The sequence below is a fragment of the Cohnella sp. LGH genome, from assembly GCF_017671885.1.
In the GTDB taxonomy this organism is placed as follows: domain Bacteria; phylum Bacillota; class Bacilli; order Paenibacillales; family Paenibacillaceae; genus Cohnella; species Cohnella phaseoli.
On record NZ_CP072117.1, the window covers coordinates 1,038,089 to 1,095,759 of the forward strand.

At 54.7% G+C, this 57,671-nt stretch carries 50 protein-coding genes, 5 tRNA genes and 1 riboswitch (2 of these 56 running past the window's edge); of the genes, 17 read left to right on the top strand and 38 right to left on the bottom strand.

Features of this window, described 5'->3' with window-relative positions:
- From J4772_RS04065 to J4772_RS04085, 5 genes are all read right to left on the bottom strand, one after another.
- A protein-coding gene (locus tag J4772_RS04065) for a zinc-dependent alcohol dehydrogenase (RefSeq protein WP_209074238.1) crosses the window boundary here: on the bottom strand, nt 1-859 show its 5' portion. Its footprint begins 131 nt before the window's first position; the window shows 859 of its 990 coding nt (coding positions 1-859); the start codon lies at nt 857-859; the stop codon falls past the left edge of the window.
- A 27-nt stretch (nt 860-886) separates the two neighbouring features.
- Nucleotides 887-3,139, bottom strand: a complete 2,253-nt coding sequence (locus J4772_RS04070; protein WP_209074239.1) for a helix-turn-helix domain-containing protein — start codon at nt 3,137-3,139, stop codon at nt 887-889.
- A 56-nt stretch (nt 3,140-3,195) separates the two neighbouring features.
- Nucleotides 3,196-4,059: a carbohydrate ABC transporter permease gene (locus J4772_RS04075; protein WP_209074240.1), complete on the bottom strand. Its 864-nt coding sequence runs from the start codon at nt 4,057-4,059 to the stop codon at nt 3,196-3,198.
- A complete protein-coding gene (locus J4772_RS04080; protein WP_116060295.1) occupies nt 4,053-4,958 on the bottom strand; it encodes an ABC transporter permease in 906 nt (301 codons plus the stop codon). The genes J4772_RS04075 and J4772_RS04080 overlap by 7 nt, the downstream gene beginning before the upstream one ends.
- A gap of 162 nt (nt 4,959-5,120) precedes the next feature.
- Nucleotides 5,121-6,755 (bottom strand): extracellular solute-binding protein, encoded by a 1,635-nt coding sequence (locus J4772_RS04085; RefSeq protein WP_209074241.1) that lies wholly within the window; start codon nt 6,753-6,755, stop codon nt 5,121-5,123.
- Nucleotides 6,756-7,153: 398 nt separating this feature from the next.
- Here J4772_RS04085 and J4772_RS04090 point away from each other — a divergent pair, with 398 nt between their 5' ends.
- The 3 genes from J4772_RS04090 to J4772_RS04100 are packed head-to-tail and all read left to right on the top strand — an operon-like array spanning nt 7,154 to nt 10,003.
- Nucleotides 7,154-8,239, top strand: coding sequence for a Gfo/Idh/MocA family protein (locus J4772_RS04090; RefSeq protein WP_209074242.1), 1,086 nt, complete (start codon nt 7,154-7,156; stop codon nt 8,237-8,239).
- A complete protein-coding gene (locus tag J4772_RS04095) occupies nt 8,236-9,072 on the top strand; it encodes a Gfo/Idh/MocA family oxidoreductase (protein WP_209074243.1) in 837 nt (278 codons plus the stop codon). The genes J4772_RS04090 and J4772_RS04095 overlap by 4 nt, the downstream gene beginning before the upstream one ends.
- Before the next feature lie 25 nt (nt 9,073-9,097).
- Nucleotides 9,098-10,003: a helix-turn-helix domain-containing protein gene (locus J4772_RS04100; protein WP_116060212.1), complete on the top strand. Its 906-nt coding sequence runs from the start codon at nt 9,098-9,100 to the stop codon at nt 10,001-10,003.
- A 69-nt stretch (nt 10,004-10,072) separates the two neighbouring features.
- Here the strand turns inward: J4772_RS04100 and J4772_RS04105 are convergent, their stop codons facing one another.
- The 6 genes from J4772_RS04105 to J4772_RS04130 all read right to left on the bottom strand — a co-directional run bounded on the left by J4772_RS04105 (nt 10,073) and on the right by J4772_RS04130 (nt 14,952).
- Nucleotides 10,073-10,876 carry an ABC transporter permease gene (locus J4772_RS04105; protein WP_247741010.1) on the bottom strand — a complete coding sequence of 268 codons (804 nt, stop codon included), beginning with the start codon at nt 10,874-10,876 and terminating at the stop codon, nt 10,073-10,075.
- Complete coding sequence (locus J4772_RS04110) at nt 10,860-11,681, bottom strand: ABC transporter permease (protein ID WP_209074244.1); 822 nt, start codon at nt 11,679-11,681, stop codon at nt 10,860-10,862. Before J4772_RS04110 ends, J4772_RS04105 begins: the two co-directional genes overlap by 17 nt.
- Nucleotides 11,678-12,676, bottom strand: coding sequence for an ABC transporter ATP-binding protein (locus J4772_RS04115; protein ID WP_209074245.1), 999 nt, complete (start codon nt 12,674-12,676; stop codon nt 11,678-11,680). Before J4772_RS04115 ends, J4772_RS04110 begins: the two co-directional genes overlap by 4 nt.
- 307 nt (nt 12,677-12,983) lie before the next feature.
- A complete protein-coding gene (locus J4772_RS04120; RefSeq protein ID WP_209074246.1) occupies nt 12,984-13,994 on the bottom strand; it encodes an aldo/keto reductase in 1,011 nt (336 codons plus the stop codon).
- A gap of 298 nt (nt 13,995-14,292) precedes the next feature.
- The gene (locus J4772_RS04125) at nt 14,293-14,457 is read right to left on the bottom strand and encodes a hypothetical protein (RefSeq protein ID WP_209074247.1); all 165 of its coding nucleotides are present in this window, start codon (nt 14,455-14,457) and stop codon (nt 14,293-14,295) included.
- 33 nt (nt 14,458-14,490) lie between these two features.
- Nucleotides 14,491-14,952, bottom strand: a complete 462-nt coding sequence (locus tag J4772_RS04130; RefSeq protein ID WP_209074248.1) for a flavodoxin — start codon at nt 14,950-14,952, stop codon at nt 14,491-14,493.
- A gap of 651 nt (nt 14,953-15,603) precedes the next feature.
- Between J4772_RS04130 and J4772_RS04135 the strand changes: the two genes are divergently transcribed.
- The 3 genes from J4772_RS04135 to J4772_RS04145 are packed head-to-tail and all read left to right on the top strand — an operon-like array spanning nt 15,604 to nt 18,711.
- Nucleotides 15,604-16,809 (top strand): helix-turn-helix domain-containing protein, encoded by a 1,206-nt coding sequence (locus J4772_RS04135; protein WP_209074249.1) that lies wholly within the window; start codon nt 15,604-15,606, stop codon nt 16,807-16,809.
- Nucleotides 16,810-16,849: 40 nt separating this feature from the next.
- A complete protein-coding gene (locus J4772_RS04140) occupies nt 16,850-17,902 on the top strand; it encodes an ABC transporter substrate-binding protein (protein ID WP_209074250.1) in 1,053 nt (350 codons plus the stop codon).
- Nucleotides 17,899-18,711, top strand: a complete 813-nt coding sequence (locus J4772_RS04145; RefSeq protein ID WP_209074251.1) for an alpha/beta hydrolase — start codon at nt 17,899-17,901, stop codon at nt 18,709-18,711. Before J4772_RS04140 ends, J4772_RS04145 begins: the two co-directional genes overlap by 4 nt.
- A gap of 571 nt (nt 18,712-19,282) precedes the next feature.
- Here the strand turns inward: J4772_RS04145 and J4772_RS04150 are convergent.
- From J4772_RS04150 to J4772_RS04175, 6 genes are all read right to left on the bottom strand, one after another.
- Nucleotides 19,283-19,534 (bottom strand): hypothetical protein, encoded by a 252-nt coding sequence (locus J4772_RS04150; RefSeq protein WP_209074252.1) that lies wholly within the window; start codon nt 19,532-19,534, stop codon nt 19,283-19,285.
- Between the two features lie 188 nt (nt 19,535-19,722).
- On the bottom strand, nt 19,723-21,108 hold the full coding sequence (locus J4772_RS04155; RefSeq protein WP_209074253.1) for an alpha-L-fucosidase: 1,386 nt from the start codon (nt 21,106-21,108) through the stop codon (nt 19,723-19,725).
- A 9-nt stretch (nt 21,109-21,117) separates the two neighbouring features.
- Complete coding sequence (locus J4772_RS04160; protein WP_209074254.1) at nt 21,118-22,836, bottom strand: ABC transporter substrate-binding protein; 1,719 nt, start codon at nt 22,834-22,836, stop codon at nt 21,118-21,120.
- A 129-nt stretch (nt 22,837-22,965) separates the two neighbouring features.
- Nucleotides 22,966-23,865: a carbohydrate ABC transporter permease gene (locus tag J4772_RS04165; protein WP_209074255.1), complete on the bottom strand. Its 900-nt coding sequence runs from the start codon at nt 23,863-23,865 to the stop codon at nt 22,966-22,968.
- Between the two features lie 15 nt (nt 23,866-23,880).
- A complete protein-coding gene (locus J4772_RS04170) occupies nt 23,881-24,849 on the bottom strand; it encodes an ABC transporter permease (protein ID WP_209074256.1) in 969 nt (322 codons plus the stop codon).
- A gap of 215 nt (nt 24,850-25,064) precedes the next feature.
- On the bottom strand, nt 25,065-27,305 hold the full coding sequence (locus tag J4772_RS04175; RefSeq protein WP_247741011.1) for a helix-turn-helix domain-containing protein: 2,241 nt from the start codon (nt 27,303-27,305) through the stop codon (nt 25,065-25,067).
- 136 nt (nt 27,306-27,441) lie between these two features.
- Here J4772_RS04175 and J4772_RS04180 point away from each other — a divergent pair, with 136 nt between their 5' ends.
- Nucleotides 27,442-28,242 (top strand): S1 family peptidase, encoded by an 801-nt coding sequence (locus J4772_RS04180; protein WP_247741012.1) that lies wholly within the window; start codon nt 27,442-27,444, stop codon nt 28,240-28,242.
- 381 nt (nt 28,243-28,623) lie between these two features.
- On the opposite strand, the gene J4772_RS04185 is transcribed toward J4772_RS04180, so the two are convergent.
- Nucleotides 28,624-28,995, bottom strand: a complete 372-nt coding sequence (locus J4772_RS04185; protein WP_209074258.1) for an iron chaperone — start codon at nt 28,993-28,995, stop codon at nt 28,624-28,626.
- 117 nt (nt 28,996-29,112) lie between these two features.
- Between J4772_RS04185 and J4772_RS04190 the strand changes: the two genes are divergently transcribed.
- Nucleotides 29,113-30,744: an alpha-glucosidase gene (locus J4772_RS04190; RefSeq protein ID WP_209074259.1), complete on the top strand. Its 1,632-nt coding sequence runs from the start codon at nt 29,113-29,115 to the stop codon at nt 30,742-30,744.
- Between the two features lie 357 nt (nt 30,745-31,101).
- On the opposite strand, the gene J4772_RS04195 is transcribed toward J4772_RS04190, so the two are convergent.
- Nucleotides 31,102-32,379, bottom strand: a complete 1,278-nt coding sequence (locus J4772_RS04195) for a hypothetical protein (RefSeq protein WP_209074260.1) — start codon at nt 32,377-32,379, stop codon at nt 31,102-31,104.
- A gap of 31 nt (nt 32,380-32,410) precedes the next feature.
- Nucleotides 32,411-32,839: a choice-of-anchor R domain-containing protein gene (locus J4772_RS04200; protein ID WP_305827875.1), complete on the bottom strand. Its 429-nt coding sequence runs from the start codon at nt 32,837-32,839 to the stop codon at nt 32,411-32,413.
- Between the two features lie 7 nt (nt 32,840-32,846).
- Here J4772_RS04200 and J4772_RS37475 point away from each other — a divergent pair, with 7 nt between their 5' ends.
- A complete protein-coding gene (locus J4772_RS37475; protein ID WP_209074262.1) occupies nt 32,847-33,197 on the top strand; it encodes a helix-turn-helix domain-containing protein in 351 nt (116 codons plus the stop codon).
- Nucleotides 33,198-33,374: 177 nt separating this feature from the next.
- Here the strand turns inward: J4772_RS37475 and J4772_RS04210 are convergent, their stop codons facing one another.
- The gene (locus tag J4772_RS04210) at nt 33,375-34,583 is read right to left on the bottom strand and encodes a CynX/NimT family MFS transporter (RefSeq protein WP_209074263.1); all 1,209 of its coding nucleotides are present in this window, start codon (nt 34,581-34,583) and stop codon (nt 33,375-33,377) included.
- Nucleotides 34,580-35,272 carry a FadR/GntR family transcriptional regulator gene (locus J4772_RS04215; protein ID WP_209074264.1) on the bottom strand — a complete coding sequence of 231 codons (693 nt, stop codon included), beginning with the start codon at nt 35,270-35,272 and terminating at the stop codon, nt 34,580-34,582. The genes J4772_RS04210 and J4772_RS04215 overlap by 4 nt, the downstream gene beginning before the upstream one ends.
- 195 nt (nt 35,273-35,467) lie before the next feature.
- On the opposite strand from J4772_RS04215, the gene J4772_RS37480 reads away from it, so the two are divergent.
- Entirely contained in the window at nt 35,468-35,548 is an 81-nt protein-coding gene (locus tag J4772_RS37480; RefSeq protein ID WP_371822883.1) for a putative holin-like toxin, read from the top strand.
- Between the two features lie 398 nt (nt 35,549-35,946).
- Here J4772_RS37480 and J4772_RS04220 read toward each other — a convergent pair whose 3' ends face one another.
- Both J4772_RS04220 and J4772_RS04225 read right to left on the bottom strand, forming a co-directional pair.
- Nucleotides 35,947-36,270, bottom strand: a complete 324-nt coding sequence (locus J4772_RS04220) for a hypothetical protein (protein WP_209074265.1) — start codon at nt 36,268-36,270, stop codon at nt 35,947-35,949.
- 239 nt (nt 36,271-36,509) lie between these two features.
- Complete coding sequence (locus J4772_RS04225) at nt 36,510-37,463, bottom strand: tyrosine-type recombinase/integrase (RefSeq protein ID WP_209074266.1); 954 nt, start codon at nt 37,461-37,463, stop codon at nt 36,510-36,512.
- A gap of 104 nt (nt 37,464-37,567) precedes the next feature.
- On the opposite strand from J4772_RS04225, the gene J4772_RS04230 reads away from it, so the two are divergent.
- Entirely contained in the window at nt 37,568-38,149 is a 582-nt protein-coding gene (locus J4772_RS04230; RefSeq protein ID WP_209074267.1) for an HD-GYP domain-containing protein, read from the top strand.
- A gap of 30 nt (nt 38,150-38,179) precedes the next feature.
- Nucleotides 38,180-39,304 (top strand): HD-GYP domain-containing protein, encoded by a 1,125-nt coding sequence (locus tag J4772_RS04235; RefSeq protein WP_209074268.1) that lies wholly within the window; start codon nt 38,180-38,182, stop codon nt 39,302-39,304.
- A 79-nt stretch (nt 39,305-39,383) separates the two neighbouring features.
- Nucleotides 39,384-39,474: riboswitch (cyclic di-GMP riboswitch) on the bottom strand.
- A gap of 165 nt (nt 39,475-39,639) precedes the next feature.
- Here J4772_RS04235 and J4772_RS04240 read toward each other — a convergent pair.
- The 6 genes from J4772_RS04240 to J4772_RS04265 all read right to left on the bottom strand — a co-directional run bounded on the left by J4772_RS04240 (nt 39,640) and on the right by J4772_RS04265 (nt 41,625).
- A complete protein-coding gene (locus tag J4772_RS04240; protein ID WP_116060177.1) occupies nt 39,640-40,362 on the bottom strand; it encodes a VWA domain-containing protein in 723 nt (240 codons plus the stop codon).
- Nucleotides 40,363-40,520: 158 nt separating this feature from the next.
- A tRNA-Leu gene (locus J4772_RS04245) sits at nt 40,521-40,606 on the bottom strand.
- Between the two features lie 49 nt (nt 40,607-40,655).
- Nucleotides 40,656-40,731, bottom strand: a tRNA-Lys gene (locus J4772_RS04250).
- A 3-nt stretch (nt 40,732-40,734) separates the two neighbouring features.
- Nucleotides 40,735-40,809: transfer RNA gene (locus J4772_RS04255), tRNA-Glu, on the bottom strand.
- A 648-nt stretch (nt 40,810-41,457) separates the two neighbouring features.
- A tRNA-Ser gene (locus tag J4772_RS04260) sits at nt 41,458-41,548 on the bottom strand.
- Between the two features lies 1 nt (nt 41,549).
- Nucleotides 41,550-41,625, bottom strand: a tRNA-Asn gene (locus J4772_RS04265).
- Nucleotides 41,626-41,871: 246 nt separating this feature from the next.
- Here J4772_RS04265 and J4772_RS04270 point away from each other — a divergent pair.
- Together J4772_RS04270 and J4772_RS04275 are read left to right on the top strand one after the other, a co-directional pair.
- Nucleotides 41,872-42,357 carry a TetR/AcrR family transcriptional regulator gene (locus tag J4772_RS04270; RefSeq protein ID WP_116060176.1) on the top strand — a complete coding sequence of 162 codons (486 nt, stop codon included), beginning with the start codon at nt 41,872-41,874 and terminating at the stop codon, nt 42,355-42,357.
- A gap of 143 nt (nt 42,358-42,500) precedes the next feature.
- Nucleotides 42,501-43,925, top strand: a complete 1,425-nt coding sequence (locus J4772_RS04275) for an MFS transporter (RefSeq protein WP_209074269.1) — start codon at nt 42,501-42,503, stop codon at nt 43,923-43,925.
- A gap of 5 nt (nt 43,926-43,930) precedes the next feature.
- Here J4772_RS04275 and J4772_RS04280 read toward each other — a convergent pair whose 3' ends face one another.
- On the bottom strand, nt 43,931-44,425 hold the full coding sequence (locus J4772_RS04280; RefSeq protein ID WP_209074270.1) for a SprT family protein: 495 nt from the start codon (nt 44,423-44,425) through the stop codon (nt 43,931-43,933).
- Nucleotides 44,426-44,554: 129 nt separating this feature from the next.
- Here J4772_RS04280 and J4772_RS04285 point away from each other — a divergent pair, with 129 nt between their 5' ends.
- Both J4772_RS04285 and cmpA read left to right on the top strand, forming a co-directional pair.
- The gene (locus J4772_RS04285) at nt 44,555-44,911 is read left to right on the top strand and encodes a hydrolase/acyltransferase (RefSeq protein WP_116060173.1); all 357 of its coding nucleotides are present in this window, start codon (nt 44,555-44,557) and stop codon (nt 44,909-44,911) included.
- An 87-nt stretch (nt 44,912-44,998) separates the two neighbouring features.
- Nucleotides 44,999-45,148 carry a cortex morphogenetic protein CmpA gene (gene cmpA / locus J4772_RS04290; protein WP_116060172.1) on the top strand — a complete coding sequence of 50 codons (150 nt, stop codon included), beginning with the start codon at nt 44,999-45,001 and terminating at the stop codon, nt 45,146-45,148.
- 103 nt (nt 45,149-45,251) lie between these two features.
- On the opposite strand, the gene J4772_RS04295 is transcribed toward cmpA, so the two are convergent.
- From J4772_RS04295 to J4772_RS04320, 6 genes are all read right to left on the bottom strand, one after another.
- Complete coding sequence (locus J4772_RS04295) at nt 45,252-45,908, bottom strand: nitroreductase family protein (RefSeq protein WP_209074271.1); 657 nt, start codon at nt 45,906-45,908, stop codon at nt 45,252-45,254.
- A 215-nt stretch (nt 45,909-46,123) separates the two neighbouring features.
- Nucleotides 46,124-47,863, bottom strand: coding sequence for an ABC transporter substrate-binding protein (locus tag J4772_RS04300; protein ID WP_209074272.1), 1,740 nt, complete (start codon nt 47,861-47,863; stop codon nt 46,124-46,126).
- A gap of 73 nt (nt 47,864-47,936) precedes the next feature.
- Nucleotides 47,937-48,761, bottom strand: coding sequence for a carbohydrate ABC transporter permease (locus J4772_RS04305; protein WP_371822884.1), 825 nt, complete (start codon nt 48,759-48,761; stop codon nt 47,937-47,939).
- Nucleotides 48,762-48,854: 93 nt separating this feature from the next.
- Nucleotides 48,855-49,817: an ABC transporter permease gene (locus tag J4772_RS04310; protein ID WP_371822819.1), complete on the bottom strand. Its 963-nt coding sequence runs from the start codon at nt 49,815-49,817 to the stop codon at nt 48,855-48,857.
- Between the two features lie 181 nt (nt 49,818-49,998).
- Nucleotides 49,999-51,519 (bottom strand): response regulator transcription factor, encoded by a 1,521-nt coding sequence (locus J4772_RS04315; protein WP_209074274.1) that lies wholly within the window; start codon nt 51,517-51,519, stop codon nt 49,999-50,001.
- The gene (locus J4772_RS04320; protein WP_209074275.1) at nt 51,494-53,296 is read right to left on the bottom strand and encodes a sensor histidine kinase; all 1,803 of its coding nucleotides are present in this window, start codon (nt 53,294-53,296) and stop codon (nt 51,494-51,496) included. The genes J4772_RS04315 and J4772_RS04320 overlap by 26 nt, the downstream gene beginning before the upstream one ends.
- Nucleotides 53,297-53,472: 176 nt before the next feature.
- On the opposite strand from J4772_RS04320, the gene J4772_RS04325 reads away from it, so the two are divergent.
- Complete coding sequence (locus J4772_RS04325) at nt 53,473-56,724, top strand: glycoside hydrolase family 3 C-terminal domain-containing protein (protein WP_371822820.1); 3,252 nt, start codon at nt 53,473-53,475, stop codon at nt 56,722-56,724.
- Nucleotides 56,725-57,318: 594 nt separating this feature from the next.
- Here the strand turns inward: J4772_RS04325 and J4772_RS04330 are convergent.
- A protein-coding gene (locus J4772_RS04330; RefSeq protein WP_116060165.1) for an RrF2 family transcriptional regulator crosses the window boundary here: on the bottom strand, nt 57,319-57,671 show its 3' portion. It continues 109 nt past the right edge of the window; 353 of the gene's 462 nt are visible here — the last part of the coding sequence; its start codon lies off the right edge, out of view; it ends in the stop codon at nt 57,319-57,321.

Consider the following 57,671-nt stretch of genomic DNA (forward strand, 5'->3'; position numbering starts at 1 on the left):
CCCCGAGATTACGCCCTTCCGTCCAACGCACATAACCGATCGGATAATCGCAATTGTCCCTCTCGTAAGCCGCATCGTATCTCCCCGGTCCGCCGGCGCGCGAAATAAGCATTTGCGCTTCCTTGGCGAACAGCAGCTCGCGGGAAAATTCCATCGTCACATCGCCGACGACGACTACTTTACCCTGCGGGCGAATCCATTGCAGCGCCTTGTTCAGCAGACGCTCGCCCGGACCGCTGGCGCAGACGATAACGGCATCGACGCCAATGCCGCCGCCGGTGAGCGCCGTCATTGCTTCCTCCAGCCGCGCTTCCTCCTCGTACACAGTCTTTACTCCCAGCCGCTTCAACTGCTCGACGCGCGCCCGATCTAGATCGATTCCAAACGTGCGGTAGGCTGCCGCATGGGCAATTTGCGCAATCAGATTCCCCAGTATTCCCAAGCCAACGACAGCAACCGACTCTCCGAAGCTGAGCCGGGCAACCCGAAGCGCATGCACGGCAATCGCGCCCAGCCCGCCGAACGCCGCCTCCTCCGCCGCGACGGAGTCGGGAACAAGCGCCGTTAAATTCGTCGGCACGGCAAGCCGCTCGGCGTGATACACATAAGGCGCGCCGTAGCAGGCGACCCGCTTGCCGAGCAAGCCGGCGTCCGCTCCCTCTCCGACCCGCTCCACGATACCTACGGCACTGTAGCCCAAATTAACCGACTGCTCCGGCGCCCGCTTAACGATGCTTAGTTCCGTGCCAGGACTGATCGCCGAAAACTCTGTTCGAACAAGAATATGACCCTCCCTCACAGTCGGCGTCTCCAGCTGCTCAAGCGCGACTCTCCCCTGCCTTGTAACGATTCCCTGCATCTACGATGACCTCCCGAATAATCGCATTCAGCTTTCATATTGCTTGCGATACTCGCTCGGGGACACTCCTACGTATTTCCGGAACGTCGTCGTGAATGTTGACGCGTTTAAGTAACCGGTCTTCTCGGCAATTTCCGCAATCGACAGGCCTCTGTCCCTAAGCATCTCTTTCGCATGGGACAGCCTGATCTTATTAAGATATTCCACGTAGTTCACGCCGAACGTCTTCTTGAAATAGCTCGAGAAATATTTCGGAGTCGTCCCTGTTACTTCCGCAATATGATCCAGATACATATTTTCCATATAATGAAGCTCGACGTACTGGGCGATAAACGCCGGATTCAGCTTGCTAAGCTTCTCCTTGCCGCCCAATCCCGCCAAAACTTGGGCTGCCTCAATCAACGTCCGTTCAATCTCCCCATATTCCATAGCGGACTCGATCCGCTCGCAAACTCGGCGTTCCAGGTCGTACAGACGCTCGGCGTCCGACGAATCTCCCGCATGTCGCAGCATCGAGAATAAAATCGTCTTGGCGATATGCACGAACTGATGATGAGAAACGCCGCGCTGCCGATTCTCCTCCATCATGTCGCGAATCGCGCGAACGCTCTCCTCCGCCTTGCCGCTGGCCAACAGGTTGGATAGCTTCTCCATGCTTTCGATCGGAAAATGGATCGTCCGCGCGTACTGAATCTTCGCTGCGTCCGTCACCCTGTCGGCATCGATTATGCTGCGGGATCGCCGACCGCCCATCATATCGCGATAAGCGCGCGGTCCGTTCTCAAGCTCGCTTGGATACGGCTTGCTGACGCAGCATCGGAGAGCGAAGCCCTCCCAGGTTTCCCGCTCCGAGCGTTCCAAATAAGCCTCGATGCCCTTGATCATCCCCGCTCTCTCGCCGGGATGCTTAAGCCCGATGACGGCGACAAATTGCGAGCTTCCCGTATGGAATACCTGGGCCTCGACGTTCTCTCGCCTTAATCCTTGCCGAATTGCATTTTCCAGCTCAGCTGCGGGCAGGGCCAGGCGACTGTCCTGCTCCTTAGCGCCAAATTCGATAAGCGCCATGGCGAAATGCTTCTCCCGGAAAAATTCCGGGTAACTTCTCTGCATGCGCCATTGCCGCTCTTCGCTCTGGACGGACTCGTCAAGCCACTGCAGGAATGCCCCTCTGCGCAAATCGGTCTCGTCATGCGCCGCCTGATCTCTGAAATCCTCGTTTTCCGTCTTCAGCTTCACGATTCCGCTATAAATTTTCCGAAAATCGTTGCCTTTGCTGTTCCCGCCCCCTAGCAGCTTAAGAATGCTCTTGACCGGACGGTTCAAGTACACGCTAAGGAAAACCGACAGCAGCACCGCCGACGCGATCGCCGAACCCATAATCAACAGATTGGCTCTGGCTACCGTATTCAAGTTTTTAAACTCGTATGGAACTTTGTCGATATAAATAAATCCGTTATATTCCGACTGATAGAAGTTGTATTCGTAATTTTCCCGCGTAATGGACGCTTCCCGATCCGCATTAAAATAGACGTCGCTCAGCACGTTCACCAGATCCAGCTCCTTGTCGGTGCTGAGAATGGTGTTCCGATCTTGGTCCAACACGATCAAGGACGCTCCGGGAATCATCGTTTTCCGGTTCGCGTGCTGCATAAAGACATCCACGTCGATCAGCATCATCACGTTTTTGCTGGACATCTGCACTTTGTTTCCGCCTACGGCGACCAGAAACTTCTTATGGCGCGGCTTCTGGCCCGCTGTCGTCAGCACGGAAAAATCCGCTTCCGGGAACACCTTAAACGCATGCTTGGTCGCGGCGAACGTACGCCAATAGCTCGCATTGTACATCTCGTGCTTGTACTGCTCGTCGAAGAAAAACGTAAAGCTGCTCGTTCCTTTGGACGTAATCGCAAGATTGGCTCCCGGATAGGAAACGACTACTTCTTCTATAAATTCCGCCGTCGACACCAGTGTCGACAAATTGTCCACCATCGTGTACACCTTGCTCATATCCAGGCGGCCCTCATCGGCCGTCCCAAGATCGTCGTAAGGGGGCAGACCGTGAATGGAATGAATGATGTTGTTGATCGTACGGAAGTTGTTATCGAACGACTGCACGAGAGATTTGGCCGCAAGCGCGTTGTTCTCGCTGACTTTTTCGAAAATGCCGGAAATCGAATTTTGATACACGAAATAAGAAGAGGCGAGCATGATGGCGATGACCGACAGCATAGACAGGAAAATTTGCAGTACGCCCAGATTTTTGAATAGCTTTCTCACCGCCGCTCATCCCTTTCCTTCATGATGCGCATCTCCTTAGTTCGCCGAAAGCTCGTTTATCCCTTCTCCGATCCCAACGTAACGCCTTTGGCAAAATATTTCTGCGCGAACGGATAGATCAGCAGCACGGGAATCATCGACAGGACGATGGTCGCGTTCTTCAACGCTTGCGGCGCCAGAGCGGCCGCGTCCACCAGACTTGCCGTATTGCCCTCGCTGAAAATCAGCATTCCCCTCAGCACGACCTGTAGCGGATGCATCGTCTGATCGTTCAAATAAATCATCGGGATGAAGAAGCTGTTCCAGTGCCCGACGAAGTAAAACAAGCCAATGGACGCCAGGGCCGGCTTGGCCAAAGGAATGACGATGTTGAACAAAATCCGATATTCCGACGCGCCGTCGATCAGCGCGGCCTCGCGAATCGCCTTGGACATGCTCTCGTAGAAGCTTTTCAGAATGATCAGCTCGAACGTCCAGATGGCGTTGGGCAGCACAAGCGCCCATACGGTGTCGAGCAAGCCCAGCTTCTGTACGATCAAGAAGTTCGGAATAATGCCCGGCTGCAGAAACATGGTAACGACAATGGCGAGCATCCACCACTTGCGCCCGAAAAACTGCGGCTGCGACAACGGATAGGCGGCAATCGCCGTAAACAGCAAATTAAGAAACGTGCCCAGAGAAGTATAATAGATCGTATTCAGATAAGCACGCGGAATTTTGTTGTCCGTCAGCACCTGCGCGTAAGCGCTCAGATTAAAACCTTTTGGCCACAGAAACACTTTTCCTTGCGTGACGCTGGCCGTATCGCTTAACGAAACAGCCGTAATATACAAGATAGGGTAGAGGGTAGCCACCGCTACCGCGATGAGAACCAGACCGTTCAGGATGCCGAACGGCGACCATTTGCGTTGTCCTACCATATGCCGTTGCCTCCAAGCCGTTTGCTCGCATAGTTCGCCGCCAGCAGCAGCGTCATTGCCACGACCGCCTCGAACATGCCTACGGCGGCGCCGAAGCTATAGTTGGACTCCAGAAGCCCTTTGCGATACACATACGTCGAGAACACGTCCGCCACCTCGTAGGTCATCGAATTATAGAGCAGCAGCACTTTCTCATAGCCGACGCGAATGACCGAGCCTGTCTTTAGAATCAGAATAATCAGCATTGTAGGCAGCAAGCCGGGCAGCGTAATGTGGCGAATCATCCGCATACGGCTGGCTCCGTCCACCTTGGCCGCTTCGTACAGAGTCGGACTGATCCCCGAGATCGCCGCAAGGTAGATGATCGCCTCGTAGCCCGTCGTCGACCAGATTTCCGACATCACATAGATGGGGCGAAACCAGTCCGGATCGATCAGAAAATATTTGGCTTGAAAACCAAATGCTTGAATGACCCGGTTAATCAAACCGTTATTCGGCGAGAGGAAATCGATGATCATGCTGCTGATGATGACGACCGACAAAAAGGTAGGCAAATAGCTGGCCGTTTGGATCGTGCGCTTAAACCACGACAGACGAACTTCGTTCAACATGACCGCGAGCAGAATCGGAAACGGAAATGCGCAGATCATCGTCAGCAGTCCGAGCAGCAGCGTATTGCGAAACAGGACGAAGAAATCCGGGCTGGCAAAGAAGCGTTCGAAATGCTTGAAGCCGACCCATGGACTGTCCAGTATTCCCGTAAAAACGTTGTAGTCTTTAAATGCGATAATTAAGCCGTACAACGGGCCGTATCTAAACATCGCGTAAAAAATGAGACAAGGGATAAAAAGCACGAACAATTGTTTATCCCTTGCAAGATGTTTGGCCGTCGCGGACATTCGCGCTCGGAACGTACGGACGTCCGGCTGGCGAATCTGACGAACGGCCTCCGCGTTAGTATTCCGCACGGGCGGATTCCTCCTGTCTTCGATTGCGGCGCCCGGACGTCTCTGCGTCCGGGCGCCGCAACGGAACTCTGATGCGCTCTCCGGGTCCGTCGGTTACTTGGCGGCGTCGAAGCGCTTCTGCGCTTCGTTAAAGATATCGATCAGCTTCGTCGTACCCAGCTTGACCGCGTTGTTTTTCCAGTCCTCCCACTGGCTCTCGCCGTGGGACTTGTCAAGAATGTAGCGCGCGTTGAATTCCTGAGCCGACTTCTCCAGCGACACTTGAATTTCGGCGATGGCCGCAATCTCGTCGTCGGTGAAATTCAGCACCGGATCAAGCGGCTCGAAGCGATTGTCCTTGATGATCTTGTCCTGCGCTTCCTGCTCTCTTTCGGTTAGGTTGTAGTAGACGCTGCGATGGTCCGGCGCCAGATACATCCCTTCCAGCCAGAGGCCGTAGCGCTCATCCAGCACTTTAATATCGACGTTCGGCACATCGGCGAGCTCGGGATAAACCGGCTTGCCGTTCGCGTCGAAGTTAAATGTCTCGCCTTCTACGCCCAACGTCACCAGCGCGGCACCGGACGGACTGGTCAAGTAATCGAGCAGCTTCAGCGCGACTTCCTTTTTAGGACCGTTAGCCACGGTGATGCTTAGGCTCATATCGGTTTCCGGCAAAGTCAGCGTACGGCCCGTCGGTCCGATCGGCAGTCCGTAGCGAAGATCGTAATCGGGATTCTGCGCGCCGACCTGATTGCGGAACAGTTCCATTCGGCCAATCCAGTCGTAGGTGACGAAGGATTTGTCCGACGTCATTTTCGAGGTCCAGGAGTCCGGCGTATCCGTCAGAAACTCGGGATCAAGCAGATTTTCGTTATAAAGCTTCTTCAGGAAATCGAGCATCTCTTTGTGCTCGGGTTGGATGGCCGCATACTTCCACTCTTTCGCATTCTCGTCGTAGTATGCAGGATAGTTAGTGCCTCCGACGCCCCAGCCGTAAGCCAGGCTCTTGAAAATATATTCCTTGTTTTTGGATGCGAACGGATAGGAATCGGGATAAACTTCCTTCAATTTCTTAAGAGCTTGGTAGAAGCTCTCGGTATCGGTCCATTCCGGGATGCCGTTCTTCTCGAAAACGTCCTTGCGGAACATCATCCCGTGGTTGACGGCCCGGTTCATCTTGTAGATCGGCCAGGAGTAAAGCTTGCCGCTCTCGTCGCCGTACGACTTCACGATCCACGGATTCTCGTCGATGTACAAACGTTTGAAGTTCGGCAGCATATCCGCATAGTCGTTGATCGCCACTACGGCCTTCTGCTGGCCGAGCTTCTTTAACTCCGCCGGGTTAAGCCCGTGGAAAATGTCCGGGAGCTTGCCGGAGGCGATCGTCACTCTCAGCTTATCCGGATACGTTGTCGGCGAGACCGTGATCAGATTGACCTTAATGCCCGTGCGCTTCTCGATCTCTTTGGCAATCAGCTTGTCGTTGGCCGGAAACTCGCTTACAAGCATCCAGTCGATCGTAGTCGGCTTATCGACGAGCGGCAGCGTCAAGCCTCCGGTGTCCCCGTAATCGTTCGCCGACGGCGCGGATGACGCTTCGGGCGATCCGCTCGCTTCCGTGGAAGCGGGGGCCGATTGACTCGGTCCGGCTCCCTTGTTATTGCCCGCATCGTTGCCCGAGCAACCGGCTAACGCGGTTAGCGTCAACGAGAGCGCAAGCACGAGACCCCATAGCTTTCTTGTCATTTGTTTTTCCTCCCCAGAATTTGATGTGGCGTAGTTTGGTCTGGCATCTCAAATGCTAGGGCCTAATCTCCGCTTTCGTAAATAAAGCGTTTTCACAAAGTGCGGAATTTCAAAGTCTTCATTGTTGCAGAAAATAAGAAAACCCTTATTTATCAAGGCTTCAAGCCGTGTGGAAAATGATAAAGCAGTGGAAAATAATCATGTATCCCATTATAACACCGCTTTCATGAATAGCGAGAGCAGCTTCTTTCCATTGCTCCGAGCATGAGGCAGCTCTATATCTCAAATCGTTCGCGAAGGCAAATTCGGATAAGCGAATAGTCGAATTCCCGCCTTGTTTTCCGACGTCGTTCGCCGGACAATGAACGCATACCCAACAACATGCGGAGGGATTACGAATGAGTAAAATCAAAGCGGCCATTATCGGCTGCGGCGCAATCGCCAGCAATGCGCATATTAAAGCTTATATGAACAACGCCGACGCAGAGATCAAATATTTCTGCGACATCGACCTCGCCAGAGCCGAGCAAGCGGTGCTCGCCAACGGCTGCGGAACGGCCATCTCCGATTATCGGATCATTCTGGAAGATCCCGAGGTAGAGGCCGTATCCGTATGCACCCCGAACCATCTGCACGCCCCGATCTCCATCGCCTGCCTGCAGGCGGGCAAGCATGTGCTGTGCGAGAAACCGGCCGCGCGCACCTACGAGGAAGCGCTCACGATGCAGCAGGCGCAGCACAAAGCGGGCACAACGCTGAATATCGGCGTCGTCAATCGCTTTAACGCCAACGTCAATGCGATCAAGCGGATGATCGAAGCCGGCGAGCTCGGCGAATTGTACCATGTCTATGTCAGCTTCCGTTCCCATCGTTCGATTCCCGGACTCGGCGGCGCCTTTACGACGAAGGCGGTCGCCGGCGGCGGCGCGCTGATCGACTGGGGCGTGCATTTTCTCGATATCGTGATGTACTGCGCAGGCGATCCCCGTCCGGTTACCGTGTCCGGACAGGCTTACAGCAAGCTGGGAAGCGATATTGCAGGCTATGCTTACACCAATATGTGGGCGGGACCGCCGAATCCGTCCGGCACCTATGACGTGGACGACTTCGTTACCGGCCTGATCCGCACGGAAGGACCGACGATTTCGCTTAACGGCGCATGGGCCCAGAACATCGGCGTCGAAGAAATGTTCATCGATTTTCTCGGCGACAAGGCCGGCATCCGACTTCAATACGGCCAAGACTTTATCGTATACGGCACGAAGGACGGAGCTTTGTCCGAGACGAAGCTTAAGCTCAAGCAGGAGGATATGTTCCAGAACGAGATCGACGCCTTCCTGCGCTGTGTACGCACCGGAGAGAAGCTGGCCTCTCATATCGATACCGTCATTCTTTCGTCCCAGATTATTCAGGCAATCTACGACTCTTCGGAGCAACGCGGCGAAATCGCACTGCAGGCGGAAGGCGGTCGAATCGAAGGATGATCAAAATCGGCTTTATCGATTATTTCCTGGACGAATGGCATGCGAATCAGTACCCGACATGGATCGAGCAAGCGTCGGGAGGAACGATGAAGGTCGCATACGCCTATGGCCTGAGGGATAAGGATGGCGGACTGACCAATGACGTCTGGTGCGAGAAAATGGGCATCGAACGGCTTGCGTCCATCGAAGCCGTCGTCGAGCGGAGCGACTGTCTCATTGTGCTGTCCCCGGACAACCCGGAGTTTCACGAAGCGTTAGCGGAACTGCCCGCCATGTCCGGCAAGCCCGTATATGTAGACAAGACGTTCGCGCCCGACCGGGCCGCGGCAATGCGCATCTTCCGGAAAGCCGAGCAGCACGGAACGCCGCTCTTCTCGTCATCCGCTCTGCGCTTCGCCCCGGAATATGCCGAAGCCGCCGGTCGCCCGATCGATGCGATCTGCAGCGTCGGACCGGGCCGCTTCTCCAACTATGCCGTTCATCAGATCGAACCGGTCGTCGCCCTGATGGGCCCCGAAGCCGAGCGGGTCATGTTCATCGGCACGGAGGCGGCCCCGGCGCTGCTGATCGGCTTCTCCGGCGGCAGACAGGCTTCAATCCATTTGCTGCAGGATAGCCCGTTTCGCCTCACCGTTCAGCATAGCGCGGGTTCGTCCGTCAGCGCGACTGCGGAAGCGGATTTCTTTGCCGGATTCATCGCGAGTCTGGTACAATTTTTCCGTACGGGGGAAACGCCGGTTAACTCGGCGGAGACGATCGCCGTCGTCTCGATTATCGAAGCCGGCCTGCTGGCCGCTCGCGAGCCTTATCGCTGGTTCGACCTCCCCCGCTAACTTCACACGGATCGAGGCGCTGGGGATGGAGAACGAAAATCGGGATGCAGGCTGTCTGTTTCACTTCGATAATGTGTTCGAGCCGGAAATGGCGGTATACGGCGGCATCGAGCTGTATCAGATCGGGGAAATCAGCTGCCAGGGCGGCTACGAGATTGCTCCTCATAACCAAATGTGTCTCGAATTAAGCTGCATCGTGTCCGGCAAAGGGTATTTTCGCATCGACGATACTCTGATTCCCGTCGCGGAAGGCGATATCTTCTTAAACGCCGTCGGGCACGTGCATGCAATCTCGGCAGATCCTGCCAGCATGCTTCGTTACGTCTACATGGGATTCCGTTTCAACGAGAAGGCCGACGCCATCTTCTCCGAGATCGGGTCCTATTTTCAATCCGCGCCCTACCGTCATGCCCGCGATCCCTACAATCTGCTCATCCCCTTTAAGCGTAATATCGACGAGTTTTATTCCGCCCGTCCCGGCTCCCACACGATGATTCGCGGCTATCTGGAGCAAATTCTCGTGCTGGCGTACCGCACGTTTACCGAAACGGGCGAGCTCTCTCCCTATGCGCCGAACATAACGGCTCCCTCGGTCGGCCACACGGTCTACCGCGTCATCCGTTATGTCGAGAATCGCCTGTTCGAGTTGACCAGCATCAAGGAAATCTCCGAGGAGCTCAATTACAGCTATACTTATTTGTCACGAACGTTTAAGCAGAAGACGGGCATGACGCTGCAGCGCTACATCAATCAGAAGAAAATCGAGAAAGCGCTGGAGCTGCTGCGTTACGGCGACCTGACCGTCAAGGAGACCGGGGAACGCCTGAATTACGAAACGCCGCAATCCTTCAACAAAGCGTTCGTGCGAGTGATGGGCTATCCTCCGTCGCATTACGTCGCCAAGCTGCGTTCCGGTTCTTCGGACAGCTAGGGCGTGTCTGAATACTCCGAGGGTAGCAGATTTTTGAAAGATGCCCCTGAGCGGGTTTTCAGACACGTCCTAGCTTCGCATGGCGATGGCGTTGCCCGAAGCGTATCTGCGCAGGCCTTGACGGAAGAGCAGCGCGGCTGCTGCCGTCAAACCGCAGGCCATTCCGACCGCTCCTGCGGCGAAGAGCGGATCGAAATCGCGTAGCAGGCCGATCGGCATATAGCTGATAAAACCGGCCGGCACAAGCGAGAACAGCGCAAGCCTCACGACGCCGCGAAAAATATCGGACGGATACGTCGTCAGAGCAATAAAGCTTTGGAATAGCTGCTGCGTCATCCCTTCCGCATGGCCGATCCAGAAGGCGGAGCAGCCGGCGAGCACCATCACCGCGATAAACAGCGCTCCGCTGATCAGAAGGGCCAACCCGAAGAGCAGCAGGCCGCGCAGCGACGTATCCCCAACCATCAGGTAGACGGCGACCCCGAATAGCAAATCTCCCGCCGCCGTTACCGAACAGCGGCTGACAAGCACGCTGAGCAGTACCGGCCGCGGCTGCGACAGCTGCACGTCCAGTTGGCCCGTCGCCACGATGCCCGCTATTCGGCTGAAGTTCCCGAACAGCATCGCGGCCCAGCCGAAGCCTCCCGTACTGACCGCCCACAGCATCATAACGTCGTGCAGCTCCCAGCCTTGCACGATGGGAAACCGATTGAAAAACAGTCCCCAGAAAAACAGCCAGATCGTATTGTTCACGAACATCATCCCCGCCAAGAGCAGGAAGCTGAGCCGATATTCCATAGCCGAGGCCAGATTCAGCTTCCAGCACGTCCAGACGAAGCGGATGTTCGCCAGCGCTTTACCCCCCATTGACATGAAGCTTCGTCACCCCTCTCCGATACATTCGGCTCACCGCCAACGCAAGCAATACGATCCAGCCGATTTGAATGGCAAGCTGTCGGCCAAGCAGCGCCGCATCGAAGTGCACGGCCATTTTCGCCGGATAATACAGCGCCGCCTGGAACGGCAGCCAAGCGCAAATCCGCTGCAGCCATTCCGGCATCAGATCGATCGGCAGCAGCATGCCGCCGATCGTAAATTGCAGCTTCTGCAGGACGAAATACAAGCCGCTCGTCTCCTCCACCCAGAAGGCGCACAATCCGACCAGCATCAGCAGCAGGAACGTAACCGTCAGCGCTCCGACGCTGAGCGCCAGCAGTCCGAGCCAGCCTAGGCCGAAAGCCGGCGGGCCAACGAACGGCCAGGCGATGGCGCTGCCGACGAGCAGATGTACGGCGAAACGGGTCAGCGCTTCGGACGCGAACACCGAGAAGTGATAGCCGACATACGATTGCGGCCGGATAAGCCGGATTGCGACGTCGCCGTTCTTCACCTCCTCCTCGATGCGGGAGCATAGCGGCGGAGCCGCCATCGTCAGCGCTTCGGTGAAGACGAGGTACCAGACGATCTGCTTCAGCGTGAAGCCGGAGATGACGAGCTCGTAATCGCCGCCATAGGCCGCCGACCAAAGCTGGATGAAGACGAACAGGATAAACAGCAGGAAGAAGCCGCGCATCGCAAAATCGGTCTTGTAAGCAAGCTGATGACGAAAGGCGATGCGGCCGACCGCGGTCGCTTTGCGCCCTGCCGCCGCCCAGCGGCTGCCGCTCTCTTCGATCATCGCTCCGCCCCCTCTCTCATCCCGTAAATATGCTTGATGATCTCCTCGAGCGGAGGGTCCTCGACGTTCACATCCGTAAAGCCGACGCGTCCGAGCAATTGCCCCAGCACGCGCTCGATCGTCGTCAGCTTCAGATCGACGGCTAAGCGACAGCTCCCCCCGCGGCTCTCCCAGCAGGCGCCTTCAATATCCGGCAGCGCAGCCGCATCGAAGCCTTCTGCCAGCTTCAGCGTGACGAGCTTGCGGCTGAGCACCTCCCGCTTCATCCGTTCCACCGGCTCGTCGATCAATACGCCCCCGTGATGGATAACGACGGCCCGCGAGCAGAGCGACTCGACGTCTCCGGCATCGTGCGAGGTCAGAAATACGGTCGTGCCCTCCTCGCGGTTCCGCTCGCGAATCAGCTCCCGGATACGCTGCTTTACGACGGCGTCCAGCCCGATCGTCGGTTCGTCCATGAACAGTAGCTGCGGCCGGTGCAGGAACGAGGCGGCGATCTCGCAGCGCATGCGTTCTCCGAGGGACAGCTTGCGTACCGGCGTATGCAAATAAGGGCCGAGCTCGAAGCGCTCGATCAGGTCGTCCCTGCGCTGCCCGTAATCGCTGCGCTTCAACTCGTAGATGCGGCCGATCAGCTCGAACGTATCGATCGGCGGCAGGTGATACCAGAGCTGCGACTTCTGCCCGAACACGGTGCCGATCCGGAAGGCGAGCCGTTCGCGCTCCTTCCAGGGCGTTAAGCCGAGCACCTCCGCCTCCCCGTAAGATGGATGCAAAATGCCGGTCAGCATCTTGATCGTCGTCGATTTGCCCGCTCCGTTCGGGCCGAGGAAAGCGACCGTCTCCCCCTGCCTTACGTCCAGATCGATGCCCCGCACCGCTTCCTTCGTCTCCCACGTCGGCTTCCAGAGCGCCCGGAAGCTTCCGGACAGCCCGGCCGCTTTTCTTTTTACGCGAAACGTTTTGCCCAGCTTTCTCGTTTGCAACGCCAGCATCGCAATCCCCTTCTCCCCTCTGCTTCGGTAAAGCAAAAAAGACCTCTGGCCAGTCCCGCCGCAATGCAGCGGAACTTGCCCAAGGTCTTTTATCCCTCGCGGTGTAATGCGGCGCGAGCCGCAACCGGCTTCGCTCGGTTCGGCGAGTTCGGCGCTGTTGCGCGCCCGACTCCCGGCTCCCTAGAAGCCCTTCCGTTTGATGTTAGATTGTACCTTGACTCGCAGAGAATGGCAAGACATTTTTATCTCCCATTTTCATCTCCTGTTTGTTCCTCTTCGAAGACCCATCGAGGCGACCGTCATTCCCTCATGAATACGCGTTCCCGCCGTCGACAAGCGACGCGGCCGTGTCGTAATCGATCGCGAGGTCCGCCGCGGACAAGCTGTCCAGCAGATGCTCCTTTTTCTTGCAGCCGACGATCGGGAATATCGGGAACGGATGGGCCAGCAAATAAGCGAGCGCAACCTGCGTCGAGGTAGAGCCGAGTTCGCGGGCCAGCCGCTCGGTCCGTTCCAGACGGGCGAAGTTCGTCTCGTTATAGTAAGAGCGGCCGACTCCGCTTCCGGACAATTCCGCCGCCGTCTCCCGGCGATGCTTACCGCTAAAAAAACCGTTCGCCTGCGAGCTGTACGGAACGGCCGCGATTCCGGTGCGGCGATGCCATTCGACGAACTCCGCGTCGGTGACGACTTGCGTCGAGTCCGGGATCGCGCCCGGATTGATCTCGGCCAGATTCCACAGATTTTGCACGGCAACGAAGCCGGTATAGCCTTTGCCGACAGCGTATTCGTTGGCCTGCTCGACGCGAGCGATCGTCCAGTTCGAGCAACCGTAATAACGGATTTTGCCTTCGCGGACGAACCGCTCCAACGTCTCTACGATCGTCTCTACCGGAACGGTAGGATCGTCCCTGTGCAAATAGTATAGATCGATATGATCGGTGCCCAATCGGCGCAGACTGCCTTCCAGATCGGCGGTCATATCCGCAGGAGTGATTCTGGGGACCGTCATCGTCTCCAACCGCGGATGTCCGCCTTTCGTGGCGACGATCAGGTCGTTGCGGTTACCGCGCGACTTCATCCATTTTCCGAGAAACCTTTCGCTGCTGCTAGGCTCGATAGGCAGCCAGTTGGCGTACACTTCGGCCGTATCCAGAAAGTTGCCTCCGCGATCCGTATACAGATTCAGCAGCTCCTCCGATTCCTTCTCCGGAACGGAAGCTCCAAGATCGGCGGTTCCCAGGCTGATGACGGATGCGACGAGATCGGTGCGAGTGATCGTCTTCATTTTCATCGCAAAACCATTCCCTTTCTCCATTCCATTGGGATATCTCTTCAAGGTATTTTGGTTCAACTTATATAAATATTAGCGCATCTATGATTATATCATTTCCGCCTCTCCCGTCGCCTGCCAAATAGGACTTCAGGTCAGCCGTAAGCAAAACGGGATTGCCGCCAAGCCGCGGATCGTCATCGACCCGAGCCTTGCGGACAATCCCGTTGGCATTAAAAATTCGATCTGAGGGAGCGAAAAGGAATTCGTAGCGGAGTGTTGTTTATAGCACGAGCCTCCCCTCGGCAGCGGATGCTTATTCTCCCATGGCCATCATGACCACTCAGTCCTTCCGGCCTGCGGCTCCGCCGACGGGATTCGCCAGCAGCTGCAGCAGCGAAACCGGAAGTTCGTCCGGGGCGAACGTTTCCGCTCTCCCGGCCAAGTCGTCTTCGTCCGGCTCGCGGTCGATCTGGACGGACTGATAGATTTTATACAATAATCCCATTACTTGCTCCTCCTTCATCGTTAAAGATCGTTGTCAGGATCGGGCAGCTCCGCTTGCGGCAAGCTTGACGAACTCGCTTCCGAACCGTCTGCACGCTTCCGCCTCCTCCGTCGAAGGAGACAATTCCACTTTCAGTCCGGGCAGCACAACGTCCGCCCCCGTCTCCCTCAGTTTGTTGATCAACAGGCCCACCGCTGCGCCGTATTCCGGGTAGCAGGAATCGCAAGATCCGAAAACCGCCGCTTTGCGTCCCGTCAACCGGATGTCGTCCATCTCCTCGTAAAAATCCAGAAACTCGTCGGGCAGCTCTCCGTCTCCCCACGTATACGCTCCGAGCAGAACGGCGTCGTACCTCTCCAACTCTGAGGCATTGGCATCCATGACCGATTTGACGACGACTTCGCCGCCCGCCGAACGGATGCCTGCAGCGATCGCATCGGCCATCTCCTCCATGTTGCCCGTCATGCTCGCGTAGATCAGAACGATGTCCGCCAAAGCCGCAGTCTCCTCTCTTGCCGTCCGCCGCCTCCAAAGCAGCATCACGTTATAGGTGTCTATAGTATTCCGAAAGGAATGGGTGCCTTTGGTGCAATGCGTATCCTCAAGTCCGGCTTTCTCGGTAATATCATAAGTGATAATGATTATCATTGTCAATATTGATTGATAAGCTTTTTGCACAGTGCATGGCTAAATTTCGCAGCGTTAGGATGAGAAAGCAAAGCTGGCGAAGTGACTTGCCGATAATGCGCAGGCGTCCCCGATACCTCATGGTAAACAAGGCGGGTTTCCCGCTTTAAATTCAGCTATCGGGCAGATTCGGCGGGATTAAAGCGGAGTACCCGCTTTATTTTTCGGAAAATCGGCTTTTCTCGAATTTAAGCTGGAAAATCCACTCTATTTTTTTCAAAATGGCTCATTTCGCAAATTTAAGATCGATTTTCCGCTTTAGCGTATTGACGTCCAACCGGCACTTCCCAGCGGAAGATAGTCGATCTCCCCCGTCGCAGCGCTTAGATTGGATTTTCGAATCAGGACTTGTCGGGTGTGAAACGCAATCGGCACAATAAAGTCTGCTTTGCAAAGCTCCCCTTAATCATCTATAATGCGAAATAAATGATAATCATTCTCATTCAAGGAGAAAAGAATATGAGCCTCTTGAAACACGCGGACAGCGATGCGGCGGCGGATTCAGTACGGAGCTCTTTTGAGAAAATTCGCGAATACGTGGCCGAGCATTACGACGAGCCGTTAACGCTGGAACAGCTGGCCGGCATGACGTCGCTCAGTCCCAAATATTTCGGAGAGCTGTTCAAAAAACAGTTCGGCCAAAGCGTAACCGACTATGTAACGGAAGTTCGAATCAGTCAGGCCAAACGCTATTTACGCGACACGGACGGACTGCTGCGCGACATCGCGCGCAAAGTCGGCTACGCCGACGAGTTTTATTTCAGCCGCAAATTCAAAAAGGAAGTAGGGGTTCCCCCTTCCGCCTACACGCGTAGCGCAACAAGACGGATCGCCGCCCTGTCCCCGTCTTCCGTCGGATACTTGCTTGCGCTCGGAATAGTTCCGGTCGCCGCCCCGATTGATGCCAAATGGACTCCCTATTACTATCACACCTACTACTCCCGTATTTCGATTCATCTCAAGCAAGGGGAAATGGATGCGACGGACGCCGACAACGCACTGTTGAGAGGCCGGCCCGACGCTGTGATCGGCTATGAACAGCCGAGAATCCCGCGCCTGCTGGCGGCTCTTGAACGGCGCTCCCTCCCGCTGTTCGTACCGGATCGTCAGCTCGGCTGGGAGGTCCAGCTTCGTCAGATCGCCGAGTTTCTGGACGCCCAAGGACGCTGCGAGGCCTGGATAACCGCTTACCGCCGCAAAGCCGAGCAAGCGCGCGAGCTCGTCGGTCAAGCGGTCGGCCGCGATACGTTCGTCGTCCTGCGTTTATGCGGGAACAACTTTTATCTCTACTGCAATCGGGGGATTCGCGATGTCGTCTACCACGACCTGCAGCTCCGCGCCGCTTGCCTGAAAGCCGATGTGTATAATGAAAAAATCAGTCTCCGGCAGCTTAAAAGCCTTAATCCCGACCGTATTTTGCTGCTGATCTGTCCGGACGACGAGACGCGGACGGCCTGGCTGGCCCTTCAACATTCGGCGGAATGGCGCACTCTTGCCGCGGTGAGCGGCGGCCGGGTTTATTCGATACCATCCGATCCCTGGTTCGAGTATTCCGCCTTCTCGATTAACCGCATGCTGAATGAAATGCTGATGATGTTTACCGGAAAATGTCCAAACGACGATCTGGAATACGTCCATGGAGACGGAAGACGCTCTGAATTATAATTATTTAGTGAGAATGATTATCACTTAGAGGGGGATTTCCGTGTTTTCCAGTTATCGCAATTTGTCTGCCCGACTCGGCAGAATCGGCCTGCTTTCCGCGCTTGGCGCGCTGCTCGTCGCCGGCTTGCTGACCGCCTGCAGCTCCAGCAACAGCTCCGAACCTGCAGGCTCATCCGTCGCCGCTTCCTCCCCGGAGGTAACCGCATCCTCGTCGTCCGAAAGCGTCCCTTCTCCAGCGGCGGAGCCTTCAGCCGCACCTGCCTACCCACAAACCTTCCAGGACGAATTGGGACACGAGGTGAAGCTGCCTGCCGTTCCCGTAAAGATTTTCGCTCCCGGCATGGAAGATTCGCTGCTCGTGCTAGGCGTCAAGCCGACAGCCCAATGGGCCAACGGAGACATCGTGCCCGTATACTTGCAGGAACAGCTCGGCGACGTAGCTAAGGCGGATTTCTCCGCAGGGCTGCCTACTCCCGAGGTCGTCGCCTCGTACAAACCGGACCTTATCGTGCTGGGCAACTCGTATTATGCGGATAACGGCGTATACGAGCAGTACGCGAAAATTGCGCCGACCTATGCGTTTAAGCAATCCTCCTCCGATCTTAACGGCTCCCTGCGCAAGCTCGGCGAGCTATTAGGCAAGTTGCAGGAAGCCGAGCAAGCTCTGAGCGATTATCAGCGCAAGGTTGAGGAGGCGCGAATCAAGCTGGCTCCGGTGGCGGAAGGAAAAAAAGCCGTAATCATCCGTATGAACGATAGAGGCATCTTCCTGATGGGCGGAGATTATTACGGCGGTTACGTATTGGCCCAGGATTTGGGCTTTAGCAAGATTAAGTTCGTCGAGAAGGAGAGCAGCGCGGATTTGTCGCTGGAGATGCTGCCGGAGCTGGATGCGGACTATATTTTCATCGCCAACCATGCCGGTACGGGCGACGCATTCCTGAAGGAGCTGGAGAGCAGTCCGCTATGGAGGAACCTTCCTGCGGTTAAGGAAGATCGAGTATTCAAGATCGCGAATGACGCATGGCTGAACGGCGGCCTGATCGCGGGCGGCAACGTCATCGATGAAGTCGTCGAGCTGCTGGCGCCATGAGCGAAGTGAAGCGCTCCGCGTTGAGCGTCAATTATTGCGAAGAGTATCGACTGTTGGCGCGAAGAAACGGACGGGAATACCGCATTCTAATCGCTATGCCGACGGAGCCTCCTCCGCCTGGCGGCTACCCGGTCCTCTATGCGCTGGATGGGGACGCTACCTTCCTGACAATGGCGGAGGCGACCCGGCTGCAGACGCGCAAGCCTCACGGCTTCGATCCCGCCGTCGTCGTCGGCATCGGTTATCCGTCCGGCGAGCCCTTCGACATGAGCCGGCGCTGCTACGATTTCACGATGCCCGCCGAGGAAGGCACGCTGCCGGAAAGACCGGACGGGAGACCGTGGCCGGAGAACGGAGGGGCCGACTTGTTCCTTGACTTTCTGGAACATGATCTGCTGCCGTTCATAGCCGGACTCTTCCCGGTCGATGCGTCCAGGCGGACGCTGTTCGGCCACTCGCTCGGCGGCCTGTTCGTGCTGCATGCCTTGTTCTCGCAGCCTTCGCTGTTCTCTCGCTACGCAGCGGGAAGCCCGTCGATCTGGTGGGGCAACGGCGCGATTCTGGAACAATTCGACGCTTTCGTCCGCCGCTTCGACGGCCGGCTTCCGTCCGTTCGCCTGCTGTTCACCCTCGGGGCCGAAGAACTGAGCGACATGGTCGAAGACGCGGAGAAGCTGTTTGCCAAGCTTCAGCCGTTTACGGACGACAGCGGCGGCTTCCATTCAGAGTTCGTCAAGTTTCCTGGCGAGGAGCACGTCAGCGTGCTTCCTGCGGCGATTAGCCGCGTCGTTAAGTTCGGCCTGAACTGAGCGTCGGGGATAGATGAAGGGGTTGCCGGGCCGGTTGCGGAATCGCTTGTTAGCAAAATCGGACATTCGCTTAAGTGGGGTTGTCCCGAAAGTGACCCACAACACTTCCAGATAATTCCCAGAAGTTATTCGTATAATTATCTAAGATGCTTTAGTGACATAGAATCCCTGACCTTGGTTGATTTATACGATTTTTCCTACAAACGTTCGTCGTTTGAGTCTGATCCGAGTTGCTTTGTGCGGTTTTTCCTACAAAAGTCCGCCATTTAAGCCTGGTTCGAGCTGCTTTGTACGAATTTCCGACTAACTTCCCTGCGTAAGCTCATGTGTGCAAATAGATCCGTCGTAAAAGTTTAATATCCAATAAATTGTAAACGTTGTGGGTCATGATTAGCCCGTAGACTGCCTCATACGCTCCTGAAATTACCCTTTCGCGGGTTTCCCCATTCGGATTTCAGGAGCGTATAGCATCGGAGGGAGGTATATACACCTTGAACCTTTATGGTCGATTATCTTTCAGAGCAACTTTGACTTGCTAACGGGACAACCCTTCCGCTTAACGAGAGGGCCGTCAGATCAGGGCAATCGCCAGCAGCGTAAACAACGACAACGTCAAAATGTCAGCCCCGTAGCCCGGACCGAAGCCGGGGCCGAACCAGCCCGAGATTTGCGCTTTTCCCGAGATTCGCGCGCCCCCGGAAGTTCTTAAATAAACGTTGTCGCTATCCACGTTCACAATCACGCCTTCATAACACCCGCAGCGCGTGTGCACCCTAACTCTGCAGTTGATATGACGTCTGCATAAGTGATACATTTCCTCCATCCTTCGCAGCCTCCTAGTTAAATGTTCTGACTCCCCTACAGCGTATGAGAGACATTCAACAGAAGATTGGACAGTTGGAGGAAGGTGCGCATGCCCAGATCGTTGGATGCTTGTGCAATAAACTTATGCAGGCGGACGGTTCGCGTTATCTCGTGTAGAGAATCCGCGAACCGTCCGCCTGCTTCTGCTTATCGGGTCAATATTCGAAATGCGTGCGCGATCGGCGCTTCGCCGGCAGCCCAGCCGTCAGCCTCGGACAATTGAACCTTGATCCCCTCGCCGCAGCGTTCGAACTCCAGCCGCCGCTTGGAGCCCAGCTCCTCTACGGCAACGCCCTCCCGCGCATACGGGATGACCAGCTCCGCCGTTACCGGCGTTTGCTCGTCCGGGTACAGTCTGAAGGCATAGACATGGTCCGCCTTGCTCGTAAACGCCCACTCGCCCGTGAAATACGGATCGCAAATTCGCGTTCCGTAAATGCCTTCGCCGTACTGCTCCAGCCAAGCGCCAAGCTCTTTGATCCGTTTGACCGCGCCTTCCGGCAGGCGGCCGTCAGGCTGAGGGCCGACGTTCAAAGCCAGGTTGCCGCCCTTGGAGACGATCTCCAGCAGCATATGGACAAGACGGCGGGTCGACTTGTATTCGTCCTCGTAACGGAACGAGAAAGACGTCCCCAGCGTAATGCAGCTCTCCCACGGAATGTTCATCGGACGATCCGGAATCGCCTGCTCCGGCGTGACGATATTCTCGTACGGACCGCCAACGGTGCGGTCTGCGGCCAGCAGCCACGGCTGCGTCTGCCGAGCGCGCTCTACGAATTCGCCCAGCCGGATATCCTGACTCACCCGTCCGCCGGAGCGTACCCAGCCGGCGTCCAGCCACAGCACGTCGATCCTGCCGTATCGCGTCAGCAGCTCGTTCATCTGCTCGTGGGTGAACTGTACGAACTGCTCCCACAGCCAAGGATATTCGGCCGGGTCGTAGGACGGACCGCGCCACGTCGTCTGCCCTCGGGCCATGCCCGGAGCCCAGTAGTAAGGCGTGTGCCAGTCTGCCTTCGAGAAGTAGGCGGCAACCGCCAAGCCTTCGTTGCGGAAAGCGTCAAACAGCTCGCGGCAAATATCCGCATGCTTGTGTGCGTGGAAAGGACAGTCCGGCCCTGTGACGCGGTAATCCGTCGTATGCGTATCCCACATGCAGAAGCCGTCGTGATGCTTCGTCGTGAACAGCAGGTACTTAAAGCCCGAATCCGCCGCCAGCTTCGCCCAAGCTTCGGGCTGAAGCCGAATCGGATTAAACGTCCGGTTAAGTCCGAAATATTCGCGCTTGAGGTTTTCGCCGTCCGTCTCCCAGTCGATGCCTTCGCGCGACCAATCCGCGTCCTCGTCGCTCAGCGCCCACGATTCGACCACGCCGAGCTGCGAATACGGTCCCCAATGCATCATCAAGCCTAGCTTCTGATCCTTGAACCATTCCAGCCGTTCGAGCAGCAGCGGGTCCTCCGGTTTCACCCACTCCTCTTCCTTGCTGAAATGATGCACCCCGGCCTCTACAATCTGCTCATCTTGCGCCATCTTTAGCTCCTAGCGAACGGCAATCGCGTTCTGATGAATTTGAATATATTTGTCGGTCTGCAAGCCGTCAAAGCCTTTGACGTAGCTGTCCCAATCTTTGTCGATGTCCTTGTTGCCCGTAATGAACTGCGCCATGTTGCTCTTGATGTAATCGCGAATCGTCGTTCTGAGCTGCGCCGCGATCTCCGTATCCTCAAGCGCGATGAACACGCTGCCCGGATACAGCTCGTCGGAGGCGTACGGCTCGTAATTTTGCGATTCCCGCTTCAGCCGAACCTCGTACGAGCCTTCTGCCAACGGATCTTGAGGCGCCATCCACGAATCGCGGTATTGGTACGTACGCAGGGAAGGGCCGATCTGCTCCCAGCCGTCGTTGTGCGTCGTCTTCTCCGCCGCCTTCGGAATCGTCGCATACTTCGCTTGTTTGCCGTCCATGCCCAGCTCGCCAGGCTCCGCCTTGCGCCAGTCTTTACCCTCCGGTCCGCGCTCTTGAAGCACGATGGACTCTTCCGTGAACAGGAAGTCGACCAGACGGATCGCGGCGATCTGCTGCTCCTTCGTCGCCTTGTTCGTCAGCGCGAATTGCGAGCGGCTGATCCCGGCAAAATTCAACGTTTGCTGCACGCCGTTCGGTCCTTTCAGCGGAGGCAGCGTCACGTAGTCTTTATGACGCGGGTGCTTGTCGTCCGGCGATACGGCGTAGCTGATCAGCGCGGTCGTAATCGCGCCCATAATATTGTCCGGCTCGCGGTTGCCGATCTGCTGGATGGCGTCGGCGTTCTGGGTAAAGGCCGCGGAGTCGATCAGTCCTTCCGAATACAGCTTGTTCAGATATTGCAGTCCTTGCTTCCATTCCTCTTTGTTGGCGGCCAGATCCACCTTGCCGTCTCTGACGAAGAGGAAGCTGCCGTTGTCCTTATCCACGTAATCGTCGGTAATAAACGAGTTCATCAGGAACGCGGCGATGTTGCCCGCCCACATCTCGTCGGAGCCGGTCAGCGGAATTTCGTCCTGCTTGCCGTTTTTGTTCGGATCGCGCTCCTTAAACGCCTTCAGCACCTCGTAGAACTCGTCCGTAGTTGTCGGCATCTGCAGGCCCAGCTCATCCAGCCACGCCTTGTTGATCCACAGCTTCATCGCATAGTTGCAGTGATAACATTCGTTGATCTGCGGAATCGCGTAGATGTTGCCGTCCGGCGCGGTAATCGATCCCTTCAAATAAGGAAGGTCCTCGATCGCCTTCTTGATGTTCGGCGCGTACTGCTCGATCAGATCGTTCAGCGGCAGGAACACGCCCTGCTTGCCGTATTTCATCTGCTCGTCTTTCGTCAGGTTGCCGTGCAAAATCACTTCCGGATAGTCCCCGCTTGCCAGCATCAGCTGCTTCCGGTCGTTGAGCGCATTGTCAGGCACGAGATCCCATTCGATCTTGATGTTCGTTTTGTCCTCGACGTATTTCGTATACGTGTTCGTCTCCATATTTTCGATGCTGGGGTATTGCGGGGCGAACATCTTCAGCTTCATCTGCTGCGTCACGATCGGATAGGTGCCTACCGGCGTGAACAGCTCCCCTTGCGTCTCGGGCTGAGAGGCGGAAGAAGCAGGCGCGCTTGCGCTGCCGGAAGGCGAGGCGGAATTGCCGGATTTACTGCTGCATGCGCTCAGGATAAGCGTACAGATCAATACGAATGTCATTGCATAAGCCGTGCGGCGATTACGTCCGTTCATAGAAATGACTCCTCCTTATAATCTGTTTATTATTGAATTACTCCTTACGAGACATACGGTATAACCGCGAGTCCGCTTGCGCTCGCAACCTTCCTATCCGGCCTCACCTCCTTTAATGGCGCCGACTCGTTACCCCTTCAAGGAACCGATCATGACGCCTTTCACGAAGTATTTTTGCACGAACGGATAGATGATCAGCACCGGCAGACTGGCGACGACGATAAGCGAATATTTCAGCAAATCCTTCAAGCCCTGCTGCGCCAGCAAAATATCGACGTTCGATACCATCGAAGGATCGATCGTATTTAGAATGAGAATGTTGCGCAGCACGATCTGCAGCGGGAACAAGTCGGCCGATCTTAGGAAAATGAGCGCATCGAAGTAGGCATTCCAGTGACCGACGGCGTACATGAGCGACATAACGGCGATAATCGGCTTGGACAGCGGCAGCACGATCCGGAGGATAAACCGAATATCGTTGCACCCGTCCAGCTCCGCCGCTTCGGCCAGCTCATCCGGAATCGTCGTCTGGAAGAAGGTGCGGGCAACGATGACTTGGAATACCGCCAGCGCTCCAGGCAAAATCATCGCCCAGCGCGTATCGAGCAAATGCAGGTTTTTGACGAGCAAATAATAAGGAATCAGTCCGCCTTCAAAAATCATCGTCACGATCAGCAGCACCATGATGACGTTGCGCCCGTAGAACGTTTTTCTGGCCAGCGGGTACGCGAGCATCACCGTCATGACGACGTTGACCGTCGTTCCGGCAACCGCGTAGATGACGGAATTCAAATATCCGGTGCCGATCTGCGGATTGCGGAACACGGCCGTATAGCCGTCCAGCGTAAAGTCGACCGGAAACAGCCATACTCGTCCGGATACGACAGCCTGCGGCGAGCTGAAGGAGGAGCTGACAATGTACATCAGCGGAAGCAAAATAATAATCAGTACGACCGTCAACAGCGTATAAATCCCTGCAATGAACAGTCGGTCTCCGTGAGATTCGCGAATTGCCGATGCTTTAGCCATGTGCCACCCTCCCCGTTACCATAGACTGTTGCTCGACAGCTTTCTCGCCAAGAAGTTGACGGATACGAGCAAAATTAAATTTATGACTGAATTAAACAGGCCGATCGCCGTCGAGAAGCTGAAGCTGGAGCTGAGCAAGCCTACCTTGTACACATAGGTCGAAATAATTTCGGAGGTCTGCAGGTTCAGCGGATTTTGCATCAGATACACTTTCTCGAAGCCGAGCTTCATGACGTTGCCGAGATTCAGGATGAGCAGGATCGTCGATACGGGAATCAGGCTGGGAATGTCGATATTGATCATCTTCTGAATTCGCGATGCCCCGTCCACCTTGGCCGATTCATAAAGCTCGGGATTGACCCCTGCCAATGCCGCGATGTAGATGATCGCCCCGTAGCCGGTGTACTGCCATACATCGGACCAGACGTAGATCGATTTGAACAAACCCGGCATACCCATGAAGTTCGTGTTTTCAACGCCCAATGACTGAAAAAGCTTACTGATGATCCCTACGTTCGGAGACAGCGTCAAAATGAGAATCGAAACCATAATGACGGTCGAGATGAAGTAAGGGGCATAGGTGATGAGCTGAACGCTTTTCTTGAAGAAGCCGTTGCGAACTTCATTCAGCGCCAAGGCGAGCAGGATCGGCGCAGGGAAGCCGACGACCAGGCCGTACAGGCTGATGCCGAGCGTATTCTTCATGTATTGCCAGAAATTCGGCGAGTCCAAAAATTGGTCGAAATACTTGAAGCCCGCCCATGGGCTGCCCCAGATGCCCTGAACGACGTTGTAGTCCTTAAACGCGATCAATACGCCGGCCATCGGGATGTACTTAAAAATGATCAAATAAAGAATCGGCAAAACAATAACGGCGTACAGCTGCCAGTGGCGTTTGATCCTTTTGTACGCATGGCGCTTTGGCTTGCTCCCTCTTGCCGAAAGCTTGGAGGCTGCGAGCGGCTGCTCTGTCAGACTTGTCATAGACCGGTGCTCCTTTCCAGTTGAATCTGCGGCTGCTTAGTGCCATTCTAGGGGGCCGACGACGCAAGCGGCAAGATACATTAATCGAAGGCCGAACGATTTTCGCCGCACCGAATAAACAAGGCAGCCCGGGCCGTCGCCCGGGCTGCCTTGCTGGAGTCTTGTCGGCGTTTTGTCCGCCAAACCGTTTTCTACCGCCATACGATTTTCGATTTTTACTCGGCCTTCCGTCTGCTAAGCTCTTCGCGGTATTCGCTCGGCGAGCAGCCCGCGACCCGGCGGAAAACGCGGCTGAACGAGATCGCGTTCAGATAGCCGACACGGTCGGCAATCTCCTGCACCGAGCAGGACGTCTCCTCCAGCAATCGGCGGGCGTTCTGCATCCGGATGTCGATCAGAAAATCGACGAACTTGTCGCCGGTCTGCTCCTTAAACAGCTTGCTGATATATTTGGGACTGATGCTGAACTTGTCGCTCAAATATTCAAGCGACATATTCGGATCTTGATAATGCTGCTCGATATATTTCCGCATTTCCCGAATGATCGAGGCGTGCTGGCGCTTGTCCTGCTCCTCCTGCAGCTTGGCGGCCAGCTCGATCAGCAGTCGGCCGCCTTCCTCCTTCATCCGCTCCAGCGACTGGCAGTCGACGACGATCTCGTTAAGTCCGGGCAGGCCGTCCCGCTCCCAGATGTCCTGAAACTCCCTCGACGTCGTCGCCATCTCGCGTTTCATATAATAGAGGAAATAATTCATCAGATTGACGATCTCGTCCTTCGTCAGCATTCCCTGCTTCATCTCGTCGAACCAGTCGTCGAACCTTCCCTTCCAGTCGGCCTCCAGCAGCCGGTACGATTGCGCAATGGCGCGGATCGCATTCAGGTGGCCGAAGACTTCCGCCTGACCTTGGGTCGCCGTCTGTCCGTAATCGATCAGCCGGTTTTGGCCTAATGAAATTTTGTACTTCAGCGCTTCGGTCGCGTTCTTGAACGACTGCGGAATGTCGGAGAGCTGCTTGGCGCCCGTACCGATGCCGATCGTCACCGTGAACTTGAGATACTGTTCCGTCCAGCTTCGTATATGCTCCAGGAAGTCGACCATGGCCTGCAGCCGCTCCTCGTCCTCCTCCTGCTTCAGAAACACCATCACGCTAAGCTGAAGCGCGGAGGTCCATTCCGTCCATAGCTCGCATTCGTGCTTGGTGGCCAGCTCCTGGATGACGCTGCGCAGGGAGAATTTCAACAGGTTCTGGTCGCGATGCGAATACTTGCGGCAGAACTCCGCATAATCGTCCATCTCCACCACGAACACAAGCTGCTCGCCGGAAGGAGCCGGAAGCTGAAGGCGGTCGGCCTCGTCCCTCCAGCCATCCAGCGTAAGCTCGGAATTGCCTTCGATCAGCCGATGAAACAGATTGTTCGTATGCAGATGGCGATCTTCTTTGTGCTTCCGTTGATATCGGTTGGACTGTTCGATGATATTTTCCAGCGCCGTCTCGATAAATGTAAACTCGTCCCCGCCCCCTTCCCGAGACGCTCCGCTTGACACCGAAGCCGCATAGCCCCGTACGCGCGACGTTATCTGCTCCAGCGGCTTCGAATTGCGCCTCGTCACGTAGACAAGCCATATAAAGCTCACCGCGATCATCAGGAGACCGACGACAAACCAGACGTTGTACAACGACGAGACGAGCTGCACAAGTCTGCCGTTGATCAGGCCGCTCTCATACGACCAGTCCGTATAGCTCGATACGTGCTCGGCGAAAGCTTTGGCCGTCTTCGCGTCCGGCTCCCGGTCCGGGAACAACAGGTTGCCCTCCGCGTCGCGAATGCGGATGAAGCTCGACTCCGGATCGTACAGACTGGCCACCATGCCGTACAGAGCCGAGGTCGACACGTTAACGACGATCATCCCTTTGTTGCTCGCGATAAACGGCACGCCCCGGACCAAGCTGACGACGGGTTTGCCCTCGAGCAGGGAAAACTCCTTGAACTCCCGCGGCCCCGTCCACTTTTTCGCCAAGCTTCCTTTATGCTCCGTGATAAAAGATTGGTCCCGATAACTCTCCAGCTTGTCGCTGGTCGAGGTGCTCAGCACGAATTCGTCCTCGAACCGGTACAGATAAATCGAATCGATGATCGGGTAGGACAGGATGATTCCTTTCATCTGATCGACGGCGCTAATGTTCAAGTACGCATTGCTGCCCGATCGCCCGTCGAAGAAATCCGTCAACTGCTTATTATAAATAATCTCCAGCATAATCGCGCTGTCGATCGCCTTCAGCGACGCATCGATCGATCGCATGGCTTGAATCGAGAGCTGATTGTTCGCGTTGGCCGCCTGCTGGCGATTTTGCTCGCTGAGCAGCTGGAAAAACACGAAAAATAAGAAGGTCACCACGATTAAAAAGATCGGCATATAAGACAGCAGCAGCCGTATAAACCAGGTTTTCCGCATAAAATCCCTCTCCCGCCTTGCTGTAAGCGCTCTATAATACGATATCTCCATTAATTCGACGCTGGTCCCGCTTTATCCTACAACCCCATATGTTACAATATCTGGACAAGAGATGCGCAGCAAGGAGGATCAGCCCGTGGAAAAAGAAAACGAACCTTACGACCCGGAGACGGAAGAGTGGGAATGGGAGGATAGCGAGGAGGAAGCCGCGGAGGCGCAGCAGGCGGCGGCCGCAAGGCGAAGGAGGCTGAGAAACATCGTCGTTTCCCTCCTTACGCTCGCTCTGCTCGGCAATGTGCTGGCGTTCTGGCCGCAAATTTACAATAGTACAACGCTGCCATTTTTATTTAAATCGAAGGAATTGTCGACCCGCGAAAACATTCAGAGCTATAAAGAAGCGGTCGTGCTCGTCAGCACGGACAAGGGCAAAGGAACCGGTTTTCATGTGGAGGGCGGATATATCGTCACCAACTATCATGTGATCGAGGGCGGGGCATATTCGGCGATTAAATTCCCGGGAAATGATCGGGCGTACAAAGGCACGCTGGCCGGCTCCGATCCCGATCTGGATATTGCGGTGCTGAAAATAGAAGAGAGCGAGCGGTCGCTCCCCTCTATCACCATCGAGCGCGAATGGACGCCGGGGGAGCACGTCTACATTATCGGCAACCCGCTTTATTTTACGCAAATCGTAAACGAAGGCAGCGCGCTCGAACTTGTGCCGATCCGGGACCGGGCCAAGCCCGCTCTGGCGATTGACGCTCCGGTGTTCAAGGGCAACAGCGGAAGTCCGGTTATCAACGAAGATGGCCGTGCGATCGCCGTCATCTATGCGACAACGGAGATCGTCCGGGAGGACGGCGCGGTTCAGGTCGGCCTAGCCGTACCGCTGGCCGACCTGGGCGAGCTGCTGGATAAGCTTTCTATTTCGCAATAAAAGATAATGAGTTGCCCATACTCTGCAAAAATGCGTTCCGGCCGCTGCGTCAGCTCCGAGTTCTCTCGCCAGGCTGTTCAAAAATTGATCAGCTGGTTGGCGTATGCTTAGAGTGAAAATTGCGCGAATCAGCGATTGCGATGAATTGCAGGAAAGCGAGGATCGACAATGGGAAGACCCCGGCGCTCGAATCCCCGGCTCTGCGAAATGCCGGGATGCACAGATAAGCATTACGCGAAGGGACAGTGCAAGCTGCATTATTTTCGCTCTTGGCGCAGCAAGGAGCACAAGTCGAACGCCCGTGAAGAAGAGGAAGCCTCGAAAAAAACGCTTTATCTTAGCCCCCTATCCCCCGACTAGAAAGGTCAGGGGATACCCGCTTTATTTCCGCCAAAGGGTTTTACAATCCGCTTTATCCCAAATGTTAAACTCGATCATTTTCTCAAGCAAAGAGAACTCAATAGGATCTTCCCACTTAATCCGTACCAATTCCTTGGTATGCTCGTAGCCTGCTTGTGCGATGGCATCCGCCACGTGGTTCATCCCCGCCTTTTCGGGCGCTACGGCCAAATGATGCTTGGACACGCTAAAACCGATAATATATGTGCCGTGATCGGTAAACATAGGCTGATTCCAGGCAATTTTGGGCTCCAGGATCGGATATTTCTTTGCAACCCATGTCAAAACCTCTTCCGTACGCGCCCGATGCTGCGGATTATGAATACCCTCCAAATAGGTTGCAAAAGCTTCCATAATAGCGCCCCCTCATATAAGATAACAGTATTCCGTTAGAGAACAAGCTCATCTTTAAACTATATAATTTGCGTCCCGAGCAGGCAATACCCAGATCAATATAAAGGAGTGAAGTCTATGCAGGAGCATTGGTGGAAAACGACCGTCGTTTATCAAGTGTACCCTCGCAGCTTTCAAGATACCGATGGTGATGGAGTCGGCGATCTTCGGGGAATCGTCAAACGACTTGATTACTTGCAGGAATTGGGCATCGGAGCGATCTGGCTGAGCCCGGTTTACAAATCTCCCAACGACGACAACGGCTACGACATCAGCGACTATCGGGATATTATGGACGAGTTCGGCACGATGGCCGATATGGACGAGTTGATTCGCGAGGCCAACGCCCGGAACATCAAAATTGTGATGGATCTGGTCGTGAACCATACGTCCGACGAGCATCCTTGGTTTATCGAGTCTCGTCGAAGCCGGGACAACGAGTACCGCGACTACTATATTTGGCGCGATCCCGCGCCGAGCGGCGGAGAACCGAACGGACTGCGCTCGATATTCAGCGGTTCCGCCTGGCAGTATGACGAGCAGACCGGCCAGTATTACCTGCACCTGTTCAGCAAGCGTCAGCCCGATCTGAATTGGGAAAATGCCAAGGTACGTCAGGAAGTGTGGGACTTGATGAATTTCTGGCTGGAAAAGGGGATCGGCGGCTTTCGAATGGACGTCATCGATCTGGTCGGCAAGCTCCCGGATCAGGAGATTACCGGCAACGGTCCGAAGCTTCATGAGTACTTGCAGGATATGCATCGCGAAACCTTCGGCCGCTACGACGTGATGACGGTCGGGGAGACGTGGGGCGCGACGCCAGAGATTGCCAAGCTCTACTCCGATCCCGCTCGCAAGGAGCTGTCGATGGTGTTCCAATTCGAGCACATTATGCTCGACCAGCAGGAAGGCAAGGACAAGTGGGATCTGAAGCCGCTGCCGGTGGGAGAACTGAAGCGCGTGCTGAGCAAGTGGCAGACCGAGCTGGGAGACCAAGGCTGGAACAGTCTGTTCTGGAACAACCACGACCTGCCGCGCATCGTATCCCGCTGGGGAGACGACGGCGAATTGCGCATTCCGAGCGCCAAAATGTTCGCGATCGTGCTGCATCTTATGAAGGGAACTCCGTATATTTATCAGGGCGAGGAGATCGGCATGACCAACTGTCCGATCTCCGACATTTCCGAGGCTCAGGACATCGAGACGATCAATATGTACCATGAACGGCTCGGCTGGAGCTATTCGCGCGAAGACATCATCGCCTCTATTAACGCCAAGGGCCGCGACAATGCGCGAACGCCCATGCAGTGGGACGATACGGCTAACGCCGGTTTTACGACGGGAACGCCTTGGCTGCGCGTCAACCCAAACTACAAATCGATCAATGCCGCGTCGGAGCTTGCCGACCCAGACTCTATTTTCCACACCTACAAGCGGCTGATCGCGCTCCGCAAGGAGCATCCGATCGTCGCTTGGGGCAGCTACGAGCTGATCGAGGACGTGCCGGAGCAGCTGTTCCTGTATCTGCGCCGCCACGAAGGGCGTACTTGGGCGGTAGCCGCCAACTTCGGCGGAACGGCGCTCTCGGCCAGCGTCTCGCGTCTTGGCCGCAGCGAATCCGTCATCATCTCCAACTACGATCGTAGCGAGGCGGATTTTGCGCAGCTGGAATTGCGTCCGTACGAGGCATTTGCGGTTGAAATGGCTTGAGGAGTTAACAAAAGCGAAATAGACCGTTCCTCTTCTCCAAAGGATACGGTCTATTTCCAAATGCTTATTTATAAGTGGCCCCAAAAACTCGATCTCCAGGCTATGATTGACCTACAACGATTCCAATTGATTGGAAGTTAGTCGAAAAACCGTACAAAGCAACTCGAATCAGGCTCAAACGGTGGAAATTTGTTCGAATAATCGAATAATCGTACAAAGCAATTCGAATCTGACTCATACGACGGATGTTTGTTCGAATAACCATACAAAACGACCGAAATCAAGGGGGGTATGTCTATCGATCCTCTTAAGCAACTTCGTTTATGGAACAATCACCCCGACTCGTTCCAACTTGCGCTACTCTACTCTTTCAAGAGCCATAAGCTCCCCCTGACCGGGAGCCAACCACAGCAGAGACGAGAATTCATCCACAAATTTGGCCTGATTGTTCACCACATAGGCTTCCCCGTACGCATTAAACCGCTGTAATTGCCGCACATCTTGCATATAGACTTGCACATTTACGGAATCTCGCGGATTGGCGTTCACGATAAACGCATAGGTCTGTCCGGAGAGCCGATGGCGGAACTCTGATACGATCAAGTGCGGGTCGTGACCGGCTTCGACGGCGATCTCCTTAATCGCGCCGCCGAAGTCGAGCAGTTGTCCCCCTTGCGCGGGAGCTTCCGGATAATGGCCGACCCGCAGCAGCTGCAAATCCATAAACAAGTTGCCCCATCTCTGATGCAGCTCTCTATTCACGTCCCGTATATGGAAAAACGTATCCGTACGCTCTCCCCACCAATCGATCGGTCCCTGTCGGTAATTCGTTTCACTGTTAAACGTGTTATCGGGCGTGTAGAACGTGAAATAAAAGATTCCCTTGGCGCCATAAGCCAGAGACGTATTCACCTGCCAGCGTACGTCGTCGTAAGACGGTTTGCGATAACGGAAATGCGGCGTAGACAAGATCGTATTCCAGAAATCGATGCCTCTAAGCGCTAAGTTCCTATAATGGCTCAGATTCGTGTAGTAGAGCGGATTCTCGTACTCTCGTTCCGTCATCTGGCCATAGTAGTCGTAGCTGACGAGCTTCGCCCCCGTTCGCTGCACATAATCCTCCAGATAACGGCCATAGTCTCGGTATCCCAATAGCGCCTCTGTCTGCGGAATGGCCGGAAAAAAGTTAACAAAGGGCAGCAGATGAGCGGCATGCGTCTTAACGATGCCCACCGCTTGAACCACGGCTTCATGGAGATCGCGCTCGGGTTCGTCGATGATAAAAAATCCGGCAACCAGCGGATGATGGGCGAATTCCGCAACCGCTTCGACAACTCCGCGCTCATAATCGTACGGAAGCGATCGGTCTCCTTTCTCATCGCGAGGCAGATCCCTTATCCATAAAATACTCACGCGCGGATCTCGTAAAATCACTTTCACGTTCTGTTTCTCGCACCATGCGAGGAGTACCGCAAGCTTATTCCGGTCCTCCTCATCCAGCGAATACGCCGGGGATTGAATCGTCGAGAAAGCACACGCCTCCCAATCCGCAAGCGCCCCTTCGTCCCACTCTTTCATCGTCATATAATTCCAAAACCCGATAGGGAATCGGCTGACGCCGGAAAACCGTCTCATTCCGTACAACTCCTAGGTTTAAGGATTTGGACTAATTCGAAGCATAGAACGCATAGGTGCCGCCGTTACTCGTTAGTCCGGTTGGGGCTGCGGCAGGCAGCGACGTCGGATACGTGTAGCTCGTGTATTGAACAGGCGGATTATACGTCAGCACGTTTCCCGTTTGACTTAGAACGAATACCAGCCAATACGGCGTACCCTCCGTTAACGCTGTGGAAGGAATCGTTCCTTGGTTCCATCCGTTAAAAAGCGTGATTTCCGGCGTTTCCGCGAGCAATGTCCCCGGATTGCCGCTATTGTCGCTGTATAGCGCCATTCTGACTTTGCTGCCGCGCCGGAAGCCACGTATAAGTTCAAGTTGGTCGCGGTTAAATCTTGCCCGGCAATCGCCTTCGTCGCTACAAAATTGTTGTCCGCCGTCGTTTCCGTCTTGCTGCCGGGTGTCACTAGACCTACATATTCAGAAGGTGCAGAAACCGAATTGGCATAAAATTGCACATCGTCGACCATGTACCAAGTGGTCGCTGGAGAATTGGAGTAGACTTTCCAATACGTTTAACGTCAGTACCGCCTATCTGGGTCAATTGTTCAAGAAAACAACCGGAGATATGTTCTCCAATTATCTAAACCGCATACGGATCGAAAAATCCAAGGAATTGCTCGCCCAAACGACTTTGAAATCGAATCAAATTTCAACGATGATCGGGTTCACCAATGTCACCTATTTCTCGAATATTTTCAAAAAGTTCGTAGGCGTGTATCCTATTGAGTATAGGAAAGCTTTGGCTAAGGTTACGAAACCGGCGCCGGCTGATTGAGGACAGTATTCGTCCTGTAACCGGCGACGCGGTAGCGTTCCGATCTCCCATATAAGGCCGGCCCGGCAGACATGAACTGCGAGCTCTGTCCGTCTCTGCCGAGGGCATTCGGCGGTTTTCCGGGCACGATTCCGCTTCTGGGCAGCACCACCGAGCAAACGGACCGCTTCTTGTGCCTTATACCGTGCGATTTCTGGAAGCGCCCAAGCCGGCCAGGAGCAATAGAGTGCTAACGCCAAGCAGCAGCAACAGCGGAGGGTTCCAGCTTGCTGTGATATCATGAAGCAAACCGAACAAGATCGGTCCGGTTGCCGCCAGCAAATATCCGACCGATTGCGACATGCCGGACAGAGAAGCGGAATCGAAGGCATCTTTCGTTCGCAGGCTTAAAAAAATCATAGCCAAGCTGAACGCACATCCCCCGCCAATTCCAAGTAAAACGGTCCACAAGGAAATGAAGGCATTTCCTCCGAAATAAAGACCTCCCAGTGAAACAAACAACAGAACCGTCATGATGATGACCAGCAAACGTTGGTTCTTCATGCGTCCCGCTACGATCGGCACAATGAACGCTACGGGCAGCGCAGCAATCTGAAACAGCGACAGCATCCAACCGCCGCTGTCTTCATCCAAACCCCGGCTTGTCATGATTTCGGGCAGCCAAGCGATCAAAACGTAGAATAAGAGAGACTGCGTCCCCATAAAAATCGTAACCATCCATGCCAGCGGCGAACGCCACAGACTTCGGCGCTTCGACGCACCGCTCGTCGCTGTCCCGGCAGACGCCCGACTCGTCCGAGCTTGAGGCAACCAGAATAGCGCAACCAACAGAACGAGTATGCCCCAAATGGCGAGCGCGCCATTCCAGCCGAAACCGAGGTTACGGGCGAGCGGGATACTCATACCGGACGCGATCGCCCCGCATAAATTCATGGACACGGAGTAAACGCCGGTCATGAGGCCGACTTGATGAGAAAAATCCCGTTTGACCAGACTTGGAATGAGCACGTTGCACGCCGCAATCGCCAGCCCGATCAAGGCAGTGCCTATAAACAAAGAAGCGGTTGCGGTCATCGAACGGATTGCGATACCCGCCATGAGTAAGATCAGCGCATAAAGCAAGGTCCGCTCCACCCCGAAGCGGCGCGCCAGAATGGGGGCGAACGGTGAGAGCAGCGCGAAAGCAAGCAATGGCAGTGTAGTGAGCAAACCTGCCGCAGCATTCGACAGTCCGAGGGATTCGCGAATCGAGCCGACCAACGGGCCTACCGACGTTAGCGGCGACCTCATGGTCAGTGCGATCAGGACGATTCCGAGGATGATCGGCCACCCCACCGACATCGACTTTTTCGCCATCATTGACTTCGTTTCGCTTGATACGCTCATAGCCGTTCGTCTCCTTTGATCTCAAGAACGGCTTTCGATTCCGAAATATAGCGTTGAACCGTTGCCACGGCACGATCGGCGTCTTGATCGACAATCGCTTCGACCAGTTGTCTGTGTATCAACAAAAAATCCGTATCGGCTTCATAACGAGTTATGCTTGTAATCAAATCTTGTAACGCGTCCGCGATATGGTTGTATAATTCGATCAAGATTTCATTATGAGACGCCGCGATGATACCTTGGTGAAGACGAATATCCTCCGTTACAACCCCATCCATGTCGCCGCGTGCTGCCGCCCCCTCCCAGCGTTCCAGTTGGAGAAGAAGCTCTCGCGCCTCTTCGTCCGTTCTGCGTTGTGCGGCCAGATGGGCTCCCTCGCGTTCGAGCGCATGCCGGACTTCCAACGTCTGCAGCGAATCGGAGCGCATGATTCGTTTTTGCAGTACGACTCCCAGCACGCTCGAAGAACAGACGTACGTTCCGTCCCCCTGCTTCGTCTTCAAAAGTCCCGCATGGACCAACGCCCGAATAGCTTCCCTTAATGTATTGCGGCTAACATTCAATTCGACCATCAACTCCGGCTCTGCCGGAATACGCATCCCGACGGCCCACTTGCCGGATTCGATCTGTCTTTCCATTTGCAATGCGACTTGCTCGACCAGCGTCAGCCGACTTGTTTTCTGTAGCATACGTTAGTCCTCATTTCATCTATTTATCAAACATAGGATGTTTGGTTAATTGGTATTTTAACATAGATTATATGGTGGGGACAACTCCTTGCCTAAAAACAAGCATCGATATCAACAAAATATGGTATAATTTGAATTCACAACAGTATAGGCTTGAGGGCGGTTGGCTAGTCTCCCGGAAGGGAGGTGATGCCCATGACAGTATTCGAAGCACTAATACTTATGCTAACGTTTGGTTCGCTAATCGTTGCGATACTGTCCTTTAAACGCAAATAAACCGCCCTCGACCAAAGGAATCGGTTTATTTGCGGCTGATTACCTATTAAGCCTACCGCCCTTAAAAGCGGCTGTTGTGGGGGAGTCGTGTTAGTCGCACGGCTCCTTTAGCATATTATACGTTACTCAATAACGTATAATACTTTCTAGCTTGAATTTTACCATAATGTAATGTAAAAGTGTAATACAAATCGTATTACACTTAACTGAATCAGCACTCTAACCCGTCTTCTTCATCCTGGTCTTCAGCTTCTAGTTCCCTGGCTTCATCTGATGTCTTTGCCCAGTTGAAGGAGTAACTTAATGCTCTTTTCATCGCCTTCTCTGGCCTTCTCTCTCAAGGAGTCTGAAATCTGCTCAAGATCATTATCAATTCGGGTATTGAGATAAATCACTTTTTAATCGCCGAGAGATAATATCCTTTTGTTTTGCTTTATTCCAATATCGCACAACTTGGTAAGATTACATAAAAAAGTAACTATTCGTTCATCTCCTTCATTGTGCTGAATTAACTGAGACGTCACGTTTTTTAGTTGTTTTATTTTATCCATATCGAATAATTCAATTCCATATGGATCAAGTGAATAAAGAATTTCACTGTTTACCGGCAACTTATTTCTTTCAATGTAAATAATATGATGGATCTCATCATCGAAGTGAACATATTCTGAGTCTTCACGACATTCATCAATTGATTCTGCAAGAAATAATGTAACCGCCATTAAAACATCTCATTTCTATTTTTGGAAAATATATATAAAAAACATCGTACGTAAAGATGCGACTGACTGTCGCACAAAAAGCCGACGGGTTCGCTCCGCCGGCTTCATGGCCTTCCTATGAGCCGATGTATGAAGACCGGCGAATAGGGTATGATAATCATGTCGAACAATAGTGATTGTTCGACATTTTTTTGCTTGATTATCCCTTCTTTGTTACTCATTATAAACGACTGAATCTTTCATAACAATACATTTTTCAACACACCGTGCATGCTTTCGGCCACGAAATCCGGAGCGGCTTTCTTCATCAGCTCAACCGTGTGCAGGTAGCGCTGCGTCGTATTGATCTGCACGTGCCCCAGCGTCTGCTGCACTTGTTGAAGCGATGCGCCGTTCAGCAGCGCCATGGTCGCATTCGTATGCCGAAGCCAATGGGGCGTCACCGGCTTGGAAATCCCGCACTCCCTGCTCGCCCTGTTAACGATGCGCTCTACTTGACGGGACGTAATTGGAAAAATCCGGCCTTGCCGGTTCACTTGAGCAGATCCGCCATGCAGCTTCAGCCGGATGGAAGGGTCGTTATGCAGCTTCCATAACGCCTCAGGCATTTTCACCTGCCTCGTCTTGCCTCCCTTGCCGTCCGCGACGGTCAGCCACGCGCCGCTCTCCAGCGGGTCCGTAACCACATCGCCCCATCTCATCTGCACCAGCTCCGATACCCTTAGTCCCAGTATGACCATATAAAGAACCATCATCCATTCCCGCACGCTCTTGGCGCTCAGATAAGTCAGCAATACGGTCAGCTCGCGCTGGGTCAGAAAATGATGCCCGCTTGTTACCCGCACCTTAGGCAACCGGATGGACGAGGCGGGATTATGCGAGAACAACGCGATATTGGCGTCGCTCCCCCATCTGTAAAACGAGCGCAGCGGCGCGATCAAGCTGGCGATAGTTGAAGCGTTCAGCGGTTTGTTCGCGGACGTTCCCCGCAGCAAGGAAGATTTGTATCGCTCCAGATCGTGCCAAGTGGCTTCTCCCAAAGGGGTTTCCCCGATGAACGATCGAAAACGGCGAAGCGCCCGTTCGTAATTACGGATCGTATTCGGCCGATGATACCCGGCCAGGAAGCTCTGGATCACCTGCTCTTCGTCCAAAACGGCCGATCCGCTCGAGAGCTTGCGTTCCGCATTCATGTCATTGGCTCCTTTCTATCGGTGAACTTCGAACAATCACTATTGTTCGACCTCGCTTGTCGGGCGGCGGAGCCGCCATGAAACAAGAAAGGAGAATTTAAAGGATGTCGAACCTGATTCGCTCCGAGCTTCATGCCCTTGGACTGCGGAAAGATCCCGCGACTTTCTCGCACAGCGTACGGGTAGGCCTGCTGGCTCAAGCCGCCGCCAGACAGCTCGGAATGCCGGAGGACGAAGAACGGATGTTCACCGTCGCCTGCAGCTTTCACGATATCGGAAAGCTTCTCGTTCCTCGGGAGCTGCTCGTCAAACGACTCCCGCTCGACGAACGGGAACGGGAGCGGATTCGCGAGCACCCGCTCCTCGGCGTTCGCCTTGTTCGCCGGCTCGGCTGGCGGGACCCGAGAATGATTGCGACCGTGCGCTCCCATCATGAGCGCTGGGACGGAACGGGATATCCGGACGGGCTTAGCGGCGAGAGCATTCCGCCTTGGGCTCGCCTGTGCGCCGTCTTCGATTCCTTCGACGCCATGGTGCAATCCCGGTCCTACAATCGGGTCAAGACGATGGGAGAAGCGGCGGACGAGCTTAGAAAGCAGAGTGGACATCAATTCGACCCGGCCTCCGTCGAGCTGTTCTTCTCCATTCCGGAAATCGCGATTGAAAAAATACGGCGTTATCGTTAAAGACGCCGAACAGAAAGCAGGTCGAAAACTATGAAACCAACCGCTACTCTCCGTCCCGGACAAACGTTAGCCAAGCCGGTACTGAACAAAAACGGGATGGTTATGCTGGGGGCCGGAACGCAGCTGACCGACAAATATATCGAACGATTGCGGACGCTGGGCATTACGGACATCTATGTCGAGGAAGACGCCTCTTCCAGAACTCAGGGAGCGGAGTCATCGCCAGCCATCGCTTCACACGCCTCCGCTTCGCAAGAGAGGCCGAACAGGAAGAGAAACTCCGCCGCTTCCAAAAAGGCGGTCGACGAAGCGTTCGCCAGACTCATCGGCAACCCGCTCATCCGTCAGCAGCTGTCCGTGCCGATGCTCGGCGACCGCTTCGTGCGAATCTATCAGACGTTACTGAAAGAGTTGTCCGATCATCGCTTCATTAAAGATAGGCTAACTCTGCTTCATATGAAGGACCCGATGCTGTTCGAGCATACGCTCAACGTCGCCACCCTGTCGGCAATTATCGGCTTCGCCAAGCAATACTCCATCGAGCCGCTTCACGATCTGATCGTCTCGGCTCTACTGTTCGACATCGGCATGACCCAGCTTCCCGATGAACTGCTGACCAAGAAAGGCCGGCTGACGGATTACGACCGAGGGCTTATCGAGCGCCATACGGTTGAAGGCCATCAGATGCTTGTCCATCGATCCGACCTGCCCGGTGCAGCCGCGATATGCGCCCTTCAGCACCATGAACGATATGACGGCTCCGGTTATCCGTCGGGACTCAGCCGTTCCAATATTCACGAGTTCGCTCAAATTATCGCCCTTGCCGACACCTACGACGCGCTCGTGTCCCGGCGACACCATCGCAGCTCCTACACGAAGAGGGACGCCGTCGAATTTCTGCTCGGCTCCGGAGATCGCATGTTCGACTTATCGCTCGTCAAGCTGTTCGTCGGGCACATCTCCATCTATCCGGTCGGAAGCCGCGTCGTTCTCAACAGCGGGCAGACGGCGGTCATCACTTCGGTCGATTCCTCTCTCGTCCAGCGTCCAATCGTCAAAATTATCCGGGAAGGAGACGGAAGCCCCGTAACATCCCCCTATGAGATCGATCTGAGGGCGCAGTTCGATCTGGTTATCGTAGACACGGCCCTGTAACCATACAAAAAGACCGTTCCGAAATCAGGAACGGTCTGGTCATGTTGTTCGTAAGCAAGTTGTGGAAGATCCGGTCATTTTCGGCGGCTCAGCTACCATGGGACAGAATCCGTCCTTTAGGCCTGAAGCTTTGCGCCCCCGTCTTTCGAGCGGGTTTGCCGTTATCGGTAAGTCCTCGGTCAAACACAGGATCATTATACCTATAAACGCCTTCCTATTCAATACTTTGGTAGGAAGACTTTGGTAGGACAACAGAGGATGACCTCCTCGGCCGCCAAGCTCAAGGGGTCATCCTCTGTTGCGACAATAGCTAATTATCTAACAGAATTTGCTTTCTAATTAATGAGTTGATGCTCTCTTGCCGTCTTGATCCAGTCTGGAAACTCCTGAAGCAGCTTGGTGTAAAGACTCGTTTCATCAATCTTGGTAATATTGTTAATCTTAAAAAAGTTAGCATTGTCCACGAATCTTCCGCTTAAGTTGTCCAGCTTTTCAAGGAATTGAAATCCGGCATTTCCGATTCCGACAAACTGCCAGAAGATCCCCAATTTCGAAGCAGCTCGAATCGCTTTCTCTGTCTGCGGCTTGTCCTGATTATCCCCGTCAGTAATGAAAATAACGAATACCGGTTCCTCTAGAGGCCCATTGATGGCTGTGGCCTTACGGAAAAACCCCTTCTTCTCCGTCGTATATTTCTTTACGATCCGATTAATCACGCCAGCATATCTCGTCTCAGCCTCAAGAGGATAACTTTTAACGATTTTATTATCCACATACCCGTAGAAATTAGACTCTACCAATTCTCCGACTTCATAGTCATGCTGCCCGAATAGAAAAATGTCGATAGCCTGATTGTCGTCAAACTTAACGCCTAGAGCCAAAAGCTCTTCGACTACCTTTTGAACGGTTCCATTCTTGAAAGTGGACGCCATTGAACCGGATATATCCAATGCTAACGCCACTTTTGCCTTCTGATTTCCAAGTCCAAGACTAGACGCAACATCATCAGCCTTTTTCTTGAGTTCAATGAAGTTCTTCTTCGCCAGATCGATACTCATTGAAAACGTCCTCCGCATTTCATCTATTGGAAACAAGTCTTAAAGTTCATTATATTGAACGCTTTTCTTCATGGCAATGACAGTGCTTGCCGGATGTAGATCTATTTTCGCAAATAAAAAAATCCCTCACGTATCAAGGGATTTCAGCTTCTTAGTTATGGTGCGGTCGAGAGGACTCGAACCTCCACGGTATTGCTACCGCCAGCCCCTCAAGCTGGTGCGTCTGCCATTCCGCCACGACCGCATATTATAGAATGTCGTCTGATTAAGGAAAATGCCTGCCAGAGAAACACTGGTGAGCCATGAAGGACTCGAACCTTCGACACCCTGATTAAAAGTCAGGTGCTCTACCAACTGAGCTAATGGCTCTCATGGTGACCCCTAGGGGATTCGAACCCCTGTTACCTCCGTGAAAGGGAGGTGTCTTAACCGCTTGACCAAGGGGCCATAGGCCATTTACTCTTGCGCTTTAACGCTGTCCGTTTCAGACGACAAAAATGATTATATCTGAAACATCCGCCTAAGGCAAGCCCCTTTTTAGAAAAAATGTACTTTTTTTATTTCTTTTTTTTGAAGCCACTTCGACTACGTAACTTGAACCAAATGATGCGTTGAAAAATGACCTATATAATGGGGAATGACAGTAACGTGAAGAGGCAGGCGGAAGGCGATTGGTTCGGCATCGAAAGTTGCTCATTCTTGAGAAACTGCATTGTTCCTGACCTGCATGTGGTCTACTTGCACCTTGCTCGCTTGTCACGGACAGACACCCAGAGACGACCTCTCAGACTAAAGCGGAAATCCCGCTTTAAATGTACGACCGCACCTTTCTCAAAGCAAACATGGCGGCTTTTCCGCTTTATTTTTTCAGATTCGCCTATTTCGAGAAAATAAAGCAGGTTCTCTGCTTTAAATCGACGTTTTTCCCCTTTTCTTCGAAATCAACGCGGCTTTTCCGCTTTAATTCTTCCGCCCCATTCGAAAAGGGAGCTTAGGAAGCAAGCTATTTCTTTTAAAATGATGTAAAAATCAAAAAGAGCCCGACAGCGTTGGCTGCGGACTCCCTTTATGTCGTCTTTTTTTGATTTCCATGGGTGGCGGGGAGAGAGGGATTCGAACCCTCGCACGCATGACACGTCTACTCCCTTAGCAGAGGAGCCCCTTATAGCCACTTGGGTATCTCCCCATGGCTCCCCGAACAGGACTCGAACCTGTGACAACTCGATTAACAGTCGAGTGCTCTACCAACTGAGCTATCAGGGAATGTTTTTCAAAAGCGACAAGTAATAATTTATCATGACCTCAACATTAAGTCAAGGCTTTCGCGGAAGTTTTTTTCTTTTCTTTTTTTCGGCCTTTCCATAAGAAAAAACGCCCCTCATTTTCCAAAATGAGTTGACCCAACTCTTGTCTTTATGTTATTTATTGATTAATAAATAAAAAAACCAACGGAGTCGATGCCCCCTGAGCCCTAACGAAGAACTCGCAGCAAGCCGTAAAGACCAAATCATGCAAAGCGCAGCAGCATTGTTCGCCTCCCAGGGCTACTACAAAACAACGACTGCTCATGTTGCCAACGCCGTAGGTGTGACTCAGCCGTATGTGTTCCACTTTTTCAAAACGAAGGAACAGCTTTACTTAGCCGTCCTGGAGAAGGCGTTCGAGCGGATGATGCAGCATTTTTTCGCGGTCGATGCTCCTCCGGACCAACTCAGCAAGGAGATGGGTCGGCAGTTCGACCTCTTGCTTCACTCCCAGCGCAACGAAATGCTGCTGCTGATGCAAAGCTTCACAACGCCGGAGCCGGCCGTCAGGCAATTTGCGAAGGAAAAATATTCGCTCATTTACGACCGTCTGTTGGAGCGTTTTATGAAAGCCGGAATCCCGAACCCCCAATGGGAGGCAAGCAGCTTCATCGCAACCGGGCTAACCGTTACTTTGTCTGAAGTGCTGGAACTGCCCAAGCTGAATCCGTGGTGCGAGACTGCCCCCTAAGCATATTTAGTTGTTCTGAAAGATAATCGACAATTAAGGAGTTTACACCTTTTTATCGATTATCTTAAGCAACTCTGCTTACGGGACAGTCCTTTTTTTTCAATTTTTATTTATTTATCAATAAATAAAAGAGGAGAGATCTTATGTTCACAGCTTCGCGAATCCGTCTGTTAGTCGTCACCTGTATCGTACTGTTCATGGCTATGCTCGACAATCTGGTCATCGGCGTCGCCCTTCCTTCTATTCAGAGCGACTTAAACGCCTCGTTATCCGACCTCGAATGGTTTATGAACGCCTACACGCTTGCTTTCGCCGTCCTGCTCATTCCGTTTAGCGTATTGGGAGAGTCAATCGGGAGGAAAAAAGTATTTCTTGCGGGAGTTGTTGTTTTTACGCTGGGATCGCTGTTGTGCAGCCTCAGCGACTCGTCGCTTGCGCTGATTTTATCCCGCGCGCTCCAAGGCGTCGGAGGCGCCGCCGTCGTGCCGCTTAGCCTGACGCTTGTGAATTCCGCGTTTCCTCCTGAGAAGAGGGCTGCGGCCATCGGTCTGTGGTCGGGAATATCCGGGCTGGGCCTTAGCGTCGGCCCGCTTGTAGGCGGTTTGATTATGGAAGGGGCGCCGTGGCAGATGATCTTCTATGTAAATGTGCCTATTGGCGTACTCGCTCTCTTGTTCGGTCTGAAATGGCTCGGAGAATCGCGCGGCGTCCGCAAGCCGCTGGACCCTGTCGGCGTGCTGCTGCTGACCTCGGGATTGTTTGGGTTGATTTTCGGCTTGGAGAGAGGCAATTCGGAGGGCTGGGAAACGCCGATCGTCGTCGGCTCGCTCGCGCTTGGGCTGCTGCTGCTCGTTCTGTTCTACTTCTGGGAAAGAACGCGCCGCGTCCCGCTCGTGCGCTTCGATCTGTTCCGCAGCCGAGCTTACTTCTTCTATACGTTCGCAGGCTTCTGGATGAACGCCGGAGTGTTCGGCGCAATCTTCCTGCTCACCCTGTTCCTGCAGCAGGCGCAAGGCTTTACGCCTCTGCAGGCGGGCGTAAGAGAGATGGCGTGGACGACGATGACGATGATCGCTGCGCCGCTTGCGGGACTCGCCATCAGCCATCTCGGCAACCGCAACGTGCTAATGGCGGGACTGTTGTTCCAGACCGCCGCGCTGGCTTGGTTTGCACTGCTTATCCGGGCTCGGGGCTTTGACTTCCCGTTTATCGAGATGCTCGGCCCAATGATGCTCGCCGGCACCGGAATGGGCCTCAGCTTCACGCCGCTCTCGCACGGCCTGATCTCTTCCGCCCCAGAGGAAGCCGTAGGCGAGGCAAGCGGCGTCGGGAACGCGACGCGTGAGCTTGGCGGCGTATTCGGCATCGCGATCGGAGGTTTGATCTTTCAATCGGGCTCGGCTATTCGCTCTCCGCAGGATTTCGCCGATCATATCGTGCCCAGCCTCGGAGCCGGGTCGCTGATGATGGCGATCGCGCTGCTCGGCATTGCCCTGTTCGTGCGAGGTCGATCCGCCTCGGGCAAATCGGCCCCGAATGCGGCCAAACAGTCGCCTTCCGCCGTCTAGTCGCCTTAGCGCCGCGCGCCCGCATCCCCAGGTGCGGGCGCAGGAACCGCTTCATACAGCTTCAGCTTGCCTCTGCATTTGCCGCACGCGTATTTTCTGGGGTCCGTGCGGCGTTTGCGAGGATACTGCATGCCGCACGCCTGACAGACGAGCAAATACTTCACCGGGAGCCGCCTTGTCGCTCCGGGAAGAGCCCGGCAGTGCCTCGTAGCGCCTACCTTCGCGAGCAGCTGCTTAAAATCCGCGTCGCGGTGCTGGTATCCTTTGCGCTGCAAGTGCAGATGATAATGGCACAGCTCATGCTTGATAATCGCCTCCGTCTCCTCGATGCCGTACGCTTCGAGTTGATGCGGACTGATCTCGATATTGTGACTTTGCGTAAAATAGCGACCGCCGGTCGATCGCAGCCGCGAATTATAAGTAGCCTTGTGCAGGAACGGCCGGTCGAAATAGGCCAACGACACTCTTTCGACCCACCGCTGCAGCTCCTGATCTTCCATTTCAGCAATCCCTCCCCGGGTCTTACCGAAGCCGCCCCAAGACGCCTTCCCAAGCTTGACCTACTTGAATTGTAGCCCCCTGTTGGGCTACACTGTCAAGTAGAAATGGTTGAGGGGAGACTGCGTTACATGCCAGAAATGTCCTACGTCCTGCTGCAGCACGAGCAAGGAAATCTCGATTTTGTCGAGATGCCCGCATCTCACGCTTACCAACTTAGCGCCTTGAATCTGCGTCTTCATAAAGAGCTGACCAAGCTGACCGCCGACAACGTGCCGAAGCTGCCTCGGGCCATCGCCGAGTTTCATAAGCTCGAGCTGCTCGACGAGAAGCAAGCGCCGATCGGAGGCTTGCACTACGTTAACGAGTTGGAGCGCACGTTCGCTTCGATTCGCGAAAGCGCCTACCCGCTGATTGCGCTGTTAACCGAGATTCGCGCTCTGCAAGCCCAATTGGAACAGTGGTACGAGGAAGAGGATCTTCTCTAGGCCAGTAAATCCGATTCGGACCTGCACGGTCATCCGCCCACTCCCATATGCTAGGAATACAGCATGGTGGGAGGAGGACGATTTTCGATGCCTCAATGGCTTTGCAATCAATTGATGTCCGCTTTTCAGAAGAAAGACCGCAGGCAGATCCGTCTGTTGAACGATTGCTGGTTTTACTACCGCGGCAAGCCCGACAAATCCAAGGCAACGAAAGAATCTGCCGGCTCCACTCCTTGAACGAACCGGGCCGGACGTCTTCGACGCCCGCATCGCGAAACCAAAAAAAGGATCCTCCGCCTGCCGAAATTCGGCATAACGGAGCGATCCTTTTTTAACGCGATTAAAAATCAAATTCGTTCCATCTGACCACTTCGTCCACCGTAAGCCGCACCGAGGAATGGCCCTCCTGCGACGCTTTGCCGATGGCAATCAGCATGATCGGCACGTAACGCTCACCGATTCCGAACGCCTCCGTAAACTGCTGCGGGTTGTATCCGCCCATCGGCACCGTGTCGTAGCCCCTTGCTTTGGCCGACAGCATGATCTGCATGGAGATGAGGCCGCCGTCCGTGTAGACGATCTTGCGCGCGATTTCGGGCGGCAGGCTGCCGTAGTTTTTCGTAGTGTTGGCGATAAATGCATCCTTCGTCTCTGCCGACATATGACCCGCTTCGTACGCACGGTTATAGATCGTATCCGCCAGCTTATAGCTTTCCACATCGCCCAGCACTGCGATCACGGCAGAAGCGTCGGCCACCTGCTGTTGATTAAAGGCAATCGGCAGCAGCTTCTGCTTCAGCTCCGGCGAATCGATGACGAGCAAACGCCAGGGCTGGAGATTCGAAGAGGAAGGAGCCCGAAGCGCTTCCGTGAGCATCTCCGTCATTTCTTCCTTGGTGATTTTGAAAGTAGGATCGTAGTGGCGAACGGAACGGCGTCCGTGAACGACTTCTTCAAAGCTCGGGGATTTCGTTTGCACCGCTTGCATCGTGGACATTTGATTTTCCTCCATTTTCATCACTCAATTTAATTGTGTTTATTTTAGCACAGTTAAACTCAAAAAGTTAACTGTTTCGAATAATGCACAGTATATTCCTCTTCTTTTCGATTGTCAATATCCCCAAGCATCCAACTATTCTCATCGGCTCACCCGCGAAAAAAAACGCCCTGAGGCTCCGGTCAGACGACCGGCCGCAAGGCGTTTGAATCCAATCAGGAACCCCAGAGAGCCAGACGCTCGTTCAGAAGCTCTTGACGAAGCTGCTCGGCTTTCTCGACTCCGGCCGCTTCGATTTCCTGCATATATTTGTCCCACAACGCGTCGAATTGCTCAGGCTTGGCGAGAATCGCTTCGGGAATACGTTTCCACGTTATGTTTTTGAGCTTCTCTTCGAGGACGATGAGATCGCTCTCGCTTGGAATCGGAATGTTCCAGAGCGCGCCCCACGGCTTCAGCTTGAACTCATCCTCTTTCGGAAATAAATCCTTCCAGATCGTCGCTCCGTAAGCGGAGAGAACTTCCTTTTCCACGTCGCTGTAATCGCTGATCAGTTGCTCCGGGAATCTCGTCGTATAATAGTTGCCGGAAGAATCCTTCACTCCGTCTCCATAGTGCCCGCTAAGCAATACATAGTTGCCGATTCCAGATTCCTTCTGGAAGTTGATGGCGTCATTGACCTTGCGGTTGTTCACTTCCGCCGGAATGACGCGTTTGCCGTTCTCGACGTTGTAATGCTTGCCTTCAATGCCCCAGGTGACAAGTACTTGACCTTCATCGGATGCAAGATAGTCCAAAAACTTGATCGTGCGCACCGGGTCCGGATTATCGACCGAAATCGCGACGCCGGACCCGCCCGTGAAGCCCGTCGGCCAGAACGCCGTATGTTTGTATTCCTCGGACAGCGTGACCGGATAATGGCCGTAGGCCTGATCAAGCTTTCCTTCCGCCTTTAGCGCCTTCTGCCCGTCGTCGAAGTCCCACTTCTGATCAATTAAACCGAGCACGCGACCGGTTGCGATTTTTGCCTTGTACTGATCGTATTTTTGCACGAAGGATTCTCTGTCAAGCAGACCTTCAGCGTTCATATGATTAAGCCAGCGGAAATACTCCTTCTCGATGGGCCTACGGAAATGATAGGTTACTTGGTGTGTATCGATGTCGACATAGTACTCCCCGTCGTCGGAGCCTCCCGTCGACAGGAAAGCCGGATTCGTTACGCCAATATACATACGCCAGTCGTCGGCTATTAGCGAAAGGCCTATGTTGGGATTGCCGTTTGCATCTTTCGGGTGTTTCTCCAAGTAAGCTCTTATCGCATTCTCGAAATCTTTGACCGTGCGAATGGTCGGGTATCCAAGCTCCTTGACCACGCGATGCTGGAGTTGCATACCTCCTCCGGCTTCGAAAATCTGATGATTAATGCCGTCATAAGAAGGAATAACGTAGATCGACTGGTCCGACTCGCTGTACTTGAGCCGGTTCATCTGTCCCTCGAACAGCTTCTTAAGATTCGGAGCGTGCTGCTCGATCAGGTCGGTAAGATCCAGAACCGCACCGGCATCGACGAATTTACTGATGCTCGTCTTCGCGCTAATCAGATCAGGATAGTCGCCGCTAGAGGCGATAAGCGCCGATTTCTGCACGGCGTCGCCGACGGCGAATTCCGCATCGAGAGTAATGCCTGTTTTTTTCTGAAGCACCTTACCGATATCGTCCTCGTAGTTGCCCCAGTTAGGATTAACGTCCTCGCTGTAGAAGGTTAGTGTAAGCGGCTCTATTTTCTCCTCCGAAGGGGAAGCGGATGCCGCGTTTGGACTCGATGAGCCTGACGTCGCGTTCTGGCTGGACGACCCGCTGTCTCCGTTGTTTCCGTTATTGCCGCAAGCGGCCAACAAGCTCGCAATAAGAGTGGCGCTCAAGATCAAGTTTGACCATTTTTTCTTTGTTGCCATTTTTTAACCTCCTAAGTAGTTTACGGTGCGATATGTGTATAACGGGCATTCCCCGATCATACCGGTTTTATTGTCAGCCTTTGACCGAACCCAGCGTCAAGCCTTTGACAAAATAGCGCTGCAGGAACGGATATACAAGCAAAATCGGCACCGAGACAAATATCGTTATCGCCATTTTTATCGAGTCCGGCGAAACGGTTGACATGATCTGCGTCACGTTCTGTGTACGGTAATCGCCCGAGTTGTTCATTGTGCTCTGCAGCACCTTGACCAGCTCGTATTGCAGCGTCGTCAGATGCTCGCTGGAGCCGTTGTACAAATAAGTGTCAAACCAGGCGTTCCATTGGCCGACCGCCAGGAACAGGCCGATTGTCGCCAGCGCCGGCTTCGTCATCGGCAGGATGATGCGCCAGTAGATCGTGAAATCGTTGGCGCCGTCCATTTTCGCGGATTCCTGCACCTCGTAAGGGATGCCGTCCATGAACGAACGGACGACGAATACGTTAAAGGCGCTGACGATGCCCGGAAGCACATACACGGCGAACGTGTTCATCATGTGCAAATCTTTGATCAAAATATAGAACGGAATCAGTCCCGCAGTTACATACATCGTAACGGCCAAGTAGAGAGACACGAATCTGCGTCCTTGAAAATCGCGGCGGGCCAGCGAATAAGCGAGCATTGAGGCGCTGATCAAACCTAGCAAGGAGCCAACGACCGTCCGCAGCAGCGAGATTTTAAACCCGGTCAGCAGCGTATCGTAGGTGAAAATGGCTTTATAGTTTTGCAACGAGAATACTCTCGGGAAAATCGTAATTCCGCCGCGCACGCTGTCGGTCGAATCGTTCAGCGAGATGGCCAACACGTTAAGAAAAGGATAGAGCGTAATGATCGCCATAACGACGAGAACGGCATAGATGAGAACGTCGGCGACCCCGCCGGATCGGGGGACGCCTCTGCGAATACTGCGAGCCGACATGCGAGTCCCCTCCTAGAATACGCTTTCTTTAGTAAATCGCTTAAACAGCCCGTTCGCCGTAAAGAGCAGCATGATCGCCACGACCGAGTTAAACATATTGATCGCCGTCGCGAACGAAATTCGGTTGATTTTGATCCCGTATTCCAGCGCGTACAAATCGAGCACCTTGGAGTAATCGACGACCAGATTGTTGCCGAGCAAAAACTGCTTCTCGAAGCCGATGTTGATCAGATTGCCGATCGACAAAATCATCAGAATGATGATCGTCGGACGAATGCCGGGCAGCGTAATGTGCCACATCTGCCTTAAGCGGTTCGCGCCGTCGACCTTGGCCGCCTCGTACAGCTCCGGCGCGACGCCCGCCATTGCCGCCAAGTAGATGATCGCGTTCCACCCCGTCTCCTTCCAGACGTCGGATATCGTGACAATGCCCCAGAAGTACTTGCCCTTGGCCAGCCACTGAACCGGCTCGTCCAGAATGCCGAGCGCCATCAACAAGTCGTTCACCGCACCGTTGTCCGTAGACAGCATCTTCGAGACGATGCCGGCGACGACCGCCCAGGATACGAAGTGAGGCAAGTAGGAAATCGTCTGCACCGTTTTTTTGAAGGCCATATTTTTCACTTCGTTGAGCAGCAGCGCGAACACGATCGGAATCGTAAACCCTGCGATCAGAGCCATGAAGCTCATAGCCAGCGTGTTGCGCATGACCAGGTAAAACGTCTCGTCCTGGAACAGCGTTCTGAAGTTGGCGAAGCCGACCCAATCCCGCTCCCACACCGAGAGCTTTGGACTGTATTTCTGAAACGCCATCACCCAGCCCCATAAAGGCAAGTAGGTGAAGACGAACGCCCAGGCGATGAAGGGCAGCGACATCAAATATAAGTACCGGTTACGGAACGCGCGGCGAAGCGCTCCTCTGCGGATCGGCGCCAACGGCTCTGCAGCCGGACGGCGATCGGGCATCGCTTTCATGAGCTTCCCTCCCTGCTGTATGAATCTATCATAATGAAAACGCATTCTTGCGGCTACACGGAGGATTGGATCAATAATCATGTAAAAATCAGACATCGGGAAGCTGTGAAAAAAAGACCGGCTCTCAAGTTCCGCTGCTGCGGGGCTCGGAGTCGGTCTGCTGCCGGCAAGCTTGTCTTTCTTAACGGGATTGTGCGGCGTTTTTGCGATAGGCAACGGGGGATTCGCCTACGTATTTGCGGAATTTGGCATGAAAGTAATCGACGTTGGCATAGCCGACCTGCTCCGCTACCTGGTATACTTTCATCCCTTTGCAGAGCATTTCCTTCGCCTTCTCGATTCTGACTTTATCCAAATACGTGTTGAAGTAGTCGCCTGTGGCGCTCTTGAACAGCTTGCCGAGATATGAGCTGCTGTAGCCCAGCGCCTCGGCCAGCGCTTCCAGCTTCAGATTGTCCCCGCTGTTGCGGTGAATCAGCTCGATCATTTTCTGAACCTGAAGGTCCGGTCCGGCCCCGGCGATGCGAAGCCGATCCGCCACCTTGGCGCAGATGGAGAATAGACGAGCAAGCAGCAGCCCGTACCTCGTCTCCGAGGAGATCGAGGCAAGCTCGTAATTGAGCGACTGCACGAATTCGCGAGCTTCCGGGCGAGACTGCGCCAGCTTGGACAGCGCCGCCGACAGCCGCGTCGTGAAGCCGGTCTTGAGCTCTTGCTCGGACGCGCCTGCAGCCAGCCATAGCGCACCGAGACCGCGAAGCGCCTCGGCGGCGAGTTCGGCATTCGCGGCATCGAGAGCGAGATAAAGCTTCTCCTCCAGCTCGGGAGCGGAGCATGAAGCCTCATCGGCGGGAATGCTTGGCAGCTCAGGCTCCGCGGTTACGATGCCGCCCCCGGCAAACAGAAAACGGCGCTTCATCAGTTCCCGCGCCCTCTCGAACGAGCGGCCCGCATCTCTCAGCGCCGCGACCGTCCCGCCCGCCGTCGCATCGAACTCGCTTCCCTCGCAAAACTTGGCGATTCGGCGATAGACTTTGCTCGCCGCAGACGGACGATTCATCGTCTCCTTCAACATGACACCCAAATACGGCTCGGCCGAGAAGACGATTCCCTCGTTAGCCGCCTCGAAGCTTTCGATCATGCGCCGCTTGATCCGGGAAACCGCGGAAGCGTCCGGCTCTCCGCGTTCAAGCAGCCTGACCAGCACAATCTCGTAGGTTGGCCAACCTGGATCGGCCTGTTCAGGCATTCCCTCCGCTTCCCCGGACACGAGCCTCTGGATGGCGTGCTCTCGCCCCCATCTGCTCGTCGCCTCCGTATGTTCCTCCTGCAGCGATTGGCGAATCCGCTCCAGATGCTGAATCAGATCGTCTTCGTCGATCGGCTTAAGCAGGTAGCCGTCCACCTTCAGCTGCAGCGCCGTGCGCGCATATGCGAAATCCGCATGCCCGCTGAGAATGAGAAACTTCGGGCACGGTCGGCACTGCTCCCGAATCGTTCGCAACAGCTGCAGACCGTCCATTCCCGGCATGCGAATGTCCACGATCATGAGCCGGGGAACCGCTTCGGACAGCTTGTGCAGCGCCTCGTGCGCATCGGCTGCTACGGTTGCGACCTGAAAACCGTGCTCCTCCCAATCGATAATCGTCCGCAATCCTTCGCGAATGAGCGGCTCGTCATCCACGATCATCACTTGATGCATAGGTTTTTCCCCCTTCGAGTGGAATGCCGAAGCTGATGCGCGTTCCGCGGTTCTCTTCGCTTTCGATCGTCAGCCCGGAGCGCTCCCCGTAAGTCAAGAGAAGCCGATGCTGGATGTTGTGCAGACCGATCCGGCTGGCTTCCTGGTCGGCGAGCGAACGCAGCACGCTCTCCCGCTTGGCTGCCGACATTCCGACGCCGTTGTCCTCGACGACGACCCGCAGCCACTCCTCTTCTCGATAAGCCCGCACCGAAACTTTGCCTCCGTCGACCGCTTTCTCCAGCCCGTGCACGACCGAATTTTCGACCAGCGGCTGGATCAGCAGCGGCAGCAGCATCGCCCTCTCCACAGACGGATCGAGGCTAAGCTCGTAATCGAGCCGATCCTCGTGCCGGAATTTCTGGATTTCCAGATAGCAGCGCACAATTTCGAACTCCTCGGCCAGCTCGATTTCTTTGCCGGTCAGCTCCAGATTTTTGCGCATCAGCTTGCCCAGCATTTTCACCGTTCGGGAAATTTCCTTCTCGCCCTTCAAGTGCGCCTTCATCCGAATCGACTCCAACGCATTGTAGAGAAAATGCGGATTGATCTGGCTCGCCAGCATCTTCAGCTTGATCTCGTTCTGCTTGCTCTCCAGCTGCCGCTTCTGTTCGTGGGAGGCCTGCACCTCGTCCATCAGCTCCCGAATGCTGCCGACCATCTGATTGAACTGCCGCTTGATCTGTCCGATCTCGTCGCTGCCGTCCACGGTCAGCTCCGTATTGAAATTGCCCATGGACACCTTGTTGATTTGCTTGCTGAATTTGAGCAGCCGGTTCGTCAGAACGGTGCAGATCGAATAGATCAGCACAAGCGCAACGACGAACACGACCGAAATAATCTGAAAGCCGACTACGCTGATCCGGTTCGCCTCTTTCATAATACTTTCGAGGGGGAAAACGTACACGATGTTCAGCTCGTTATAGCTGTTTTCCGGCTTAAGCGCGTCTACGATGACCTGAGAGCTGATTCCGCCGACGGCAAGCTCATGCTTGCCCGGCTCCAGACCGGAGAGGCGTTCTCCCCACTCCTGCTCGTCCAGCTTTTTGCCCATCATGGCTGAACGGTTGGAGGCGACAACGACGCCGCGCTCGTCGGTCAGGACGATGTCGGGCTCCTCCTGCGCCAGAATGGCGTTTAGCTCGTTCGTGTTGACGTCGACCTGAAGCAGTCCAACCGCTCGGGTTTTCTGAAAATAAACGCTGCGAATGAGACTAAGCATACTGGAGGAAGAACGCGAATCGCTAGGAAAATAGTACCACCCCAGCCGCCCGGTCTGTCCGATTGCCGATTGATACCAGAACGATTGCTCCGTTTTAGCGTCCAGCGGCGTAAACTCCCAGTTATCGATTAAGGTCGGATTGTCCGCATACACTTTCACTCTCGTAATCTCGGAATTGAAATCGAGGAACACCTTGAATTTCGTATAGCTCCAATAGGCGTCCACAACCTGAAAAACATCCTGATAACGCGTCGTCGCCACGTCCTCCAAGTCCGTGTCCAGCGAAAGCTGGTTGGCCAGCAGCACCGGCACGCCGAGCATTTCCTGAACGCGGCTTTTGACCCGCTGCACCGTGCCTTCCGCCTGCTCGGTCGCTCGCGTTAGCGCCGTCTGGCGGAATTCCTGAACGACGAAGAGACCGACGATGATGAAGGGAAGAATGAAAAAAAGCATATACGACCATACCATTTTGTTGCGCAGCTTCATGTCGTTGAACTTTCTGGCATACCCCTTCACCCGGCCCCCCCCCTTTCATTACTAGTTATAGGGGACCGATTGAAACAATGCAAGCGTTTTCCAGATGTTCATATGAATTTATGCCGGATGTTGCGGGTATTTCGAGCCTCGCGCGAATGATAGAATGGGTGGAAAATAGAGGGTTTCTTGCGCCCGCAAAAATGGAGGAGCTTCCCGTGTCCATAACCGACTTCCCGTTCCGCAATCCCGAACTCCCCTTGGAGCTGCGGGTCGCGGATTTGGTTAGCCGTCTGACGCTAGACGAGAAAATCGATCTGATGTGCCAGTACCAGGAGGCCGTTCCCCGGCTCGGCATTGTGAAATATAAGCACGGTACGGAGGCTGCGCACGGCATCGCGTGGCTTGGGGAGGCAACCGTATTCCCGCAGCCGTTCGGACTTGCTTGTACGTGGGACGAGGAGCTGCTTCGAGAGGTCGGCCGGGTGATTGGCACCGAGGCGAGAGGTTTTTTCGCTCACGACCCGGCATCGCACGGATTGACGCTGTGGGCGCCGACGGTGGATTTGCTGCGAGATCCGCGTTGGGGGCGAACCGACGAGGGCTACGGAGAAGATCCGATTCACGCGGGGAAAATGGCGGCGGCGCTCGTGCGCGGCATCCAGGGGGATCACCCTTTTTATCTGCGTGCAGTCGCGTCTCCTAAGCATTTTATCGGCAACAACAACGAGGTCGGCCGCGGCGAACGCTCCGTCAGTCTCGATCCGCGCAATATGCGGGAGTCTTACTTGAAGGCGTTCGAGCTTGCGTTTCGCGAGGGCGGAGCTCAGTCGATGATGACATCCTACAACTCCGTCAACGGCGTGCCGGCCAATCTGAATCCGGATATTAACGCCGTCGTTAAGCGGGAATGGGGAATGGACGGCTTCGTTGTCAGCGACGCGGGGGACGTGCTAGGTACGGTGAACGACCATCGGTACATGGGGGAGTACAAGCAGGCGGTCGCAGCCTCGATCCGCGCGGGCATCGACAGCATTACCGACGACCACGGCATCGTGAAGCAGGCGATTCGGGACGGGCTTGCGGAGGGGCTGCTGGAGGAAGGCGATCTCGATGTCGCGCTTCGCAACACGTTCCGCGTTCGCATGCGGCTTGGCGAATTCGATCCGCCGGGGCATAACCCCTACGCCTCCATTGGCGAGGAGGCCATTCTCGCCCCGGAGCATCGGGCCGTATCGCTGGAGGCGGCTCTCAAAAACATCGTCCTTTTGAAAAACGATGGGGCTCTTCCTCTGGCGGTGGGGTCGGAGGGCTTAAGGGGCTCGGAGGGCTTAAGGGGCTCGGAGGGCTCATGGGCGTCGGATGGCTTAAGGGGTTCGGGGGCTGTGGACGGCGCGGAGGCTATGAACGGAGCAGAAGCCGAGATGAGCGGTTCTGAGACTTCGAGCGAGTCATTGGCTTCGTGCGGGTCAATGGATTTATGCGGATCATTGGCTTCATGCGGGTCGAACAAGTCGGGTTTCCATGTGGCTGTCATCGGACCGCTGGCCGATATCGTCTATCGCGACTGGTACAGCGGCACTCTCCCCTATGTTGTTACTCCGCTCGCAGCGATCCGATCGCGGCTGGAAGCTTTCGGGGGCAGCGTCCCTTACGCCGAAGGAATCGACTGCGTTCGATTGTCCGTGGGCGGAAGCTATGTTCGCATTGGCGAGGGGGGCTGGCTTACCGCAGACGGCAACGCTGCAGAGGCAGAAGTATTCGCCGTTACGGACTGGGGCTGGCGCGCCCATACGTTCGTCGCCCGGAGTACAGGACTGTATGCGACGACGGACGATGTTCATCTGACGACCGATTCACGGGAAATTTTCGGCTGGTTTACGAAAGAGGCTTTTCTCGTCGACCGGGAGGAGGACGTCCGCCGCTGGCGGCTCCGGACGTGGAACGATGCTTGCGTGGGAGTGACTGCCGATGGCCTGCTGACCGTCGATGGAACCGGGTCCGTGCTGCAATCGACGCTCGGTTCACCGGAGGAGCACGACGTTCCGGAGAAATCGACGAGCGTTCACGCTTCCGGACTTAGGACGGTTTCGTTCGACGTCGACATTGCAATCGACGGCCTGAAGGAGGCTTGCGAGGCCGCGCAAGGCGCAGCGGCAGCTGTCGTATTCGTCGGCAACCACCCGCTCGTGAACGGCAAGGAGACGATCGATCGGCCCGGGCTGGAGCTGCCCGAAGCGCAATGCAGACTCATTCGCGAGACGGCTGCGGCCAACCCTAACCTAATTGTCGTTATTGTGGGAAGCTACCCGTTCTCACTAGGAGAAGAGCGGGAACTGGCGAAAGCCGTCCTCTATACCTCCCATGCGGGTCCGGAGCTAGGCAACGCCATCGCCGATGTTTTGCTTGGAACCGTCTCCCCTGCCGGGCGGTTAAACATGACGTGGCATCGTTCGGTCGAGCAGCTTTCCGACATTATGGAATACGACTTGATCCGGGGATGCAGCACCTACCGTTACTTTGAAGGAGAACCCGAATTTCCCTTCGGCCACGGATTGACATATGCGAACATCCGCTATGAGGAGCTTCGGCTTGAATCCGGAGAGATAGGTTCGGTAGGCTTGGCTAGCTCGATAAGCGTCGAAGTGATTCTGCGCAACGAAAGCGAGATCGACAGCGACGAGGTGGTTCAGTTGTACGGTACGGCTCGTTCGTCGCGCGTTAAGCGGCCGCTGCTTCAATTGCTCGCGTTTAAACGCGTGTCCGTTCCGGCAGGAAACGCGATTGCCGTGCCGCTGCGCATTGCGGCGGAGGATCTGGCGTTCTGGGATGTAACGCGGGAACGCTGGTGCGTCGAAACTGCGGACTGGACGTTGGCGGTCGGCCCTTCCTCCGCCGACCGAAGGCTGGAAGCGACGCTTGCCGTCGTCGGGGAAACGATTCCGCCGCGAAAGTTGACCGAGCGAACGCTCGCAATGAATTACGACGACTATTCCTCGGCTTACTTGGACGAATGCATAGAAGGCGGAACTGCCGTGTCCGCCAAAGACGGCGGCGCTTGGCTGATGTTTGCGGATGCGGATTTTCCGGTTGGTGCGACTCGGTTTGAGGCGCGGATCGCTGGGAACGCAGAAGGCCGTATCGAAATCCGGCTCTCGGGAGCAGACGGGATCGTTGAGTTTGCAGCCGTAGACAGCTTGTTCGAAGGGCCGAGCGGAATAGCCGAGTTGGGGCCCTTCAAAAACTCGTCCGATAGTCCACATGAAGCCGCCGGGTTCGATACCTTCGAAAACTCGTCCGACGGATCATACGAGGCAGCGATAATACAGACTATTGAAGCTTCAGCCAATACGACAAACGTGCAAATCTGGCGCACCGTATCGTGCTCCGTCGCCGTTCCGCCTGGAAGATACGATGTAACGCTTTCGATCGGCGATGGCATGGCTATAAGCTGGTTCAGGTTCATATAAAGACCAATTATGCCGTTGAAGAACAAATTACTTTACCCCAAGCCCCGAAGAAGAAATGGCAGCAAAAAACGCTCCTCCTGTGGTAAAAGTATGAGAGGGCGCGATCAACGATTTATCGCTGAGAATGTTAGTTGGGCAACCAAATGCTGAAGCGGAGAATCCACCTTAAATGTGGACAACTGATACAGCGGGTTCTGCGGCTAGAAGACCGCCCAACGGGCTTATTCGCATGGGCCGGGGCGATTCAGCGATGATAAGGCCGCCTCGCGGGCTTATTCGCTCCGGCCGGGGCGATTCAGCGATGATAAGGCCGCCTCGCGGGCTTATTCGCACGGGCCGAGGCGATTCAGCGATGATAAGGCCGCCTCGCGGGCTTATTCGCTCGGGCTGAGGCGATTCAGCGATGATAAGGCCGCCTCGCGCACTTATTCGCAAGGGCCAGGGTAGCGCAGACACACACATACACACAAAAATAACCCGCCCAGGCTGACGGCCAAGGAAACGGGTTATTTTTGCTGATTCTTTGGAGGTTTCCCACCTAAAAATGTTATACAAGGAGTCGGATGGCTGTCCGGCTCTTGCGCGCAATTTACCTTATTCGTCGTTTAAGCTCGCGCAGCTGCCGGCGCGCTCGGCGATCTGTCCGATCGTATAGCGTTCCAGCACATCCAGAATGGCGCGATCCATCTCGTCCGTCACCTCGGCGAAAATCGCGTTCATCTCTTGGCCGAAAGCATGATCGCCCGCCGTCTCCCGTATGCCAGAACAGAGAGGATCGGCAACTTGAAGAACCGAGAACACCTCGGCTAGAGTAATCGAATTCGGCTCTCTTCTTAATCGGTATCCGCCGTCCCGACCTTCGCGGGTTTCCAGAATGCCGCCCTTCGCAAGAAGGGACAGAATTCGTCTGAGCAAAGTCGCTTCCGACTGCAGCATTTTGGCGAGCT

Excerpts from the sequence above, each read along its gene's own strand:
- J4772_RS04075 (WP_209074240.1), bottom strand. The coding sequence starts at position 4,059 with ATGGTAGGACAACGCAAATGGTCGCCGTTCGGCATCCTGAACGGTCTG.
- J4772_RS04080 (WP_116060295.1), bottom strand. The coding sequence starts at position 4,958 with ATGTCCGCGACGGCCAAACATCTTGCAAGGGATAAACAATTGTTCGTG.
- J4772_RS04085 (WP_209074241.1), bottom strand. The coding sequence starts at position 6,755 with ATGACAAGAAAGCTATGGGGTCTCGTGCTTGCGCTCTCGTTGACGCTA.
- J4772_RS04090 (WP_209074242.1), top strand. The coding sequence starts at position 7,154 with ATGAGTAAAATCAAAGCGGCCATTATCGGCTGCGGCGCAATCGCCAGC.
- J4772_RS04095 (WP_209074243.1), top strand. The coding sequence starts at position 8,236 with ATGATCAAAATCGGCTTTATCGATTATTTCCTGGACGAATGGCATGCG.
- J4772_RS04100 (WP_116060212.1), top strand. The coding sequence starts at position 9,098 with ATGGAGAACGAAAATCGGGATGCAGGCTGTCTGTTTCACTTCGATAAT.
- J4772_RS04105 (WP_247741010.1), bottom strand. The coding sequence starts at position 10,876 with ATGTCAATGGGGGGTAAAGCGCTGGCGAACATCCGCTTCGTCTGGACG.
- J4772_RS04110 (WP_209074244.1), bottom strand. The coding sequence starts at position 11,681 with ATGATCGAAGAGAGCGGCAGCCGCTGGGCGGCGGCAGGGCGCAAAGCG.
- J4772_RS04115 (WP_209074245.1), bottom strand. The coding sequence starts at position 12,676 with ATGCTGGCGTTGCAAACGAGAAAGCTGGGCAAAACGTTTCGCGTAAAA.
- J4772_RS04120 (WP_209074246.1), bottom strand. The coding sequence starts at position 13,994 with ATGGAGAAAGGGAATGGTTTTGCGATGAAAATGAAGACGATCACTCGC.
- J4772_RS04125 (WP_209074247.1), bottom strand. The coding sequence starts at position 14,457 with ATGGGATTATTGTATAAAATCTATCAGTCCGTCCAGATCGACCGCGAG.
- J4772_RS04135 (WP_209074249.1), top strand. The coding sequence starts at position 15,604 with ATGAGCCTCTTGAAACACGCGGACAGCGATGCGGCGGCGGATTCAGTA.
- J4772_RS04145 (WP_209074251.1), top strand. The coding sequence starts at position 17,899 with ATGAGCGAAGTGAAGCGCTCCGCGTTGAGCGTCAATTATTGCGAAGAG.
- J4772_RS04150 (WP_209074252.1), bottom strand. The coding sequence starts at position 19,534 with ATGGAGGAAATGTATCACTTATGCAGACGTCATATCAACTGCAGAGTT.
- J4772_RS04155 (WP_209074253.1), bottom strand. The coding sequence starts at position 21,108 with ATGGCGCAAGATGAGCAGATTGTAGAGGCCGGGGTGCATCATTTCAGC.
- J4772_RS04160 (WP_209074254.1), bottom strand. The coding sequence starts at position 22,836 with ATGAACGGACGTAATCGCCGCACGGCTTATGCAATGACATTCGTATTG.
- J4772_RS04165 (WP_209074255.1), bottom strand. The coding sequence starts at position 23,865 with ATGGCTAAAGCATCGGCAATTCGCGAATCTCACGGAGACCGACTGTTC.
- J4772_RS04170 (WP_209074256.1), bottom strand. The coding sequence starts at position 24,849 with ATGACAAGTCTGACAGAGCAGCCGCTCGCAGCCTCCAAGCTTTCGGCA.
- J4772_RS04175 (WP_247741011.1), bottom strand. The coding sequence starts at position 27,305 with ATGCGGAAAACCTGGTTTATACGGCTGCTGCTGTCTTATATGCCGATC.
- J4772_RS04185 (WP_209074258.1), bottom strand. The coding sequence starts at position 28,995 with ATGGAAGCTTTTGCAACCTATTTGGAGGGTATTCATAATCCGCAGCAT.
- J4772_RS04190 (WP_209074259.1), top strand. The coding sequence starts at position 29,113 with ATGCAGGAGCATTGGTGGAAAACGACCGTCGTTTATCAAGTGTACCCT.
- J4772_RS04195 (WP_209074260.1), bottom strand. The coding sequence starts at position 32,379 with ATGAGACGGTTTTCCGGCGTCAGCCGATTCCCTATCGGGTTTTGGAAT.
- J4772_RS04210 (WP_209074263.1), bottom strand. The coding sequence starts at position 34,583 with ATGAGCGTATCAAGCGAAACGAAGTCAATGATGGCGAAAAAGTCGATG.
- J4772_RS04215 (WP_209074264.1), bottom strand. The coding sequence starts at position 35,272 with ATGCTACAGAAAACAAGTCGGCTGACGCTGGTCGAGCAAGTCGCATTG.
- J4772_RS37480 (WP_371822883.1), top strand. The coding sequence starts at position 35,468 with ATGACAGTATTCGAAGCACTAATACTTATGCTAACGTTTGGTTCGCTA.
- J4772_RS04220 (WP_209074265.1), bottom strand. The coding sequence starts at position 36,270 with ATGGCGGTTACATTATTTCTTGCAGAATCAATTGATGAATGTCGTGAA.
- J4772_RS04225 (WP_209074266.1), bottom strand. The coding sequence starts at position 37,463 with ATGAATGCGGAACGCAAGCTCTCGAGCGGATCGGCCGTTTTGGACGAA.
- J4772_RS04230 (WP_209074267.1), top strand. The coding sequence starts at position 37,568 with ATGTCGAACCTGATTCGCTCCGAGCTTCATGCCCTTGGACTGCGGAAA.
- J4772_RS04235 (WP_209074268.1), top strand. The coding sequence starts at position 38,180 with ATGAAACCAACCGCTACTCTCCGTCCCGGACAAACGTTAGCCAAGCCG.
- J4772_RS04240 (WP_116060177.1), bottom strand. The coding sequence starts at position 40,362 with ATGAGTATCGATCTGGCGAAGAAGAACTTCATTGAACTCAAGAAAAAG.
- J4772_RS04270 (WP_116060176.1), top strand. The coding sequence starts at position 41,872 with ATGCAAAGCGCAGCAGCATTGTTCGCCTCCCAGGGCTACTACAAAACA.
- J4772_RS04275 (WP_209074269.1), top strand. The coding sequence starts at position 42,501 with ATGTTCACAGCTTCGCGAATCCGTCTGTTAGTCGTCACCTGTATCGTA.
- J4772_RS04280 (WP_209074270.1), bottom strand. The coding sequence starts at position 44,425 with ATGGAAGATCAGGAGCTGCAGCGGTGGGTCGAAAGAGTGTCGTTGGCC.
- J4772_RS04285 (WP_116060173.1), top strand. The coding sequence starts at position 44,555 with ATGCCAGAAATGTCCTACGTCCTGCTGCAGCACGAGCAAGGAAATCTC.
- cmpA (WP_116060172.1), top strand. The coding sequence starts at position 44,999 with ATGCCTCAATGGCTTTGCAATCAATTGATGTCCGCTTTTCAGAAGAAA.
- J4772_RS04295 (WP_209074271.1), bottom strand. The coding sequence starts at position 45,908 with ATGTCCACGATGCAAGCGGTGCAAACGAAATCCCCGAGCTTTGAAGAA.
- J4772_RS04300 (WP_209074272.1), bottom strand. The coding sequence starts at position 47,863 with ATGGCAACAAAGAAAAAATGGTCAAACTTGATCTTGAGCGCCACTCTT.
- J4772_RS04305 (WP_371822884.1), bottom strand. The coding sequence starts at position 48,761 with ATGGCGATCATTACGCTCTATCCTTTTCTTAACGTGTTGGCCATCTCG.
- J4772_RS04310 (WP_371822819.1), bottom strand. The coding sequence starts at position 49,817 with ATGAAAGCGATGCCCGATCGCCGTCCGGCTGCAGAGCCGTTGGCGCCG.
- J4772_RS04315 (WP_209074274.1), bottom strand. The coding sequence starts at position 51,519 with ATGCATCAAGTGATGATCGTGGATGACGAGCCGCTCATTCGCGAAGGA.